Source organism: Streptomyces sp. NPDC059895 (assembly GCF_042731035.1).
In the GTDB taxonomy this organism is placed as follows: domain Bacteria; phylum Actinomycetota; class Actinomycetes; order Streptomycetales; family Streptomycetaceae; genus Streptomyces.
On the sequence record NZ_JBHWKO010000001.1, the window covers coordinates 282,308 to 339,978 of the forward strand.

General features: G+C 73.7%; 37 protein-coding genes and 3 tRNA genes (2 of these 40 running past the window's edge). 18 read left to right on the forward strand and 22 right to left on the reverse strand.

Features of this window, described 5'->3' with window-relative positions:
• The 9 genes from ACFV9M_RS01235 to eccD form a co-directional block, all read right to left on the reverse strand.
• On the reverse strand, nucleotides 1-8,282 hold the 5' portion of the coding sequence (locus ACFV9M_RS01235; protein WP_385073480.1) for a hypothetical protein. It extends 3,874 nt beyond the left edge of the window; only the first 8,282 of its 12,156 coding nucleotides appear in the window; its start codon is at nucleotides 8,280-8,282; its stop codon lies beyond the left edge, outside the window.
• 3 nt (nucleotides 8,283-8,285) lie between these two features.
• Nucleotides 8,286-8,633 (reverse strand): hypothetical protein, encoded by a 348-nt coding sequence (locus ACFV9M_RS01240; RefSeq protein ID WP_385073477.1) that lies wholly within the window; start codon nucleotides 8,631-8,633, stop codon nucleotides 8,286-8,288.
• A 79-nt stretch (nucleotides 8,634-8,712) separates the two neighbouring features.
• The gene (locus ACFV9M_RS01245; RefSeq protein WP_385073535.1) at nucleotides 8,713-9,066 is read right to left on the reverse strand and encodes a YbaB/EbfC family nucleoid-associated protein; all 354 of its coding nucleotides are present in this window, start codon (nucleotides 9,064-9,066) and stop codon (nucleotides 8,713-8,715) included.
• A complete protein-coding gene (locus ACFV9M_RS01250; protein ID WP_385073475.1) occupies nucleotides 8,966-11,566 on the reverse strand; it encodes a hypothetical protein in 2,601 nt (866 codons plus the stop codon). Before ACFV9M_RS01250 ends, ACFV9M_RS01245 begins: the two co-directional genes overlap by 101 nt.
• 100 nt (nucleotides 11,567-11,666) lie before the next feature.
• The gene (locus ACFV9M_RS01255) at nucleotides 11,667-12,092 is read right to left on the reverse strand and encodes a hypothetical protein (RefSeq protein WP_385073472.1); all 426 of its coding nucleotides are present in this window, start codon (nucleotides 12,090-12,092) and stop codon (nucleotides 11,667-11,669) included.
• Nucleotides 12,093-12,225: 133 nt separating this feature from the next.
• Nucleotides 12,226-12,528, reverse strand: coding sequence for a WXG100 family type VII secretion target (locus ACFV9M_RS01260; protein WP_385073469.1), 303 nt, complete (start codon nucleotides 12,526-12,528; stop codon nucleotides 12,226-12,228).
• A gap of 35 nt (nucleotides 12,529-12,563) precedes the next feature.
• Nucleotides 12,564-12,893 carry a WXG100 family type VII secretion target gene (locus ACFV9M_RS01265; RefSeq protein ID WP_385073466.1) on the reverse strand — a complete coding sequence of 110 codons (330 nt, stop codon included), beginning with the start codon at nucleotides 12,891-12,893 and terminating at the stop codon, nucleotides 12,564-12,566.
• A gap of 351 nt (nucleotides 12,894-13,244) precedes the next feature.
• The gene (gene eccB / locus ACFV9M_RS01270) at nucleotides 13,245-14,741 is read right to left on the reverse strand and encodes a type VII secretion protein EccB (protein WP_385073463.1); all 1,497 of its coding nucleotides are present in this window, start codon (nucleotides 14,739-14,741) and stop codon (nucleotides 13,245-13,247) included.
• Between the two features lie 5 nt (nucleotides 14,742-14,746).
• A complete protein-coding gene (gene eccD / locus ACFV9M_RS01275) occupies nucleotides 14,747-16,153 on the reverse strand; it encodes a type VII secretion integral membrane protein EccD (RefSeq protein ID WP_385073460.1) in 1,407 nt (468 codons plus the stop codon).
• Between the two features lie 638 nt (nucleotides 16,154-16,791).
• Here eccD and eccCa point away from each other — a divergent pair.
• The gene (eccCa, locus tag ACFV9M_RS01280; protein ID WP_385102301.1) at nucleotides 16,792-20,787 is read left to right on the forward strand and encodes a type VII secretion protein EccCa; all 3,996 of its coding nucleotides are present in this window, start codon (nucleotides 16,792-16,794) and stop codon (nucleotides 20,785-20,787) included.
• 104 nt (nucleotides 20,788-20,891) lie between these two features.
• Here the strand turns inward: eccCa and ACFV9M_RS01285 are convergent, their stop codons facing one another.
• On the reverse strand, nucleotides 20,892-22,211 hold the full coding sequence (locus ACFV9M_RS01285; RefSeq protein WP_385069815.1) for a S8 family serine peptidase: 1,320 nt from the start codon (nucleotides 22,209-22,211) through the stop codon (nucleotides 20,892-20,894).
• A gap of 192 nt (nucleotides 22,212-22,403) precedes the next feature.
• On the opposite strand from ACFV9M_RS01285, the gene ACFV9M_RS01290 reads away from it, so the two are divergent.
• Together ACFV9M_RS01290 and ACFV9M_RS01295 are read left to right on the forward strand one after the other, a co-directional pair.
• Nucleotides 22,404-23,975, forward strand: coding sequence for a protein kinase (locus tag ACFV9M_RS01290; RefSeq protein WP_385069813.1), 1,572 nt, complete (start codon nucleotides 22,404-22,406; stop codon nucleotides 23,973-23,975).
• A gap of 486 nt (nucleotides 23,976-24,461) precedes the next feature.
• Nucleotides 24,462-25,013, forward strand: coding sequence for an RNA polymerase sigma factor (locus ACFV9M_RS01295; RefSeq protein ID WP_385069811.1), 552 nt, complete (start codon nucleotides 24,462-24,464; stop codon nucleotides 25,011-25,013).
• Nucleotides 25,014-25,042: 29 nt separating this feature from the next.
• On the opposite strand, the gene ACFV9M_RS01300 is transcribed toward ACFV9M_RS01295, so the two are convergent.
• Nucleotides 25,043-25,984, reverse strand: a complete 942-nt coding sequence (locus ACFV9M_RS01300) for an amidohydrolase family protein (protein ID WP_385069810.1) — start codon at nucleotides 25,982-25,984, stop codon at nucleotides 25,043-25,045.
• Between the two features lie 226 nt (nucleotides 25,985-26,210).
• Here ACFV9M_RS01300 and ACFV9M_RS01305 point away from each other — a divergent pair, with 226 nt between their 5' ends.
• From ACFV9M_RS01305 to ACFV9M_RS01315, 3 genes are all read left to right on the forward strand, one after another.
• Nucleotides 26,211-26,930, forward strand: coding sequence for a hypothetical protein (locus tag ACFV9M_RS01305; RefSeq protein ID WP_385069808.1), 720 nt, complete (start codon nucleotides 26,211-26,213; stop codon nucleotides 26,928-26,930).
• A gap of 55 nt (nucleotides 26,931-26,985) precedes the next feature.
• Nucleotides 26,986-28,602 carry a LodA/GoxA family CTQ-dependent oxidase gene (locus tag ACFV9M_RS01310; RefSeq protein ID WP_385069807.1) on the forward strand — a complete coding sequence of 539 codons (1,617 nt, stop codon included), beginning with the start codon at nucleotides 26,986-26,988 and terminating at the stop codon, nucleotides 28,600-28,602.
• 76 nt (nucleotides 28,603-28,678) lie between these two features.
• Entirely contained in the window at nucleotides 28,679-29,737 is a 1,059-nt protein-coding gene (locus tag ACFV9M_RS01315; RefSeq protein WP_385102310.1) for an NAD(P)/FAD-dependent oxidoreductase, read from the forward strand.
• Nucleotides 29,738-29,783: 46 nt separating this feature from the next.
• Here ACFV9M_RS01315 and ACFV9M_RS01320 read toward each other — a convergent pair.
• The 3 genes from ACFV9M_RS01320 to ACFV9M_RS01330 all read right to left on the reverse strand — a co-directional run bounded on the left by ACFV9M_RS01320 (nucleotide 29,784) and on the right by ACFV9M_RS01330 (nucleotide 30,191).
• Nucleotides 29,784-29,860 (reverse strand) — tRNA-Ile (locus tag ACFV9M_RS01320).
• Between the two features lie 180 nt (nucleotides 29,861-30,040).
• Nucleotides 30,041-30,113 (reverse strand) — tRNA-Asn (locus ACFV9M_RS01325).
• A 5-nt stretch (nucleotides 30,114-30,118) separates the two neighbouring features.
• Nucleotides 30,119-30,191: transfer RNA gene (locus ACFV9M_RS01330), tRNA-Asn, on the reverse strand.
• A gap of 159 nt (nucleotides 30,192-30,350) precedes the next feature.
• On the opposite strand from ACFV9M_RS01330, the gene ACFV9M_RS01335 reads away from it, so the two are divergent.
• The 4 genes from ACFV9M_RS01335 to ACFV9M_RS01350 all read left to right on the forward strand — a co-directional run bounded on the left by ACFV9M_RS01335 (nucleotide 30,351) and on the right by ACFV9M_RS01350 (nucleotide 35,984).
• On the forward strand, nucleotides 30,351-30,656 hold the full coding sequence (locus ACFV9M_RS01335; protein ID WP_385069805.1) for a YtxH domain-containing protein: 306 nt from the start codon (nucleotides 30,351-30,353) through the stop codon (nucleotides 30,654-30,656).
• Nucleotides 30,657-30,707: 51 nt separating this feature from the next.
• Entirely contained in the window at nucleotides 30,708-32,159 is a 1,452-nt protein-coding gene (locus tag ACFV9M_RS01340) for an FGGY-family carbohydrate kinase (protein WP_385069804.1), read from the forward strand.
• A 163-nt stretch (nucleotides 32,160-32,322) separates the two neighbouring features.
• On the forward strand, nucleotides 32,323-34,056 hold the full coding sequence (locus ACFV9M_RS01345) for an ABC transporter ATP-binding protein (RefSeq protein ID WP_385069803.1): 1,734 nt from the start codon (nucleotides 32,323-32,325) through the stop codon (nucleotides 34,054-34,056).
• Nucleotides 34,056-35,984 carry an ABC transporter ATP-binding protein gene (locus tag ACFV9M_RS01350; RefSeq protein WP_385069801.1) on the forward strand — a complete coding sequence of 643 codons (1,929 nt, stop codon included), beginning with the start codon at nucleotides 34,056-34,058 and terminating at the stop codon, nucleotides 35,982-35,984. Before ACFV9M_RS01345 ends, ACFV9M_RS01350 begins: the two co-directional genes overlap by 1 nt.
• Nucleotides 35,985-36,056: 72 nt before the next feature.
• Here the strand turns inward: ACFV9M_RS01350 and ACFV9M_RS01355 are convergent, their stop codons facing one another.
• From ACFV9M_RS01355 to ACFV9M_RS01375, 5 genes are all read right to left on the reverse strand, one after another.
• The gene (locus ACFV9M_RS01355; protein WP_385069800.1) at nucleotides 36,057-37,382 is read right to left on the reverse strand and encodes a sigma-70 family RNA polymerase sigma factor; all 1,326 of its coding nucleotides are present in this window, start codon (nucleotides 37,380-37,382) and stop codon (nucleotides 36,057-36,059) included.
• A 113-nt stretch (nucleotides 37,383-37,495) separates the two neighbouring features.
• The gene (gene dnaG, locus ACFV9M_RS01360; RefSeq protein ID WP_385069799.1) at nucleotides 37,496-39,400 is read right to left on the reverse strand and encodes a DNA primase; all 1,905 of its coding nucleotides are present in this window, start codon (nucleotides 39,398-39,400) and stop codon (nucleotides 37,496-37,498) included.
• A 52-nt stretch (nucleotides 39,401-39,452) separates the two neighbouring features.
• The gene (locus ACFV9M_RS01365; RefSeq protein ID WP_385069797.1) at nucleotides 39,453-40,718 is read right to left on the reverse strand and encodes an NAD(P)/FAD-dependent oxidoreductase; all 1,266 of its coding nucleotides are present in this window, start codon (nucleotides 40,716-40,718) and stop codon (nucleotides 39,453-39,455) included.
• Nucleotides 40,719-40,852: 134 nt separating this feature from the next.
• Nucleotides 40,853-42,190: a deoxyguanosinetriphosphate triphosphohydrolase gene (locus tag ACFV9M_RS01370; RefSeq protein WP_385069796.1), complete on the reverse strand. Its 1,338-nt coding sequence runs from the start codon at nucleotides 42,188-42,190 to the stop codon at nucleotides 40,853-40,855.
• 99 nt (nucleotides 42,191-42,289) lie between these two features.
• On the reverse strand, nucleotides 42,290-43,198 hold the full coding sequence (locus ACFV9M_RS01375; protein WP_385069794.1) for a sirohydrochlorin chelatase: 909 nt from the start codon (nucleotides 43,196-43,198) through the stop codon (nucleotides 42,290-42,292).
• Between the two features lie 248 nt (nucleotides 43,199-43,446).
• Between ACFV9M_RS01375 and ACFV9M_RS01380 the strand changes: the two genes are divergently transcribed.
• From ACFV9M_RS01380 to ACFV9M_RS01390, 3 genes are all read left to right on the forward strand, one after another.
• Nucleotides 43,447-44,124, forward strand: a complete 678-nt coding sequence (locus ACFV9M_RS01380; protein WP_385069793.1) for a vancomycin high temperature exclusion protein — start codon at nucleotides 43,447-43,449, stop codon at nucleotides 44,122-44,124.
• Nucleotides 44,125-44,294: 170 nt separating this feature from the next.
• A complete protein-coding gene (locus ACFV9M_RS01385) occupies nucleotides 44,295-44,603 on the forward strand; it encodes a hypothetical protein (RefSeq protein WP_385069791.1) in 309 nt (102 codons plus the stop codon).
• 409 nt (nucleotides 44,604-45,012) lie between these two features.
• The gene (locus ACFV9M_RS01390; RefSeq protein WP_385069790.1) at nucleotides 45,013-47,184 is read left to right on the forward strand and encodes a molybdopterin oxidoreductase family protein; all 2,172 of its coding nucleotides are present in this window, start codon (nucleotides 45,013-45,015) and stop codon (nucleotides 47,182-47,184) included.
• Between the two features lie 116 nt (nucleotides 47,185-47,300).
• Here ACFV9M_RS01390 and ACFV9M_RS01395 read toward each other — a convergent pair whose 3' ends face one another.
• Together ACFV9M_RS01395 and ACFV9M_RS01400 are read right to left on the reverse strand one after the other, a co-directional pair.
• Nucleotides 47,301-49,103, reverse strand: coding sequence for a tannase/feruloyl esterase family alpha/beta hydrolase (locus ACFV9M_RS01395; protein ID WP_385069789.1), 1,803 nt, complete (start codon nucleotides 49,101-49,103; stop codon nucleotides 47,301-47,303).
• Between the two features lie 214 nt (nucleotides 49,104-49,317).
• On the reverse strand, nucleotides 49,318-50,976 hold the full coding sequence (locus tag ACFV9M_RS01400) for a M4 family metallopeptidase (protein ID WP_385069787.1): 1,659 nt from the start codon (nucleotides 50,974-50,976) through the stop codon (nucleotides 49,318-49,320).
• A gap of 131 nt (nucleotides 50,977-51,107) precedes the next feature.
• On the opposite strand from ACFV9M_RS01400, the gene ACFV9M_RS01405 reads away from it, so the two are divergent.
• The 3 genes from ACFV9M_RS01405 (at nucleotide 51,108) to ACFV9M_RS01415 (ending at nucleotide 53,081) form a co-directional block, all read left to right on the forward strand.
• Complete coding sequence (locus ACFV9M_RS01405; RefSeq protein WP_385069785.1) at nucleotides 51,108-51,542, forward strand: gamma-glutamylcyclotransferase family protein; 435 nt, start codon at nucleotides 51,108-51,110, stop codon at nucleotides 51,540-51,542.
• Between the two features lie 243 nt (nucleotides 51,543-51,785).
• A complete protein-coding gene (locus tag ACFV9M_RS01410) occupies nucleotides 51,786-52,316 on the forward strand; it encodes a hypothetical protein (protein ID WP_385069783.1) in 531 nt (176 codons plus the stop codon).
• Nucleotides 52,317-52,433: 117 nt separating this feature from the next.
• Complete coding sequence (locus tag ACFV9M_RS01415) at nucleotides 52,434-53,081, forward strand: class F sortase (protein ID WP_385069781.1); 648 nt, start codon at nucleotides 52,434-52,436, stop codon at nucleotides 53,079-53,081.
• 373 nt (nucleotides 53,082-53,454) lie between these two features.
• Here the strand turns inward: ACFV9M_RS01415 and ACFV9M_RS01420 are convergent, their stop codons facing one another.
• Nucleotides 53,455-54,237, reverse strand: coding sequence for a sulfite exporter TauE/SafE family protein (locus ACFV9M_RS01420; protein ID WP_385069780.1), 783 nt, complete (start codon nucleotides 54,235-54,237; stop codon nucleotides 53,455-53,457).
• A gap of 223 nt (nucleotides 54,238-54,460) precedes the next feature.
• On the opposite strand from ACFV9M_RS01420, the gene ACFV9M_RS01425 reads away from it, so the two are divergent.
• Nucleotides 54,461-55,684: an NAD(P)/FAD-dependent oxidoreductase gene (locus ACFV9M_RS01425; RefSeq protein WP_385069778.1), complete on the forward strand. Its 1,224-nt coding sequence runs from the start codon at nucleotides 54,461-54,463 to the stop codon at nucleotides 55,682-55,684.
• On the forward strand, nucleotides 55,684-57,671 hold the 5' portion of the coding sequence (gene nirB, locus ACFV9M_RS01430; RefSeq protein WP_385069777.1) for a nitrite reductase large subunit NirB. Its footprint extends 637 nt past the window's final position; only the first 1,988 of its 2,625 coding nucleotides appear in the window; the start codon lies at nucleotides 55,684-55,686; its stop codon lies beyond the right edge, outside the window. Before ACFV9M_RS01425 ends, nirB begins: the two co-directional genes overlap by 1 nt.

Genomic DNA, 57,671 nt, shown 5'->3' on the forward strand with positions numbered 1-57,671 from the left:
GCGACCGCCTTCCCGAGGCGGCTGTCCTGGACGCCCCGGTGCACGTCGGCGACGCTGAGCCAGCTGGTGGGGACGGCGAACAGGAACTCCCGGCCGGTCTTCGGCTTGACGTTGAGCGACGACGCGTGGTCGCCGCCGACCGGTGCCCCGTCGCCGTCGGCGGCGTACGGTCCGGTGGCGGTCGTGGCCAGCTGGTTCAGGCCGGTCTGCTCGGACCGCACGAGCACTCCGGCGCCGAAGGCCGAGTCCTGGACGTTCTCCTGCGCGACCGAGGTGCTCGCGCCCTCGCCGGTCTCCCGGAGCACCTCGATCTTCTTGCCGTCGGCGACGGTCAGCAGCACGGCGCGGCCGAAGTCGGGCCGGGAGAACAGCGACAGCTGTCCGGTGTCGGTGCCGACGAGGTGGCGGTGGGTCAGCCCCGGCACCTGGTAGCCGGCCGGGGTCAGCGTCCGGTCGTAGAAGGTCGACAGGGCCGTGTTGTTGGTCCCGTCCTCCAGCGCCTGGGCCGCACCGGTGCCGAGCCGGGTGAGGCCGGTGTCCTTGGCCCGCAGGAGCAGTCGGGAGCGACGGCGGCCGGCGTCGGCGCCGGCGCCGGAGGCCCCGTCACCGGACTCACCGGACTCACCGGACTCACCGGACGCCTCGTCGTCGAGGGCGGAGAGGTTCAGGCCGTACGACTCGGCGAGGGCGCGGTTGTTGGCCTCCTGGACGTGCTCGAGTCCGATGATCCGGCGGACGTGGAACCCGTTCTCGGGGACGGTGAACGGCTTCCGGGTGCCGTCGCCGTACCGCGCGCCGGGCTCCCGCAGTCCAGGGCTGACACCGGCGCGCGGAGGTGTGGTGAGCGTGAGGTCGGGCGGGTCGAGCCGGGGGTCGGTGAGGGGCAGGCGCGGGTCCGGGTCGGGCACCATCAGGCTGAGCGGGACGTGCTCGCGCAGCGTGCCGACGGAGTCGGTCTCGGTGACGGTCGTCGCGCCGGTGAACCGGCGCCGGGCCCGCTCCAGCGATCCGATGGCCTCTGCGCGCGCGGGGTTCGAACTCTGCGGGCCGATGGCCTCTGCGCGCGCGGGGTTCGAACTCTGCGGGCCGGTGGCGTTCCCGCGCGCCGGGTCCGGGCTTCGCGGGCCGTCCGGTACGGAGTCCGCCGTCACCTCCAGCGTGATGCGGAGCCGGTACGGCGTGGAGATCTCGGCGTGCGGCTCGGTGGAGGCGGCCCGGTAGGTGATGCTGGAGGAGACGGTGTGGCCGGAGGCGACCGTGTGCCGGGAGGTGCCGGTCTCGGAGTACGTGGGACCCGCGGCCACCGCCGTCGCGTCGCCGGTCTGCACGCCCTCGCCGGTCAGGAAACCGACGTCGCGGCCCGTGGTGACGTCCGAGGCTTCCTGGACGGTCTCGACGGCCCGCCGGTTCTCCTCCATCTCCGTGCTGTGGTCGAGCATCTCGAAGGTGGACTCGCCGGGGATCAGCTCGACCCGTACCCGGGCCTGCCGGGTGCCGATCCGCAGGCTTCCCCAGCCCCAGCCGCCGGACCGGGCCGGCGACGAGACGCCGGTGCCGGTCATCTCCCGGTCGAGGGCGCGCAGGACGCGGGAGGTGACGAGCCGGCGGACCTGTTCCAGGGCGACGTCGTCGAAGCCGAGGTCCTTCACCTTCCGGTGGAAACGGGCCAGCACGGCGGTGGGGTCCAGCGCGTTCACCGGGTAGGTGCCGAAGGAGTTGCCGCGCAGCCAGGGCTGCGGCGACCAGGTCAGTGCGGTGTAGGCGGGGACGTCGCCCATCCCGTCGTTGATCAGCTTCAGCCGGTGGGCGCTCTTCTCCGGCACGTGCGCCATCCAGCCGCCGGGGACGGAGGTGACGGAACCGGCCGTTCCGGCGAGCGAGTCCGGTATGTGGGGCAGGTTCGCGGCGGCCGTCCCCAGCATGCCGGCGGCCATCGCCGTCCAGTGCTCGACGGTGCCGGACACCAGCACCTGGTGGGTGAACCCCTTCAGGTTGAGGTCGGCGACCACACTGCGGGTGACGGTCACGCTCTTCTGCCCGGACCACGACCAGGGGTTGACGGCGAGGCCGTAGGTGCCGATCAGTCCCGGACCGACGCCGTGGGGCTTGGCGTAGGTCAGCTGGCCGCCGAAGGAGAGGAGGCTGCTCCTGCTGACCTTGCCGGACGCCTGGGTGCCGCTGCCGAGCACCATCTCGGTGTCCATGGCGATCGGCCCGGTCAGCGGGTGGATGTTCCGCACCGCGGTGAAGTGGCGGAAGGTCGCCCACAGGGTGGCGTACGGCGACTTGCCCATCAGCCCGCTGATGCCGAAGCCGAGCGGTCCGGAGCTCTGGTCGAAGTTGGCCGTCGCGTACTGCGGCTGGAAGGCGCGCATGATCGCCTCCCGCGCGGGGGCGCCTTCCTCGTTGTACTGCCATGCTCCGCCCGAGGCGCGTCGTACGACGTCCTGGACCGCGTCGGTCAGCCCGGGCGGCACGACGACGTTCACGGTCACGAACGGGTGGTTTTGCAGGTCGCGGAAGGTCTGCGAACCCCGTCCGTCCGCCCGGCCCCGGCCGGCGCCCCGGGAGAGGTCACCGGTGGCCAGCGCGTGCGCCCGGGCACGGTCCATGGGCACGGTGTCCAGCGGGCCGCGGAGCGAGCGGTAGACGTTGGGCGTGTCCGGCCGGTGCGGGTCGACGGCGGGCGCGTGCTGGTCGGGGACGCTGATCAGCACCTGGCCCCGGACGGGTCCGCCGCGGATCCGCGCCCCGCCGGGGCCGGTGCCGATCAGCACGTCCCGGGGGCTGCTGAAGACGAACGGCTGCGTCCCCAGCAGTCCCAGGCTCGCGACTCCGCGCAGCAGCCCGCGGAACCGCCAGTACCCGCCGTGGCTCACGGTGAGGGAGAGGTCGTAGCGGTACAGGTGGGACGGTCGGATGCTCACCGACATCGGCTCGTTGGAGACGGTGGCGCCGTACCCGGACTCGGAGTCGCTCTGCCGCGCGTAGCGGCCGCCCAGCGAGAGGGCGCCCGTGTTGTCGGGGACGAACGGCGCGCTCCCGGAGGAGTCCGGGTCCCGGAAGCCGAACACGGCGTCGAAGCCGCCACCCACCGCGCGCTTGCGGCTCTCCTGACCGTCCATCCGCTGCCCGCCGGGGGCACTGTGCCGCAGTTTGACGTCGTCCTGCCGGCCTTCGTACCGCCGGTTGGTCAGTTCGGCGTGGACCCGGATGTGGCGGTGGCCCTGCCCGAGGGTGCCCGGCTCGGTCAGCCGGATCTGGACGCCGGTCGTGATCAGCGTCTCCAGGCTGCCCGCCAGGCTCTGCGGCGAGAGCACCGCGAGGATCTCCAGCGTGTTGGAGAGCGCCGTCCGGTACGCGTCGGCGTCGCTGAACCGCCCGCGCTCCGGGCGGTCCGGCGCGGCGGGCAGCGGGTCCGCCGGCTCCAGCAGGCCCCGGACCCGGGCCCGCACCCCCTGGCGCGACGGCGGGGCGAGCCGGTCGAGCGGCGCGACCAGCCCGGGGTGGGTGTCGGCGACCGCCGCGAGCACGGTGTCGGCGAAGTCGTCCGGCAGGGTGCGGCCGATGCCGTCGGCGTCGCGGGTGCGCAGCCCGTCGGGGTGCGAGAACTCCTCCACGCGGTGCATGCCCAGGGTCGGCGGACGGTCCGGGGTGAGGTGGGCCGGGGCGAACGGCTCCGGCAGGCCGCCCCGCAGCGGCAGCTTCGTCCCGTCGTCCCAGCCGGCCAGCCGGCGGGCCTCGGTGCGGGTCATCCGGTCCACGCTCCAGGTGTGGAACCGCCGCGGCGGCGCGCCGCTGCCGCCGCGCCGCACGTACACCGTCTTCTTGACCAGGTAGAGGCCGGTGGGGTCGCCCTTGACCTGACCGGACGTCTTCAGCGCCCCGAAGCCGCCCAGAGCGGCCGACCGCGTCACCGAGTAGAGGGAGCGGAATGCCGGTCCGAACTGGAGCCGCAGGTTGAGGTGCCCGTCGCCGAGGTCGAAGAGGTTGAAGGCGGGCCCCATGACGCCGTCGATGCCGAGGCTGACGCCCTTGGCGAAGCTCTGGTCGTTGCGGACGGTGGAGGTGTTGATGTCCCGCAGTTCGGCCTCGGAGGTCTCACCGATGAGCGTCGCCCGCACCGGCACCGTCCGCTCCACGACGAAGACGCCCAGCGGGGTCTTCGCCCGGTCGTCGGCGAACAGCGGCGGTGTCACGACCCGTCCGGCCGCCAGTTGGCGGGCGTGCCGCTGGAAGGAGTCGCTGGAGAAGAAGGCGTCGAGTTCCCGGTAGGCGGTGCTGCCCGGCCGCGCGCCGATCTCCTCCGCCGCCCAGTCGCGGATCCGCGCGACCGGACCGAAGCCCTCGGTGCGGACCAGCCGGTACGGGGAGTTGTGGTCGAGCGCGATCGACCGGGGTATCCGTCCGGGCGACGACGGCTTCGTCACGCTGTCGGGCAGGCGCAGCATCAGCCCGTCCCGTACGGCGAAGCCGCCGCGCGCGGGGACCGCGGGGCCGGTCGGGCCGGCGGGATTGGAGGCGGCGGGGCCGGGGGCGGAGACGACGTGTCCGTCGGCGTCCGTGACGGACACCTCGACGTACACGTCGTCCAGGTACACCTTCGAGCCGTCGAGGGTGCGGGTCTCCATCTGGCTGGTGACCTGGTCCGTCTGGGTGTAGCCGACCTTGGTGCTGACGCCGGCCCGCACGTTGAGGCGGCCGAAGCCGCCGAACGCCAGGGCACCGAGCGGGCCGAGGAACGGTCCGCCCAGCCCGATCTGGGTGACGGACTGCACGCTCTTGCTCTGTCCGGCCTGGGTGACGGCCCGGTCCATGGTGTCGATCTTCGACGGGTTGCCGTACTCGTCGGAGAACCGCTGCCAGTTGCCGTAGTGGCGGGCGGTGACGTGCAGGACCCGTTGCTGTCCCCGGGAGTTGGTGTAGGGGAACGGGCGCCCGCCCGTCAGGCTCTGCGGCCGGCGGACGAGTGCCGACCGGACGTCGGCCATCAGACCGGTGCCGCCGGGGTCGTCGCGCCCGGGGCCGCGCGGACTCAGCGACGGATCCCGCCCCAGGAAGGTGTCGATCTCCGCCAGCACCTCTCCGATGCCGCGCAGGGCGACGTCGCTCTGCCCGAAGGTGCCGGGCGTGGCCAGCAGTTCCGGCAGCAGGTCGTCCGGCATGCCCTCCAGCAACGACGCCACGTCGTCGACGTAGGCGGGCATGCGTGTGCCGTCGTCGAACCGGATGGGCGTACGGCCGTCCCGCGACGGCGCGGAGGCGTCACGCTCCAGCCGGGGCGGACGGGTGCCGTCGAGACGGGTGCTGATCCACTGCTTGTGCTGGGGTGGTGTGCTCTTCGGTGCGCTCTTCGGTGCGCTCTGTGTGACGGGGGCCGGTTGGGGGGTGGAGGTCGGTACCGGTGCCGGAGGTACGGGCCCGGGCTGTACGGCCTCGGCGTGGCCGGTGGGCCCGGCCGCGGGCTTGCGGGGCGCACGGGGTTCCGCGCCGGGCTGTCCGCTCGCCGTCGCCACGGGACGCGCGGCGGAGGACGCGGCGCCCGGGCGGCCGCCGTTCCCCGCGGTGGCGGTCGGATCGCCGATGTGGGCGTCGAGGAGGCTGAGGTGACGGCCGCGCAGACCGCTCTGCCGGAGCCCCTCCGGAGCGGTCCGGGTGTAGTCGCCGAGCAGGCTGCCGGGGACGTCGGGGCGGTGCGGCGCGCTGTCGTCCCGCGACTCGTCCCGCAGACCGAGCTGGTGCGCGATCTCGTGCGCGTAGTCCACTGGCTCGGCGTCGGCCCACCACGCGGTACGGGTCATCGGCTGGTCCCGATCCACGAAGGTGACGGTGAGGCCGTTGGGATGCGGGTCGTGCGCCACCCGCTCCACGGTGACGTGCAGCCGGTCACCGCCCGGCAGCCGGTGGCCCGGCGCGTTGAAGAACTCCTCGACCCCGGCGCGCACCCTGTCCCAGACGCCGTCCGGCACGCCCTCCGGGCCGACGGCGACCCGGACCGTCAGGTCGGTGACCTGTTCGCCGTCGTACTCGACGCGGCGCGCGTCGAACTTGGACCGCACGGCGTACCGCGTGGACTCCCCCGGCCGGTTCGGATCGGCCGGCGCGGACACCGGGTCGACCCAGGTGTGCGAGCGCGTGACGGGCGGCACCCCCGCCCGCGCCGCCTCCCAGGCCGGATCGCCGGTGAGAACGGAGGTGACGGGCTGTACGGCCGCCTGCACGGCGACGTCGCCGGTGGCCGGACGTTCAGAGTCCGGGCCCTCGGAGTCCGGGCCCTCGGAGGCTGGGTCCTTGGAGTCCGGGCCCTCGGAGTCCGGGCCCTCGGTGCCCCGGCTCCCCGTGTCCGCCGTGCCGGTGTCCGGGGCCTCGACGTCCGGGGCCTCGACCTCCGGGGACGACAGCGTCCTCGGCCGCTCGGCCGCGCCGGACCGCTCGCCGGGCGAGACGGGGGACGACGGTCCCTGAGGGTTGTTCGTCCCGGGCGGTACGGAACCGGTCGGTACGGAACCGGTCGGTACGGAACCGCTCTGCACGGACGTGGCCGGCACGGACGTGATCGGCACAGACGTGATCGGCACAGACGTGATCGGCACAGACGTGATCGGCACAGACGTGATCGGCACAGACGCAGCCGGCACGGACGTGATCGGCACGGAGGCGATCGGCATGGTCCCGGACGACACGGTCCCGGACCGCACGGCCTCCGAAGCCGCGTCCGCACCCCGGTCCGTGTCCGCACCCCGGTCCACGTCGACGTCCACGGCCACGGCCCCGCCCCCGCCCCCATCCACGTCCACGTCCACGTCCGCGTCCACGCTCAGGCCCGGTCCCCGCGCCCCGTCCGGTGTCGGGGCGGCCGGGTCCGTGGTGGCGGGGTCCGTGGTGGCGGGGGGTTGCTCCGGGGCGGCGGGTGTGGGAGTGGCGTCGCGGGCACCCGTGGTGTCGAGGTCGCCGAGCCGCCGGAGGTTCTCGACGGCGCTGATGCCGCCCTCGACGCCCGCGCCCGCCGAGGTGCCCGAGGTGAGGCCGGACACGAAGCTCCAGGCGTTCGTGGAGAGCTCCCCGGTGAGCACCAGATTGGTGACGAGGTCGGCGAACGTGTTCGTCAGACCCTCCTCGACACCTTCGCCAAGGAGGCTCAGGGCCTTGGTGACCACCGTGTTCCGCGTGGTGTTCACCGAGTTCAGCACCGTGTCGGGGAGCTGGGCGAGGGTGGTGCGCACGCCGGCCGGCAGACCCGCGCCCGCCCCGCCGCCGAGGACCTGGCCGAGCGCGTCCGGGGCGCCGTCGTCGCCCCAGTTCCGGGCGAAGGTCCGTCCGTAGGCCTCGCCCAGGTCGCGGGCCGCGCCCTCGCCGAGCTGCCGCCCGAAGTGGGTGGTGAACAGCTCGCCGAAGTCCTGGCCGAGCCGCGTCACCGCCGCGTCGCTCAGCTGCCGGCCGCCGGTGTCGCCGAGCGCGGACAGCAGGTCGTCGTTGTTGCGGGAGACGAGGTCGGTGACGCTCCGGCCCAGGGCGTCGGCCGAGACGCCGCCGGCACCGCCGCCGAGCTCCCTGACCTGGTTCCGCAGGGCGCTCCCGGTCCGGTTGGCGACGCTGCGGCCGAACACCTGGGCCAGCTTGGCCCCGGCCAGGCCCAGCCCGCCGGAGACCACGCCCTCGACGATGCCGCCGACGAAGGCGTCCCGGGTGAGGTCGCGGTCCCAGGAGTCGCGGGTGCCCCTGCTGATCTGGATGCGCTGGATCAGCAGGTCGAGGGAGACAGCGACGGCGGTGTTGATGATCACGTGGGCGAGCAGGTGCTGCCAGAGGAAGGTGAGCAGCCGCAGCAGAAAGCGCGAGGTGATCGCCCGGTAGACCGGGATCAGCAGCAGGGTGAGACCGAAGGTGCGGAATGCGTTGGCGATGCACCAGGCGATCTCCAGGAGCAGCTGGAGCAGCTGCCCGATCGCCATGTACTTGGTGTACTCGACGTTGGTCGCGGTGGTGCGCGCGTACGCGGCGATGCCGGCCGCCGCCTCCTGGCCGGCGGCGACGTAGTTGGTGCGGCCCGAGGTGAACTCGGCGATGGAACGGGAGAAGGCGTCGGCGGCCCCGGCGTCGAAGCGGGACCGGATGGTGCGGGTGACCTGGACGATCTGGTCGGGCAGGGCGGCGAGCCCCTGCGCGGTGGCGAGGTATCCCTCGCCGAGCGCCCGCAGCTTGTCCTCGTCGAGCTTCGGGAACTCCATGCCCGTCAGCGCGAGGAACAGCCCGCGCAGTTCGTCCGACGCCTCGAGTGCCATGGCTCAGCGGATCCCGTGGACCGCGCGGGTCAGGGCGTGCGCGTTCGCCGTGTTGGTCTCCTCGACGTCGATCAGCTTCGTGGCGGTGGCGTCGATGGCGTCGTACGCCTGCCGGAACGCCGTCTCCAGCGACTGAAGCAGGGTCAGCATGTCCTCCTTGGCGGGCTCGTAGACCGCCCGGAACGCCCGGCCCGTCTCGTCGTCGTACGCGTCGGGCTGCTCGTTCGCGGCCACGGCGGTGACGAGGCCGGAGCGGAGCAGGCCGACCGTCGACGCCAGGTCGCCGTTGAAGTGCCGGCCGCCGTCCCGGATGCCCTCCGGGTCCGCGACGATGTGGTTCCTGCTGGGCAAGGCCCGCTCCTCTCTCCGTTCCGTCAGTTCCGTACCTGTGTGCGGGGCCGCGCCGGCCCCGTCCGCTCCGCCGGGCCGGTCAGCTCTGCTGGCCCGGGAGCGCGCCGCGGCCGAAGGCGTCCAGCAGGTCGGCCAGGTCGGCCCGCCCGCTCATCACGTCGTCGACCTCCAGGTCCTCGGGCACGATCGGCCCGAGGACCTCCTCCAGGTGTGCGGCCGCCTCCCGCTGCGCCCTGCCGATGGTGTCCAGCAGCACGGCGGACAGTTCGGTCGGCGCCATGGTCCGGTAGCGGGTGGTGTGGAACTTCAGCTCCGTCACCGCGCCCCGGGCGTCAGCCGTTGCGCTGACCAGGTGATCCTTGGACGTTGCCGTCCCGCTGAGCGCCGTGAGCGCTTCCTGTGCCCGGCCGGCCCGTTCGAGGGCCTCGTCCAGTTGCGACTGGACCTCGTCCAGGAGTGCCTGGAACGGATTGCTGCTCACGCGTGCCTCCCACGGGTGCGTTCTGCTGCGGTGTCCTGCCGAGCACAGTCGGTGCCAGCTCCGGGTCCGTGCCCCATACGGCGGCGTCCTCGGCGAGCCAGGTGGTGCGCTCGCGCTCCTTGTTCTGCTCCCCGCCGGCACCCCCGGAGCCCATGCCCCCCATGCCCATCGGAGGGAAGAACGGGGACTGCGACGACGTGGCCGTCGTGCCCGAGCCGGTGCCCGTGGCGCCGGTGCCGGTGCCGTCGCCGGTGCCGTCACCACCGGTGTAGGCGTCCAGGAAGGCGTCGTCGGCGCCGTCGGAGGACAGGGACGGCTGCGTGAAGTCGAAGCTGCCGCCGGCGTCGCCGTAGCCGTAGCCGCCGCCCCCGTCGTCGTAGCCGGTGCTCGACGTCGAGGGGAAGCCCTGGTCGCTCAGGGACGGGGTGGTGATTCCGGGCGACGACGCGTCGACGGGGTCGGTGGCCACCGGCAGCGCGGACTGGCTGCCACCGGAGCCGGGCAGGGCGATGCCCGGCTCGCCGCCGCTGCCGCCGGTGGGCAGCGTGAGGCTCGGGAAGTCACCGGTGTCGCCCGCCGGGGGTGTGACCAGCTGGTCGGTGGGCAGGCCGACCGCTTCCTCGAAGTCGTTCAGGGCCGGGTCGAGCAGGTCGCCGGTGCCGGTCGCGGGCGCCGACACGTCGTCGCCCCGGCCGCTTCCGCTGCCCGTGCCGCTGCCGGTGCCGGTGCCGGCCGTGAGACCGGGGGTCGCGCCGGCCGGCGGGACGAGCGTCCCGGTCCCCGTCCCCGTCCCCGTCCCCGTTCCCGTCCCGGTGCCGGCGTCGGTACCGGTACCGAGGCCGGTTCCGGTGCCCGCGGCCGTTCCACCGGTCTGACCGGGGGCACCGGCGGTCAGGCCGGTGCCGGCGTCGGAGGTGCCGAGGCCGGGCGCGCCGTCGAGGCCGGTGCCGCCCGCGCCGACGGCGCCGCTGCTTCCCGTCCCGCCGGCTGCCCCGCCGGTCCCACCGGGCATGGCGATGTCGGAGGTGGCGGCCGCGGGGGCGCTCACCCCCGTTCCGGCGCCCGTGCCCGTGCCCGTTCCGGCGCCCGTTCCCGTTCCCGTGCCCGTTCCGCCGCCCGCGCCGGCCGCACCTGCCGTGCCTTCCGTCCCGGTCAGGCCGGAGGTGTCGAGGCCCGTCCCGCCGCCGGTCGCGCCGGCCTCTCCGATGCCGCCCGTCCCGGCGCCGGTCGCGCCGGTCTGGCCGGGCGGATCGATGTCCGCCGTGCCCGTCCCGCCGTCCGCGCCGAGGGCGCCGGAACTCCCGGCGCCGCCCGTGCCGGTGCTGCCGGGCGGGTCGACGTCCGGCGTTCCCGTGCCCTCGGCACCGCCCTGGCCGGAGCCCCCGCTCCCGCCGTTCTGCCCGTTGAGGAGGTCCTCCAGCGCGTCCTCCAGGCCCTGCTGACCGTCGTCCGACTCGCTGTCCGGCGCGCCGGTCAGAGCGGTCCTGATGACGTTGTTCAGCTCGCGCAGCTGGGTCGTGGACTGCTGGTAGCCGCCGGTCAACGCCGAGACGATGCCGACCACCGGGTAGTCGAGGTACGTCTCCGCCGTGTGCCGCCACGCGTCCTTGACCGCCTGCTCGACGATGTCCCAGGTGCCGGCCTGGTCGACGGGACCGAGCACCGTACCGTCGTGGGTGAGGACGGCCGGCTCGGCCCCCGCGGTGTTGAACACGACGACCAGTCCCCGCGCGTACTCCGCCATGGCGCCCTGGGGCGACGCGGACGGCTGCGCCTGCCACGTCTCGAACGCGGACCGCATGGCGTTGCGCGCGTTCCACAGGGCCTCCTGCGCGGCGTTGACGGCGGCGATGTAACCGCCGTCGACGCCGCTGCCGGACGCCGTCTCCAGGATCGTCTCGTAGGCGGTGGCGATCCGGCCGACGATGTCACCGAAGCTGGACGCCGCCAGTCCCTGCCAGCCGTCCTGGTGCAGCGCGCCCTGCCAGGTGTTGAGGTTCGGCTGCCACTTCCGGAAGTAGGCGATGGCGGCGGTCAGTTGCTCGCGCGCCCGGTCGAAGCTGTACGGGCTGGTGGTCTCGGTGCCGTTGCCGTCGAGCGCGGAGATGGTCAGGTAGCTGCCCATGTTGTAGCCCCACCAGGCGCTGCCCCCGCTCTCCAGGCTCTGGTCGCCGTCGAACATGCCGAGCCCGGCGGTGCCGGTGACCGGGTTGGTGACCGAGCCGTAGCCGCTCCAGGGGCCCGAGACGGTCCTGGTCTCGGTGCCCATGACGTAGCTCCAGGTGAACGCGGCCCGGAAGGGGGCGCCGCCGCGCTGGTTCCAGTAGGCGCGGGTCCACCGCGGGGCCAGGACCTCCTCCTTGCTGGGGATCTGGCCCGGGGTGGAGCCCTGCGCCTGGCCGGACCCGGCGAAGATGTTCACCAGCTCATGCCACTGTGTGGGATCGGGCACCGTAGCTCTCCAGCGTCGGTCGGGTCGTCAGGTCGGGTCGTCAGGACGGGGCGCCAGGTCGAGTCGTCAGGACGGGGCAGGTCGTCAGGTCGTCGGGTCATCAGGTGGTCGGGTCGGTGGTGTTGGTGCCGGTGCCGGTGCCGGTGCCGCCGCGCTCGGTGATCGCATCGCCCACGAGCCGGCCGAACTCCTTGCCGGAGATCGTGCCGTCCTCCTCGACCTGCTCCATCGCGTCGCCCGTGTCCGCGAGGGCGACGATCATCGAGTCGGTGATCGTGAAGTTGAACCCGAACTCGTTCTCCAGCGCCTGGCAGACCTTGGTCATCTGCGCCATCAGCTGGGCGGCCGGGGGGAAGTCGGGCGACCCCGCCAGCAGCTTGTCCGTCTTGTAGTACGCCAGCTCGTCGTTGGCCTCGCGGGTCTCGTCGCGCATCCCCGGCAGGTAGCCGTCCGAGGTGCGGTACATCCGCAGGACGTCCGCGGAGTACTCGGTCGTACCACCCGAGTGTTCGGGAGACTTGGGCATCCTCTGCTCCGTAATGCGTCGAAGGGGCCGTGCTGCGTCAGGGGGTCCGCCGGAGAGCCGGTGCCGGGAGGGTGCGGGCCACCGGCCCGGCCCTCCCGGGCACACGGGGGGAGGGAGATCCGTCAGAAGCGCCCTAGGCGCCCGCCAGCCCTTCCCAGCGGTTCTGCTCGTTGACGTCGGTCGTGTAGTAGCCCTGGGTGTTGTTCACCAGGACGGTGTTGCCGGAGCTGAGGACGCCGCCCATCTCGTCGACCTTCGCAGTCCACTTGTCGTGCTCGATCTTGTACTGCTGGGCCATGGCGCCCTCGAGTTCGCTGATCACCGTCTGCACGGTCGCGTGGACCGTGTCGACCTGGTTGCGGACGGCCGTGGTCATCTGCTGCAGGTACTCGCTCGCGGTCCCCGAGGCGCCGTAGTTCATCATGAAGTCGGGCATGGTGCTCTCCTTGTCCTGGGCGGGTGCTACGGGTGCTAGGGGTTGACGCGGCTCAGGAAGGAGGCCGAGGCCAGCAGGGCGTCGTCCTCCGTGTTGGCCGTCGCGGTCTTGGTGCCGGAGAGCGCCTGCGACATGCTCTCCATCATCGCGGTGAGCTGATCGAGCTTGGCCAGCCACGCGTCGATCGCGCCGCCGTACGTGCTGCCGGCGTTCCCGGTCCAGCCGGTGGAGAGGGTGGTCCGGGCCTGGTCGACGCCCGTACGGATGTTCTTGCAGGCGGTGACCGCCCCGTCGATCGCCTGGGCGGCGACCGAGTGGGCGTGGTCGGTGACCTTCGTGTTCGGCTGGCCTGTCGGTGTGGACATCGCGCTAGTGCCTTTCCGTTGTCGTGGCCGGGCGGGAGCCGCTCTCGGGCTGCCCGCTGTCATGCGGTCGTGCGGTCGGCGGGTCAGGGGCGTGCGGTCGACGGGTCAAGGGCGTGCGGTCGACGGATCAGGGGCGTGCGGTCGACGGGTCAAGGGCGTGCGGTCGACGGGTCAAGGGCGTGCGGTCGACGGGTCAAGGGCGTGCGGTCGACGGATCAGGGGCGTGCGGTCGACGGGTCAAGGGCGTGCGGTCGACGGATCAGGGGCGTGCGGTCGACGGATCAGGGGCGTGCGGTCGACGGGTCAAGGGCGTGCGGTCGACGGGTCAGGGAGCGTGCGGTCGGCGGGGGGTCAGGGGGTGCTGTCGCCCCCGCACTCCGGGTCCGGTGCGGCGGGGGCCGGTCCCGTCAGGGCGGGTTCCGCGGCGCGGTCCGGGTCGAGGACCGGCCCGGTCGGCAGCAGCCGGAGCAGCGCGGGCGGCAGCCGCACCACGTCCGTGTCCGCGTAGGACAGCTGTCCGGCCACCGTCGCCGCGGAGAGCGGGTACTTGATGCCGTCGCCGGTGACCAGGTACCGGGCGCCGCTCGTGCCGGTTCCGGCGGCCGTGGGCATCGCCAGCACACCGCTGCCGGGGCGCACCCCGATCCGGTCGGGGGCGGGGCAGCCGGCGGCGACTCCCTGACGCGACACCACCGGCACCCCGGCCGCGTACGCGGCCGGCACCCGGACGAACGCCTGCCGGGGCGTGGCCCCGTCCGGGATGACCTTCAGGCACGGCACGGTTCCGGTGCGCGGCGCGAGGGCCTTCGGCGGCCGGGTGGGCAGCGCGGCCGCGTCCGTCGCCGTCCCGGCGTTCCCCGCCAGGTGCTGGGAGGCCTCGTCCGGCTGGAGGACGACGGCGGTCGCCTCCTGGCCGGCGTAGGCCTTCTCGCGGGTCCGCGGGTCGCCGCGCAGCAGTTGGAGTTCGGTGAGGGTCAGCGGCACCAGGCCCGCGCGGTCGAGCAGGTAGTACTGCTCGGCGGCACCGGGGGTCCGGACGACGAAGTACTGGCCGACACGGCTCTGCCGGCCGCCGAGCACGGGGCCCTTCGCGCCGCGGCCCGCGACCTCGGGCGGGGACAGGTCGGGCCCCGCCGGGACCGCGGCGAGGAAGGCCTCGTCGACCGCGAGCGGTTCGGTGGTGCCGTAGCCGAGCGACTGGAGCGCGCCGTGCGCCGTGTCCAGCCGCAGCCGGTTGCCGCGCCACAGGAGGTAGTCGGTGCTGCGCTCGCCGTCGCGCGCGGTGACCAGCAGGGCCTCGTCCGCGCCGAGGTCCTGGCCGCCGGACGGTGCGGTGCCGACGCCGAGCGTGGTGGTCGGTTCGCGGGTGCCGTCGCCCGCGGCGCGCGAGGTGGCGCACACCTGCCAGGCGGAGTCGGTGAGCTGGTCCGCGGCCGGCAGGGAGTCGGGGGCGCCGGGGATGCCGATGGGGGTGCCGCGGGGCACGTCGGCGAGGGTGGCGCGGGAGACCTGCCGGACGGTGCCGTCCTCGCCGGTGACGAGCTTGGCGGAGGCGTAGTTGACGACGGGGCGCAGGACGCCGTCACCGTACAGGTAGCGCGCTCCGGTCTCCTTCTCCACGATCAGGACGCCGGGTTGCCGCCAGGCGTCGGAGTCGCGGGGGAAGAGCAGCCCGACCACCGTGAAGCCGACGCAGAGCAGCACACCGATGAAGAAGCCGATGACGGCGCCCCGGCGGGTGCGGCTCATCGGGGTGTCCAGGGCGTCGGGATCGGCGGCGAGCATGCTGGAGGTGAGCCGGCCGACGGTGAACGAGTACGCCTGGACCTGGTCTCGTCTGGACTGCATGGCGGCTAGCTCCACATCTCGCGGAGCGCGGGCAGCACTCCGAGGTCGACCAGGACCGCGGGGAGCAGGGCGACGGCCGCCAGCGAGTGGAGCAGGTCGGCGGCCCTGCCCCAGTACGGGATGAACCTGCGGCCCGGCACGTGCCACGCGGCGACGACCAGGGCGGCGCAGGCCACGGTGGCGACGGCGAGCGCGACGCCCCGGGCGGCGGCCCCGCCGTGCCAGACGCCGGCGACCGGCAGCAGCAGTGCGCCGTAGCAGCCGGGCAGGACGACCGCGAGGTGCTGCCGGGCGCTCGTCATGCCGCGGCCGTGCAGCACCAGCAGCAGGCTGAGCACGCCGCCGAGGGTGTACGCCTCCCAGCCGGTGCCCGTCGAGAGCGCGGTGAGGCAGGCGGCGCACACGAGGCCGGCGGCCACGTACAGGGCGGTCATGTAGCGGTCGGCGACGGCGGTGCGGGTCAGGACGGCGCGGGCGGGCAGGGGGTCGATGCCCTCCTGGAGCTGGGTGGCGTTGGTCGGCAGCGGCGGCAGCCTGAGCCCGGACAGCCGGAAGGAGATGACGGGGATGAAGGTGCCGAGCAGCGCGGTGAGCGCCGCGATCGTCCCCGCGCTCTGCGACGGCCCGAGGCCCGCGGTCAGACCGATGACGCCGGCGGCGGCACCGAGCAGGCAGACCAGCACCACGGCGGCGAACAGGGCGGCCGCCGCGGCGGCCGCGGAGACGGCGAGCACCGCGCCGCCGGCCGCCGCGGTGGCCGCGGCGAGCAGCCGCGCGCCAAGGAGTGCGGGGCCCTGGGGGCCGTGCGGCACCAGCCAGCCCGCCAGTGCGAAGAACGGTACGGCGAGCGCGCCGAGCACCGTCCCGACGACCGCGTCCCCCATGGCGCGGGAGGCGGCGAACGCGCCGAGCAGCAGCAGGACGCCCATCCCCATGGCGACCGCCGACTGGATGCCGGGCGCGGGCAGGCCGGCGAGGACGGTGAAGGCGGCGGCGAGCGCGGCCGCGGCCAGGCCGAGGAGGAGCCGGCGGGTGAAATCGGGCCGCCAGTGGTCGGCCCGGTCGCCCATGCCGGTGGAGACACCGTCGATGAGGTCGTCGAAGTGGACGGGCGGGAGCTGCTCGCGCCGGGGCCTGAGATGGACGGTCTCCCCGTCGCGCAGGCCGAGTTCGGCCGGGGTGGCGTCCTCGTCGAGCGCGGGCGAGCCGAGCCGCTGGAGCACCCAGCCGCCGTGCTCCAGACCGCTCTCGTCGAGGCTGGTGCCGTCGGGTGCCGCGTGGCTCACGAGCGCCGGCATGAGGTCGGCGAGCGGAAGGTCGGAGGGAACGGCTATGTCGATGACGCGCTCGGGGGCGTGCACCACGAGCCGAGTGAGTTCGGCGACGATGACGCTGGCGTTGGCTGTGCTCACGCGACGCTTTCCGTTCCCGGTCTGGCCGACGGGCTGGACTCCGGCGGCTGGGCTTGTGACGGACGACTTCTGACGGACGACTTCTGACGGACGGGCTTCTGACGGACGGGCTTCTGACGGACGGGCTTCTGACGGACGGGCTTCTGACGGACGACTTCTGACGGACGACTTCTGACGGACGACTTCTGACGGACGGGCTTCCGGCAAGCAGGCAGCTTCCGGCCGGCGGACCTGTGACTGACGGACACGCTTGCGGTGGGCGGGCTTCCGGCCGGCGGGCCTCCGGCTGACGGACGGCCTTCGAGGGACCGCCCCCGACGGACGGGGCCCGTCGGCCGGTCGGACCCCCCGGCCCGTCACCGGTCCGCCGGAACCAGAAGCTAGCAACGGCTCCCCGCTCGCCCCCGCGCCTGCGGGGTTCCGTGCCTCATCGGTCCCTTGTCCGGGTCTGAAAGTGCGGCAACCCGCCCGCGCACGGCCCCCCGGCACCCGCCGGAGCCGGAGACTGCGATCACTCCCCTACATGCCGTGCGCACCGCACCGCCCGGCCGCCCCGCTCTCCGGCGGCGACGCCCGGCCGCCGGGATCACCGCACCGGAGAACACCGCACCGGAGAAAGCCGAACCGAGAGGACCCGCGTGAGTCTCCTACTGTTCCGCCGCCCGCCACGCCGGCCGGGTCCCGAGGCACCGGCCGGCCAGCTGGAGCTCCAGGAACCGCCCGTCCTCCCCGAGCGGCAGAGCGGTCTGTCCGCCGTGTTCACCTACCTGCCGATGGCCGTGATGTCCCTCGGCATGGTGCTGCTCTTCGTCCGCCCGGGCAGCACCGGCAGCGGCACCGGCGGCAGCACCACGTACACGTACCTGATGGGCGGCATCCTGCTGGTCTCCACCGTGGCGATGCTCGTCGGGCAGCTCGTGCGCGCCGCGAGCGAACGCAAGCAGCGCGTCAGCGGCGACCGCCGGGACTACCTGCGGTACCTGTCGCAGAACCGGCGCCGGGTCCGGGAGGTCGTGGTACGCCAGCGCGACGTGCACGCCTGGCGCAACCCCGACCCGGCCGCCCTGTGGTCGGTGGTGCGCACCACCCGGCTGTGGGAGCGCCGGGCCGGGCACGGCGACTTCGGGGAGGTGCGGCTCGCGGTCGGCGAACAGCGGCTCGGCCTGCGCCTGGCACCCCTGCAGACCAAGCCCGTCGAGGACCTGGAACCGCTCGCCGCGCACGCCCTGCGCCGCTTCATCCGCGCCTACACCTCCGTCGCCGACCAGCCCATCGCCGTCCACCTGCGCGGCTACGAACGGGTGCAGCTGCGCGGTGACACCGACGCGGCCCGCGCCATGGTCCGTGCCGTCCTCGGGCAGCTCGCCGTCTTCCACGCCCCCGAGGAGCTGCGCGTCGCGGTCTGCGCGGGCGACGCGGAACTCGCCCACTGGGAGTGGGCCAAGTGGCTGCCGCACGCCCAGCACGCCACCACGGCGGACGGGGCCGGGCAGCGGCGGCTGATCACGCGCACGACGGCGGAGCTTGAGGAACTCCTCGGTGAGGACTTCACCGCCCGGTCCCGCTTCGACCCCCAGGCCGCGCCCGCCCTGGAGGAGCCGTTCACCGTGGTCCTGCTCGACGAGGCCGAGGTGTCAGCCAACTCCCGCCTCGCCGGGGGCGGTTACCGCAACTGTGTGGTGATCGACGTCAGCGGCTGCCTGCCCTGGGAGAGCGGGCCGCACATCCTCGGCCTCGACGTCACCGCCGGCCTGCTGCGGATGGTCGGCCAGGACCGCAACGGCCGCGAGACCACCTCGCCGCTCGGCCGCCCCGACGCCCTCAGCCCGGTCCGCACCCGGTCCCTGGCCCGGCTGCTCGCCCCGTACCGGATGAGCGTGGCCTCCGAGATCACCGAGCCGCTCACCACCGACTTCGACCTCACCGCCCTGCTCGGCGTCCCCGACCTGCACACCTACGACGTCTCCCGGCTGTGGCAGCACCGCGGCCCCGGCGAGAGCGACCATCTGCGGGTGCCCATCGGCATCGCCGCCGACGGCTCGCCCGTGGAACTCGACATCAAGGAGTCCGCGCAGAACGGCATGGGGCCGCACGGCATGCTCATCGGCGCCACCGGCTCCGGCAAGAGCGAACTGCTGCGCACCCTCGTCTCCGCCCTCGCGCTGACCCATACCTCCGAAGTGCTCAACCTGGTGCTGGTGGACTTCAAGGGCGGCGCCACCTTCCTCGGCCTCGAACGCCTCCCGCACACCTCCGCCGTGATCACCAACCTCGCCGACGAGGCCGCCCTGGTCACCCGTATGCGCGACGCCGTGCACGGCGAACTGATCCGCCGGCAGGAGCTGCTGCGCGCCGCCGGCAACTACAGCTCCCTGCTGGAGTACGAGCGGGCCCGCCTGGCCGGGGCCCTCCTCGACCCCCTGCCCTCCCTCCTCGTGGTCGTCGACGAGTTCAGCGAACTGCTCGCCGCGCACCGTGACTTCATCGACCTGTTCGTCATGATCGGCCGGCTCGGGCGCAGTCTCGGCGTCCACCTGCTGCTGGCCTCGCAGCGGCTCGACGAGGGCCGGGTGCACCAGCTGGAGAGCCATCTCTCCTACCGCATCGGTCTGCGCACGTTCTCCGCGATGGAGAGCCGCGGCGTCCTCGGCGTGCCCGACGCCCACCAGCTGCCCTCCGCGCCGGGCAACGGCTACCTCAAGAGCGACCAGGCCACCCTCACCCGCTTCAAGGCCGCCTACGTCTCCGGCCCCTACCGGGCCAAGCGCCAGTCGGCGCAGACGGCCGTCGGCACCGGGGCCGTGGTGCGCTACGACGCCGGATACGTCCTGCCCGCCCACCCCGCCCCGGCGCCTCAGGCACCGGCCCCGGAACCGGACCGGTCCGAGGAGGAGACCGAGAGCCTGCTCCAGGTCGCCGTCGGCCGGCTGCACGACCTGCCGGGCGCCCGGCCCGCCCACCGCATCTGGCTGCCCCCGCTGTCCACCCCGCCCAGCCTCGACGAACTCCTCGCCGCGGAACCGCACCTGGTCACCACCCCGTACGACAACTACACCGCCGTACGGCCGGACGGCGGCGGCCTGCGCGTGCCCGTCGGCGTCGTCGACCGACCCTTCGAGCAGCGCCGCGACCCGCTGGTCGCCGACCTCGGCGGCGCCGGCGGCCACGTGGGTGTCGCGGGCGGACCGCAGAGCGGCAAGAGCACCCTGCTGCGCACCCTGATCACCGCGCTCGCCGTCACCCACACCCCGCGCGAGGTGCAGTTCTACTGCCTGGACTTCGGCGGCGGCAGCCTCACCGCGCTCACCGGACTGCCGCACGTCGGCTCCGTCACCGGCCGCGTCGACGTGGAACGCATCAACCGCACCGTCGGTGAGATCACCTCCCTGCTGGCGCGCCGGGAGACGGCGTTCGCCGCCCACGGCGTCGACTCCATGGCCGGCTACCGCCGCCGGCGCGCCGCCGGCGAGTTCACCGACGACCCCTACGGCGACGTCTTCCTGGTCATCGACGGCTGGTCCATCCTGCGCCAGGACTTCTACGACCTGAGCCAGACCGTCATCCAGCTCGCCGCGCGCGGCCTGAACTACGGCATCCACCTCATGGTCGCCTCGCCCCGCTGGGCCGACATCCAGCCCGCGCTGCGCGACCAGATCGCCAGCAAGTTCGAGCTGCGCCTGGGAGACGCGGTCGACTCGGTCGTCGGCATGCGCAAGGCCCAGGAGGTCCCCCGGATCGCGGGCCGCGGCCTGACCGAGGACCAGTACCACTTCCTCACCGCGCTGCCCCGCGTCGACGGCAGCGGCACCCCCGCCGACCTCACCGAGGGCACCCAGGCCCTGGTCGGCGCGGTCCGCGAGGCGTGGGACGGCCCGGCCGCGCCGCCCGTGCGGATGCTGCCCGCGACGGTCACCCCGCGCGACCTGCCGCCCGCCGAGGGGATCCGCGTCCCGCTCGGCGTCGAGGAGAACGAACTCGCCCCGTTCTGGCACGACTTCGACACCCACCCGCACCTGATCGTGGTCGGCGACACGGAGAGCGGCAAGACCAACCTGCTGCGGCACGTAGCCCGGTCGATAGTCCGTCACCACACCGCTGACGAGGCCCTCTTCGCCATGGTCGACCTGCGCCGCGAGCTCTACGACGCGGTGCCCGAGGACTACCGCCTCAGCTACGCGGTGTCCCTCGACGCGGTCCGCGAGATGATCGGCGCGGCGGCGGCCGCCATGCGGCCCCGCGTGCCGGGCCCCGAGATCACCCCCGAGCGGATGCGGACCCGCGACTGGTGGCACGGGCCGCAGGTCTTCCTCCTCATCGACGACTACGACCTGGTCAGCGGCAACGGCTATGGCGCCGGCCCGTTCGACCCGATCCTCGAACACCTCGCCCAGGGCGCCGAGACGGGCCTGCACCTGATCGTCGCCCGGTCGGCGGGCGGCGCCGGGCGCGCCATGGGCGACCCGCTGCTGCGCCGTCTGATCGAGGCCAACACACCGAGCGTGCTGCTGTCCTGCCCGCCGTCGGAGGGCATCCTGTTCGGCGATGTGAAGCCCCGCGAGTTCCCGCCGGGCCGCGGCCTGTGGATCTCCCGGAGGCGCACCACCCAGGTGCAGACCGTGCTGCTGGAGGAGTAGGGGCCGGGCCGGCGCGACAGGCCGGAAGCACGCGGGAGCCGGGGCACAGGGTGCCCCGGCTCCCGCGTCACGGTCCCCGGCCCCGAAGCCGCTCTCCCGCCTCTTCAGCCGCGATTGCCCGGTTGCCAGCCACGGGCCCGCCCGCGTGGCACCACCACCCCCAGGACGGCGGCGAGCACGGCGACCGACGCCGATCCCCCGACCACCCCCCAGGCGGCCAGCGGCGACACGGCTTCGGGCCGCTCCGGCACACGGTACGAACCGCCGTCGCCGTCCCCCGTGCCCTCGCCGTCCCCCGTGCCCTCGCCGTCCCCCGTGCCCTCGCCGTCCCCCGTGCCCTCGCCGTCCCCCGTGCCCTCGCCGTCCCCCGTCCCCTTCCCGTCTCCTCCACCGGCCCGTGCGACGGGCCCGGACGACGCCCCCGGTGCGACACCGGAGACCGCCTCCGCCGGGTCGACCAGTCCGTACCCGGCCAGCGGATCGGGCACCGGCCCGGCGGAGCGCACCGCCGTGGCCCGCAGCCGCGCGGCGACGGCCTCGGCGGACAGCGCCGGATCGTGCGCACGCACCAGCGCCGCCGCCCCGGCCACGAACGCCGCCGCCACCGTGTCCCCGCCGCCGGTGAAGTGCCCGCCGCCGGGGCCGACGCTCAGCACCCGGTCCCCGGGCGCCACCAGGTCCGGCGGCGACGGCAGTGCCGTGCGGCCGGAGGGGTAGGGGCCGCCGTCCACCCCGACGGACGCCACGCCGACGACGCCGGGCAGGGCCGCCGGATAGGCGGGCGCGCCGCCGCGCTGTCCGCCGGCGGCCGGGGCGACGACCACCACGTCCCGCTTCGCGGCCGTCTCCACGGCCCGCTCCAGCCGCTTGCTCGACGCGCCGTAGGCCACCGACACCAGCACCACGTCACAGCCGCCCCGGACCGCGGCCTCGATGCCCGCGGCGATCGCGTCCGCGTCCGTGGCACCCTCGGCCGTCGTCGCGCGCACCCCGAACACCCGGGCGTGCGGGGCGACTCCCGTGAACCCGGTCCCCTCCCGCCGCGCTCCGGCGACGAGGGCCGCGGTGAAGGTGCCGTGACCCACGCAGTCCCGTTTCCCGTCCCCCGAGGCGCGGCCCTTCAGCACGGCGGTCCCGGTGTCCACGCCGGTGTCCACGACGCCGACGGTGACGCCGTCGCCCAGGCTCAGTTCCTGCGCCCGGCGCAGCCCGAGCAGCTGCTGCGCCCACGGGACGGGCGTCACCGCCTTCTTCGACGCGGGCGTGCACCCGGCGTCCGCGTCCACCTGCTCCGGCATCATCGGCAGCGCGTCCGAGGCCGGCGGACCCAGCGGGACGGCGGCCCGGGCCCCCGCCGTTCCCCCCGCGACCAGTACCGCCGTGCACCCGACGGCGACTCCGATGCCCTGTCTCCACTTGCGCACGTCCTCACGCCCTCCGTGTCCTCACCGCCGAACGGCCCCGTGCCGCTCGCGTTCGTTCGATGCGGCCGGCGGTGCATAAGTTCGGCCCGGTGCGGGGAGGGCAGAGGTCACCGCGTCATATGCGGACGCCGGTATTCCTGGAAGCCGCCCGCCGGCCACCTCCCCGTCATCTCGTCCCCGCAGGGTGTCCCCATGCAGTTGCAGTTGCCGCACCACATCGGCCGCTACCGGCTGGAGAAGCCGTTGGGCTCCGGCGCCTTCGGAACCGTCTGGAGGGCCCACGACGACTCGCTGGACGCTCCCGTCGCCATCAAGGTCATGGCCGACAACTGGGCCCAGCGGCTGGATCTGCGGGAACGTTTCCTTGCGGAGGCCCGGATGCTGCGGCAGGCCGCGTCCCCGCGCGTGGTGCAGGTCCACGACATCGGTGAACTCCCGGACGAGCGGCCGTACTTCGTCATGGAGTACGCGGACGGCGGCACCCTGGAGGACCGGCTGGCGGACGGCCCGCTGCCGGTGGACGAGGGGCTGCGGCTGGCGGCGGAGGCCGCCCGCGCGGTGGCCGTGCTGCACGAGGCCGGGATCCTGCACCGTGACGTCAAACCGTCGAACATGCTGATCCGCTCCGAACTCGGCGCGCGGCGCAGCCGGCTGCTCGTCGCCGACCTCGGACTCGCCAAGAGCCTCGCCCACGCGTCGGGGCTCACCATGACCGCGGGGTCGGCCGGCTACATGGCTCCCGAACAGGCCGAGCCGGGCGGCGGCATCGACGAGCGGGCCGACGTCTACGGGCTGGGCGCCCTCGCCTACCACCTCCTCACCGGTGCCGTCCCCGCCGCCCCCGGGAAGGTCGTCCCGCCCGGCCGGCTCCGCACGGGGCTGCCGGGCCGCGCCGAGCGGGCGGTCCTGCGCGCCCTGGAGCCGGACCGGGCACGCCGCTGGCCGAGCGCGACCGCCTTCGCGGACGAACTCGACGCCCTCGCCGGGCAGTCGGCGGCCGCTCCGGCCGAGGGCGGTCCGGCCGAGGGCGGTCCGGCCGAGGGCGGGGTTCCCGGGACCGCGGAGCGCGGGCGCCGGTGGCCGGGCCGCCGAAGACGGCTCTTGCTCGGCGCGGGGGCGGCCGTGACGGCGGCCGGGCTGGCGGCCGGCTGGTTCGTCGTCGACGGCGCGGGGCACTCCTCGGGCACCCTGCCGCAGACGGGCGACCGGGAAGCCGCGGGGTACACCTCGGTCACCCCGTCCGTCCTGGCGGCCTCCCCGGGCTCCGCCGGTCCCACCTCCGCCGCACCGAGCGCCTCGCGGTCCGCCCGTTCGACGGCCCCCGCCGCCGACGGGACGCAGAGCGCCCGGACCGCGGGCGACACCCGGACCGTCGCGGCGGCGGCCGCCCCGTCGGCCTCGGCCTCCGCCACCCCGTCCGCCACACCGGAGTGGACGACGCTGTGCGTCCAGCCCGACCAGGAGCTCCGGTCCGGCGCCGCCTGGAGCACCAACCGGACCCGGATGGTGATGCGGGACGACGGCGCTCTGGTCATCTACGACGAGAACGACCGCGCCCGGTGGTCATCCGGCACCACGGGCAGCGGCAACAGGGCCTACCTCCAGGGCGACGGCAACCTCGTCGTGTTCGACGGGAACGGCACGCCGCTCTGGCACACCGGGACCCAGGGCCACGACGGGGCGATCCTCTGCCTGGGCGCCGACGGCAACGTCAACATCATCTACCAGGACCAGGCCATCTGGTCCGCCCACACGGGGCACTGATGCCGACCCGGCAGGCCCGTGCCGTCGCCGGGCCCGGGCCCGGGCCCGGGCCCGGCGGCTCGTCGGTGATGCTCATCGCGTCGGTTCTCCCTGTGCGGACGACGGCGGACACGGCGTCAGATACGGCGTCGGACACGGCGTCGGACACAGCGTCAGATGCGGCGGCGGACACGGCGGCGGACATGGCGTCAGATACGGCATCGGACACAGCGGCGGACACGGCGGCGACGGACGCCCGGCACGGCCCCGCAGCCCCGTCGGCGACTCCAGGAACACCCCGCGGCCCACGGGGCACGGCGGGCCGAGAGGGGCACCGAAAGGAACCGGGTTCTTCCCGTTCGTGCCCTCGGCGGGCCGTCCGGCGGGGGACGCGGACCGTCGTCCCGGCCGCCGCAACCGACCGGGCGCCCGCCGCGGGCGGCCACTGACACGCGACACCATGACATCCGTACCGGCACCACCAGTCACGTCACCAGGGAGACATCCGTGCTGCTCGCCGCCGACACCGAGACCCTCGCCGCGCGTGCGGCGGCAGGCGACCGGCAGGCCCTGGACGCCCTGCTCCAGGCGATCCGGCCGGAGGTGCTCCGGCGCTGCGGGCGGTTCCTGCCCTGCCGCGAGGACGCGGAGGAGGCCGCGCAGGACGTGCTGCTCCAGGTGGCCCGCAAGATCACCACGTTCCAGCAGCGCAGCCGGTTCAGCACCTGGCTGCACACCGTGGTCGCCAACTGCGCCCGCCAGAAGTACCGCGAGCTGAAGCGGCGGTCCGCCGAGCAGCCGCTGCCGGCGGAGGAGACCCACCGGGCGGATCCGCGCACCACAAGCGTGATCGCGGGCTCGCGCATCGACCTGCTGGAGGCGCTCGAACGCCTGGAACGGGACCATCCGGCACTGGTCGCGCCGCTGGTCTACCGGGACATCTGCCAGATGGAGTACGCCGAGATCGCCGACCGCACCGGCCTGCCCCTCGGCACGGTCAAGTCCCGCCTGCACAGCGCGCGTCAGTGCGTACGGCAGTGGCTGATGCCCGGCTTCTGACGGTCCCGGCGCGCCGCGGCTTCACGGTGTCAGGACCCGGCAAGGCGAGGGAAGAGGAGTTCGGCGTTGCCGCGGTCGACGGCGTGGAGCTGGTCGGGTTCCCAGTGCGGGTACTCGTCCAGTCCGCTGTCGAAACCGGTGGCCCACTCCTCGGGAAGCATGGGGAAGTCGCTGCCGTACAGGACGTGTCGGGGTGCGGCGAAGGCGAGCAGGGAGGGCAGGGCGGCCGGGCCGGCGGAGATGGCGGTGTCGAAGTAGAAGCGCCGAAGGTCGCTCAGCAGGCCTTCGGGGGTGAGGTGATCGGGGTGGAGCCGGGCGGCGACCGCGAAGCGGTGGGCGGCGTACGGCAGGAAGCCGCCGGCGTGGGGGAGGATCATCCTGATCCGGGGGTACCGCCCCGGCACACCGTTGAGCGCCAGGTGCAGGGCCGTGCGGGCCGTGTCGTACGGGAAGTCCACCAGGGGGCCGGGCAGGCCGGGGACCGGCGCGACCGGAGGCGCCGTGGGGTGGACGAGGACGACCGCGGCGCGGGCGTCCAGCTCGGCCCAGAGCGGCTCGAACGCCGGGTCGCCGAGGTAGCGGCCGTGCGCGTGGGAGAGGACCGTCAGTCCGTCGGCGTTCAGCTCGTCCAGCGCACGGGCGGCCTCGGCGAGCGCGGCGTCCACGTCGGGCAGGGGGAGGACGGCGAAGTGACCGAAGCGATCGGGCCGGTCCTTGACGACTTCGGCGGTGTAGTCGTTCACGCTCCGGGCGCCCGCGCGGGCTCCGGCGCGGTCGTCCGGGGCGGCGACGGGCGCGGGGAACGACAGCAGACCGGTGGCGATCGACCTGCGGTCCATCGCCGCGAGCGCGCCCTGGACGTCCCACGCGGGAGCTGGCCATCCCAGGGCCACGGCCCGCTCGGCCATCGCACGGCCGCGGTCCGGTGGGATCAGGTGCTGGTGCACGTCGATGCGCGCGGGGTCCGGCATGTCCGTCCGAGCCTCCTCGGAAGCGGCGTCCTACGGCCAGTGACGCACGCGCGGAGGACGCCGGCAACACGAGCAGGTGAAAGGGCGCGAGTACCCCGCGCATCGCCGCGACGGGCACGGCGTCACCTGAATGGCGGACTTCCACGCCATGTGAAAACCTGAAGGGACGGAGGACAAGTCACCGCGCGGGAACGACGGATGAGCTTTCGCAACGGAGATGATCCCGATGCCGAACGCCGAACCGAAGGCCACCCACGGAATGGTGGTGGTGGGCGAGGAGACGGTCTATCTGTCCCACATGCCCATGTTCATGGATCCCCACGCCGTTCAGTACCTTCTCGAAGTCACCCTGAAGAGCCCCACGGGTGACGCCCGGCAGATCTACGCCGATGACCGCCGCACGACGGGGACGGACGTCTACACACTGGCCCCCGAGCCGTTCCGCCTCTCCGATCTCGTCGCCCCGGCGGGACAGGAGCCCAAGCTCGTCTCGTTCACCGGAACGCTGTTCCGGGGTCATTTCGAGCGGGGCGGCACCGTCCTTCTCGACCCGGTGACCGTCGAGGTGCAACGCGTCGTCCATTTCCGGCACTTCGATCATGACGCGCCCCGGCCCGCGGGCCTGAACTACCTGGCCTTCGGGAAGGGAAGGGAGCTCTTCCTCGAGCACTGGATCACCAGGGCCCCGGACTTCGATCACCACATCGCGGTTCGGCACCTCCCAGGTGCCGCGGGCGATGTGCTCACCGACGACATGCTGCGAAAGGGCCCGCGGCTGGAGATCGCCGGAAGGGCGGACCGCCCGGAGGACAGACTGCACGAGAGCGACCAGGTGACCGTGCGGTTCCTGGACGGCGGACCGGCCGGCATCGATCTGCGGCTCGCGGTGGAGCGGGAGTTCTACGAAGAGGAAGGGGATCTGGCCACCGAGATGCACTCCCACTGACCGTATGCACTCCCAACTGACCGTCGTACGCCCGGCCCTCTCACCGGGAGCGGACATGAACATCGATGACATCTCCCACTGCGAGATCCACCCCACGGTCGGCATCGCCAGGCTGGGCGACAGCCCCGACGGTTCCTTCATCGGTCCGGAGGCCCCCGGTGTGCGGCCGCAACCCGAAGGCGGGTTCAGGGACACCGCCGGGCGGATGAAACGCCAGGCCGCCCGGTTCCGCCTGTACGCCTACGACCGGGCAGGTACCGTCCTGGGCGAACTCACCTCGGCCGACGCGCACATCACCTGGACCGTCGAGCCGGCCAACGCCAAGGGCGAGTGGTTCACGTTCACCGGCCGCTTCCAGGAATCCGCCGCACCCGCCGGCCGCCGCAACCGGCATGTCGATCCCGCCGATCCCTCCGCCCGGACACGGCTGGTGATCCGGCCCGGCCCCCGCAGCGTGACCGGTCCGCTCCAGGACGGCACGGACGCGCGCTTCGACACCGGAACCTTTCTGGACACCCCGGTGCCGCTGGGCGAACTGCGCACCGACGGCTCCGGCCGGCTGCTCGTCCTCGGCGGTTTCGGAAGATCCGCCTCGGTCGAGGCCGACAACCCGATCACCCACTTCGCCGACAACGATCACTGGTACGACGACATCTGTGACGGTCCGGTCAGCGCGACCGTACGCCTGGGCCCGCGGGATCGCCCGGTGCCGGTGACCTCCGCCTGGGTCGTGACGGCCCCTCCCGACTACGCGCCCCACACGCCGAGCCTGATCACTCTGTACGACGTCGCCTCGGAGGCCGCCCGCGCGGTGGGCGGACTGCCCGTTCCGCCGGAGGTCTCCTTCACCCGGGACATCTACCCGTTGCTCGCCCGGCCGGTCGGCTACGCATGGGTCAACGCCGTCGCGCGCAGGAGGCACGGCGCCGGGTGGAACTTCCTCACGCCCGACCGCCTCACCAAGCTGTCCTCGAACGCCGACGCCGACGCCAAGCACCGCCGGGCCGTCTTCGACCGCTTGCGTACGCCGAAGCCCGGACTCCTGGACATCGGCCAGGCCGACGCCTCGTTCATGCCCGTACTCGCCGGCGACGGCGGCGACCGGGACCCCGAGCGGCCGCAGACCTGGCTGACACTCCTGCCCGGCCAGTACGAACGGATGCGGCGCTGGGCCGTCGGTGACTTCCTGGCGGACTGGCCGGGCGCACCCGCCCCCGCGGTCCCGTTCGAGGCCATCGCGCCCGCGGACCAGCCGCACGCCCTGGTACGGGCCGCGTTGGAGGCGTGCAGCGGCGGGGGGTTCTTCCCGGGCATCGAGGTCACGTACATCGCCGACAACCCGGCCACCTGGGCCGCGCCGTTCCGGCTGCGCGAAGACCTGTTGGCCGGTGATGTCACCAAGTACATGGCCCTGCCCTGGCAGGCCGATTTCTACGCGTGCCACACCCACTGGTGGCCGGCTTCCCGCCCCGACGAAGTCCTTCCCGAGCCGGAGCACGACGCTCTCGTCCAGGTGGCGGCCGAAGCGTTCCGGGAGTGGGACCGCGGCGTCGGCGACGCCGACGACATGGTCGCGAAGTGGAGCACTCTCGGGTTCGTCGTCGCCCGTCCCGGTCCGGACGGCCGCGAGATCCTGGTCGAGACGGAGCGGACCGCCCCTGACCCCGGGTAGGCCGGGCCGGGGCCGGAGCGGTGCGTTGAGCGGCAGCGGGTCGAACAGCGGCGCGGGGGTGCGGCGCTGCGACGTTGTGGTAGCCGGTGGCGGCCCCGCCGGATGCGTGGCCGCGCTGAGCCTCGCCCGGGCCGGGGCGAGGGTCGTCATCGTCACCCCGGCGGTCTCGGCCGGCTGGAGGGTCGGGGAGAGTCTCGCTCCCCCTGCCCGCCCGCTGCTGGAGCGCCTGGGAGTGCTCGACCGCGTCGCCGCCGACGGACACGCGCCCTGGCACGGCAACCTGGCCGCCTGGGGCGGGGACGCGCTCGGCATCGCGCCCTTCCCGTCCGGGCCGTACGGCGAGGGCTGGCACCTGGACCGGGCCCGGTTCGACGCCTGCCTCCTCCAGGCGGCCCTGGCCGGTGGTGCCCGCCGGCACACCGGGCTCGTCCGCGGCGTCCAACGGCGGCCGGACCGTTGGCAGGTCATCACGGGGGACGGCAGTGTGCTGGAGGCCGGGTATCTCGTCGACGCCACCGGCCGGGCGGCGCGGCCGGCCCGCCGGGCCGGGGCGGCGCTGATCCGCTCCGACCATCTGATCGCGGTCGCCGGGCTGTTGGGCCCGCCGACGGCGGGGGCGGCGGAGCCGGAGCGGACGTCGCTGGTGGAGTCCACCCACTGGGGCTGGTGGTACACCGCTCCCCTGCCCGGTGGTGAGCGGATCGTGATGGCCATGACCGATGCCGACCTCGTCACCGGCCTTCGCCTGCTCGATCCGGACGTGTGGTGGGCCCGGGTGCGGCTCACCGGTCACCTCCGGGACCGCACCGCCCGTTGGAAGGAACCACCCCGGCGACTGCGGGTGCTGGCCGCCGGCTCCGCCTGCGCGAGCCCGGCGGCCGGACCGGGCTGGGCGGCTGTCGGTGACGCCGCCACCGCGACCGACCCCTTGGCCGCCCGGGGGATCGTCACCGCGCTGGCCACCGGCTCGGTCGCGGCACAGGCGATCCTGGCCGACCGGGCCGGTGAGACCGGCGCTCTGGACGCCTACGCCCGGCGCATCGCAGCCGTACACGCCGAGTACCTGAACACACGGGTCGCCCAGTACCGACGCGAACGACGCTGGGACACGCCGTTCTGGCGCCGTCGGCGCTGAGGCCGCGAAAAAACCTCACGGAACGTTTCCGCAGGTCACAGGTTGCTGGTGGGGCGGGTGGGACTCGAACCCACGGCCGGCGGATTATGAGTCCGCTGCTCTAACCGGCTGAGCTACCGCCCCATAGCGGCGTGTCGCGTACATGTGTGCGCGCCGTCTGCCGCAGCATAGCCGCTCATACGATCTCACGCTCCGTCTGGTCCGACGTCGCACGACCATGAGGACCCCACCACGACCTGCGTGGTTCCCTCCGGCGTGGAACCGACATGAAAAAGGACCCCTGTGGGGTCCTCGATCACGATGCTCCCCCGACTGGACTCGAACCAGTAACCTGCCGGTTAACAGCCGGCTGCTCTGCCAATTGAGCTACGGAGGACCGAGCTCCCCCGACTGGACTCGAACCAGTAACCTGCCGGTTAACAGCCGGCTGCTCTGCCAATTGAGCTACGGAGGAATGCCTCGTTGCATCGAACGCACCTGCCTGGGTATTCGCCAGGGGGCGGGCGCTCGCTGCGACACATACATTAGCGCAAGCAGGGGGGTGCTCCGCCAATCGGTTCGCCCCGACACCGATGCCGCGCCAAGTGACCTACACGAGGGAAGGGTGGCCGTCATGCGCTACCGGCTCACATTCGTCGTCGGACTCGCCCTGGGTTACGTGCTGGGCACGAAGGCCGGGCGGGAGCGCTACGAGCAGCTGAAGAAATCCGCCCGGCGGATCTCGCAGAACCCCGCCGTGCGCAACACCGCGGAGACGGCGGCGCAGCAGGGCCGTCAGTTCGCGGGCAGGGCCTACCACGTGGTGAGTGACAAGGTCGGGGACCGGATGCCCGACTCGGTCGCGGACCGGGTGCGGTCCCTGCGGGAACGCTCCGCCCAGAGCGACGGGGCGGACGACTGGGGCACCAGCAACACGTAGGGACGCCGGAGCCGACACGGCCACCCCCCGCGGTGCGGCAGAATTTTCGCCATGGGGATAGTCGCCGGGTTGGACAGTTCGCCCGATTTCACTCGTATCGTCGTCTGCGACACGGACACGGGCGCCGTGCTCAGGCAGGGATTTGCGCCGCATCCGGTCGACAACGCCGAGGGCGGCGGCCGGCCCAGCGATGTCGACCCCCAGGCCTGGCTGCTCTCCCTCGGGGAGGCGGCCGGCGGCGGACTGCTCGAAGGCGTGCAGGCCATCGGGGTGTCCTCGCAGCAGAACGCGGTCGTGCCGCTGGACGCGCAGGGCAACACCGTCCGGCCGGCGATGGTCGGCGGCGACAAGCGGGCGCAGGTCGCGGCGGCCGACCTGGTCGACGCGCTCGGGGGGCGCGAGCCCTGGGCGCAGGCGGTGGGATGCGTGCCGCAGGCCGCGCAGCCGGTGACCAAGCTGCGGTGGCTGGCGAAGAACGAGCCCGACGCGGCGGGGCGCACGGCCGTGCTGCTGCAGGCCCACGACTGGCTGGTGTGGCAGTTGCTCGGGCGGCCCGTGCGGCGGACCACCGACCGGGGCGGGGCCTCCGGGACGGGCTACTGGTCGGCCGCGACCGGCGGCTACCGGCCCGATCTGGTCGAGCTGGCGCTCGGCCACCAGGTCATGCTGCCCGAGGTGATCGGCCCCTCCGACGCGGCCGGTACCACCCCGGAGGGCCTGCTGATCTCCGCCGGGACCGGCGAGACCATGGCCGCCGCGCTCGGGCTCGGCATCGGACGGGGCGACGCGGTCGTCTCCCTCGGGGCCTCCGGGTCCGTCATGGCCGTGCACCCCGAGGCGCTCGTCGACCAGAGCGGGATGATCACCTCCCTGGCGGACGCGACGGGCATGCACCTGCCGGTCGTCACCACCCTGAACGCCGTACGGACCCTGCGCGGGGCCGCCGAGCTGCTCGGGGTGCCGGATCTGGAGACCCTGTCCGACCTGGCGATGAAGTCGACGCCCGGGTCGCACGGGCTGGTGCTCCTGCCCTACCTGGAGGGCGAGCGCACACCGAACCTGCCGCACACGGCCGGCACGCTGGCGGGGCTGCGGCGGGAGTCGATGAAGCCGGAGCACTTCGCGCGGGCCGCCTTCGAGGGCATGCTGTGCGGGCTCGCGGACGCGCTCGACGTGCTGCGCGGACGGGGCGTGGAGGTCCGGCGGATCTTCCTGCTCGGCGCGGCGGCCGAACTGCCGGCCGTGCAGGCGGCGGCGCCCGCGCTGTTCGGCGCGCAGGTCGTCGTACCGCAGCCCGCCGACTACGCGGCGATCGGGGCGGCGCGGCAGGCCGCCTGGGCGCTCGGCGTGTCGCAGGGCACCCTCGATCCGCGGACGCCGCCGGCCTGGCAGGGCCCGGCGGCACAGGTCCGGGACCCGGGCGAGGAACTGGCCGTCGGGCAGGCGGTGCGGCAGCAGTTCGTGTCGGTGCGGGAGCAGACGCACCCGAGCGCGTTCCGCTAGACGACAGGGCCTGGCGGCCCGGACCGTGGAAGACGCGTCGTCCGAAAGACACGCCATAGCACGCCGTCCCCGGGTTAATCAGTTGAGGTAACGCGGGTGGAGTGTTCGACGATGGGGGCCACGGGCAACCAACGCCCCTACCGCCGACTCCGAGAGACACAGCGTGCTCATACGACTTCTGCGGACCTATCTCAGGCCCTACAGGAAACCCATCGCCCTGCTGGTGCTGCTGCAGTTCCTGCAGACCTGCGCCACCCTCTACCTGCCCACCCTGAACGCCGACATCATCGACACCGGCGTCGTCAACGGTGACACCGGATACATCCTGTCCTACGGCGGCCTGATGATCGGCATCTCGCTGGCGCAGGTCGTGTGCAACATCGGCGCCGTGTACTACGGCGCGCGGACGGCGTCGGCGCTCGGCCGGGACGTCCGGGCCGCCGTCTTCGACCGGGTGCAGTCCTTCTCCGCCCGCGAGGTGAGCCAGTTCGGCGCGCCCTCGCTGATCACGCGGACCACCAACGACGTCCAGCAGATCCAGATGCTGGCGCTGATGACGTTCACCCTGATGGTGTCGGCGCCCATCATGTGCGTGGGCGGCATCGTCATGGCGCTCGGTCTGGACGTGCCGCTCTCCGGCGTCCTGGTCGCCGTGGTGCCCGTGCTGGGCATCTGCGTGACGCTGATCGTGCGGCGGCTGCGGCCGCTGTTCCGGTCCATGCAGACCCGGCTCGACACGGTGAACCGGGTGCTGCGCGAGCAGATCACCGGCAACCGCGTCATCCGCGCGTTCGTCCGCGACGAGTACGAGGAGCAGCGCTTCCGGACGGCCAACGCCGACCTCACCGACATCTCGCTGCGGGCCGGCAACCTGCTCGCGCTGATGTTCCCGGTGGTCATGACGACGGTGAACGTGTCGTCGATCGCCGTGGTCTGGTTCGGCGCCCACCGCATCGACAGCGGCCGTATGGAGATCGGTGATCTGACCGCCTTCCTCGCCTACCTCATGCAGATCGTGATGTCCGTGATGATGGCCACCTTCATGTTCATGATGGTGCCGCGCGCGGAGGTGTGCGCCGAGCGCGTCCAGGAGGTGCTGGACACCGAGTCGAGCGTGGTGCCGCCGGTGGCGCCGGTGCGCGAGCTGCGCCGGCACGGGCATCTGGAGATCCGGGGCACGGGCTTCCGCTACCCGGGTGCCGAGGAGCCCGTGCTGAAGGCCGTCGACCTGGTCGCGCGCCCCGGTGAGACGACCGCCGTGATCGGCTCCACCGGCAGCGGCAAGTCCACGCTGCTCGGGCTGGTCCCCCGGCTGTTCGACGCCACCGACGGCGAGGTCCTCGTCGACGGGGTGCCGGTGGCCGACATCGACCCCGAGGTACTGGCACGGACCGTCGGACTCGTACCGCAGAAGCCGTACCTGTTCGCGGGGACCGTCGCCACCAACCTCCGCTACGGCAATCCCGACGCCAGTGACGAGGAGCTGTGGCACGCGCTGGAGGTGGCGCAGGCCGAGGCGTTCGTGCGCGGGCTCGACGGCGGGCTCGACTTCCCCATCGCCCAGGGGGGCACGAACGTCTCCGGTGGTCAGCGGCAGCGGCTCGCCATCGCCCGCACCCTCGTGCAGCGCCCGGAGATCTACCTCTTCGACGACTCCTTCTCGGCGCTCGACTACGCCACCGACGCGGCCCTGCGCGCGGCGCTCGGGCGGGAGACCGCCGAGGCGACCGTCGTCATCGTCGCCCAGCGCGTGGCGACCATCCGCGACGCCGACCGGATCGTCGTCCTCGACGAGGGCCGGGTCGTCGGCACCGGCACGCACCACGAGCTGATGGCGGACAACGAGACCTACCGGGAGATCGTGCTCTCCCAGCTGACGGAAGCGGAGGCCGCCTGATGGCCGGGCCCATGGGGCGGATGATGGCCGGCACCGGCCCCGACAACCAGTCGCTGGACTTCAAGGTGTCGGGGCGGCGGCTGCTCGCCCAGTTCAAGCCGGAACGGCTCACCCTCTACGCGATGCTGCTCTGTGTGGTGGTGAGCGTCGGGCTGAACGTGGTGGGTCCGAAGATCCTCGGCGAGGCCACCGACCTGGTCTTCTCCGGCATCGTCGGGCGCGGGATGCCGGAGGGTGCGAGCAAGGAGCAGGTCCTCGACTCGATGCGGCAGCGCGGCGAGGGCCAGGTCGCCGACATGCTCAGGAGCACGGACTTCACCCCGGGCCAGGGCATCGACTTCGGGGCCGTCGGCAACGTCCTGCTGTTCGCGCTCGGGGTGTTCCTCGTCGCCGGTCTGCTCATGGCGGTGGCGACACGGCTGGTCAACCGGGCCGTCAACCGGACGATGTACCGGATGCGGGAGGACGTGCAGACGAAGCTGTCGCGGCTGCCGCTGTCGTACTTCGACAAGCGGCAGCGCGGCGAGGTGCTGTCCCGGGCGACCAACGACATCGACAACATCGGGCAGACCCTCCAGCAGTCGCTGGGCCAGCTCGTCAACTCGCTGCTGACGATCGTCGGCGTGCTGGCGATGATGTTCTGGGTGTCGTGGATCCTCGCGCTGGTCGCGCTGGTCACCGTGCCGCTGTCGGCGCTCGTCGCCGCGAAGGTCGGCAAGCGGTCGCAGCCGCACTTCGTGCAGCAGTGGCGCTCCACCGGCAAGCTGAACGCGCACATCGAGGAGATGTACACCGGCCACACGCTGGTGAAGGTGTTCGGCCGGCAGGAGGAGTCGGCGCGGCAGTTCGCCGAGCAGAACGACGCGCTGTACGAGGCCGGGTTCAAGGCGCAGTTCAACAGCGGGATCATGCAGCCGCTGATGTTCTTCGTGTCGAACATCAACTACGTGCTGGTGGCCGTCGTCGGCGGTCTGCGGGTCGCGTCCGGCTCGCTGTCCATCGGTGACGTGCAGGCGTTCATCCAGTACTCGCGCCAGTTCTCGATGCCGCTGACGCAGGTCGCGTCGATGGCGAACCTGGTGCAGTCGGGTGTCGCCTCCGCCGAGCGGATCTTCGAGCTGCTGGACGCGGAGGAGCAGCAGCCCGACCCGGTGGCGGGCGTGCGGCCCGAGGAACTGCGCGGGCGGGTGGCGCTGGAGCGCGCCTCCTTCCGCTACGACCCCGACAAGCCGCTGATCGAGGACCTGTCGCTGGTCGTGGAGCCCGGCCACACGGTGGCCATCGTCGGCCCCACGGGGGCGGGCAAGACCACCCTGGTCAACCTGCTGATGCGGTTCTACGACGTGTCCGGCGGGCGCATCACCCTCGACGGCGTCGACATCGCGCGGATGTCCCGGGACGAGCTGCGCGCCGGGATCGGCATGGTGCTCCAGGACACCTGGCTGTTCGGCGGCACCATCGCGGAGAACATCGCCTACGGGGCGTCCGGGGAGGTCGGCCGGGGCGCGATCGAGGAGGCGGCCCGGGCGGCGCACGCCGACCGGTTCATCCGCACCCTGCCCGACGGGTACGACACCGTGATCGACGACGAGGGCAGCGGGGTCAGCGCCGGTGAGAAGCAGCTGATCACCATCGCGCGGGCGTTCCTGTCCGACCCGGTGATCCTGGTCCTGGACGAGGCGACGAGTTCCGTCGACACGCGGACCGAGGTGCTGATCCAGAAGGCGATGGCGAAGCTGGCGCACGGGCGGACGTCGTTCGTGATCGCGCACCGGCTGTCGACGATCCGGGACGCCGACACGATCCTCGTCATGGAGAACGGGTCGATCGTGGAACAGGGGGCGCACACCGACCTGCTGGCGGCGGACGGGGCCTACGCCCGGCTGTACAAGGCGCAGTTCGCGGAGGCGGTGGCCGAGGTCGACTAGGCCCCCTCGGCCCAGGGACGGCCGGCCGGGCAGGGGGGCCGCCCTCAGGGGCGGCCCCGCTTCGGGCCCGGCTCAGTCCAGGTAGCCCCTCAGCTGGTCCGCGAAGGCGTGGTCCCTGAGCCTGTTGAGGGTCTTCGACTCGATCTGCCGTATCCGCTCCCTCGTCACACCGAAGATGCGGCCGATCTCCTCCAGGGTGCGCGGGCGGCCGTCGGCCAGGCCGTAGCGGAGCTGGACGACCTTGCGCTCGCGCTCCCCGAGGGTCGACAGGACGGCCTCCAGGTGCTCCCTGAGCAGCAGGAACGCCGCCGACTCGACGGGGCTCGCCGCGTCGCCGTCCTCGATGAGGTCGCCGAGGGCCACGTCGTCCTCCTCGCCGACCGGGGCGTGCAGGGAGACCGGCTCCTGGGCGAGGCGGAGGACCTCGCCGACGCGCTCCGGCGGCAGGTCCAGGTGGGCGGCGACCTCGGCGGCGGTCGGCTCGTAGCCGCGTTCCTGGAGCATCCGGCGCTGGACGCGGACCACCCGGTTGATCAGCTCGACCACGTGGACCGGGACGCGGATGGTGCGGGCCTGGTCGGCCAGCGCCCGGGACATGGCCTGCCGGATCCACCAGGTGGCGTACGTGGAGAACTTGTAGCCGCGGGCGTAGTCGAACTTCTCGACCGCCCGGATCAGGCCGAGGTTGCCCTCCTGGACCAGGTCGAGCATGGTCAGACCGCGGCCGACGTACCGTTTCGCCACCGACACGACCAGACGCAGGTTGGCCTCGATGAGGCGGCGCTTGGCCATGCGGCCCATGACGACCAGCCGGTCGAGGTCGAGGGCGAGCTCGCTGTCCAGGTCGGGGGTGGTGCCCAGCTTCTCCTCGGCGAACAGGCCGGCCTCGACGCGGCGGGCGAGTTCGACCTCCTCGGCGGCGGTGAGCAGCGGGATCCGGCCGATCTCCCGCAGGTACTGGCGGAACAGGTCCGAGGACGGTGCGGCCGTCCCGTCCGCCCGGGGGGCGGGCGCCCCGTCGGGCTCGGGGGCCTCGCGCAGCGCCTCGGCGGGCGGGCCCTCCGGCTCCGTGTCGGGCTCGGGCACCGCGCCGGCCTCCGCCGCGGCGTCCGGCGCCGTCTCCGGGTGGTGCACGGCACGGTGCTGCGGCGGGACCGCGACCAGGACGTCCGTCTCGGTGTCCGGTTCCGTGCCGTCGGTACGCGTGTCGGTGTGGGTGAGGGTCCGGGTCTGCACGGGGGCGACCTCCAGGATGTCCGCTGCCGAGAGGTGCGGCAGCGCTGCTTCGAGGGCGGAACGGGCGGCCTCGCCGCTGTCCGTCCCGTACGCGATGAGCGGAACCGCGGGGGTGTGGGACCCGCTGGGGACGGATCGGCCGCGCTCCGAGGACTCAGGCACCGGAACCCAGTGTGGGGTACGACACATCGCCGCCACGAGGGGCGTGCGGTGACTTTTTGCCTGCGGTCCGTGACGGTGCGGTGACCGTGCCGGTCACGGGGGTCCGGGCGGGTCTAGAGCGCGGCGGCGCCGTGGGCGCGTAGGGCCTGGTCGTACTGCTGGAGGACCCACAGTTCGTTCTGCACGGCGGCCAGGTGGGCCGGGTCGCCGCCCGCGGCGAGGCGGGCGAGCTGGGACTGGACGTCGCGGACCCGGCGTTCGACGGCGCGGCGGCGGACCTGGACCAGCACCGTGCCCGCGTACAGGTCGTCGACCGCGCGCCGCATGATCGGCTCCACGGCCAGCTCGGTGACCATGGCGCGGACGGTGTCGTCGGGGGCCGCGTCGCGGACCCGGACCAGGTACTCCTGTCCGTCCGGTACGCCGTACTCGGCGCCGCCCGCGTCGAGGATCGCCTGGCGTACGGCGGCGTAGGGGGCGGCGGTGAACTCGTCGATGCCGTACGCGTCGAAGGCCGGGGAGACCAGCTCGGGGCGCTGGAGGGCGAGTTTGAGCAGTTCGCGTTCGGTGGCGTAGACGGGGTTGCGCAGGGTGAGGGCGGGGCCGCTGGTGGCGGGCCGGGGGGCGGCCTCGTACGGCTGGGCGGGGCCGCCGCGGGCGGGCGCGGGGGCCTTGCCGCCGCGCTCGCGGGCCCAGCGGGCCAGCTGGGCGACGCGCTTGACGACGAACTGCGTGTCGAGGATGCCGAGCATGCCGGCGAGCTGCACGGCGACCTCGTGCTGGGCGCCGCTGTTCTTGATGCGGGCGACGACCGGGGCGGCCTCGTCGAGCGCGGCGGCGCGGCCGGCGGGGGTGTCGAGGTCGTAGCGGGAGACGATCTGGCGCAGCGCGAACTCGAACAGCGGGGTGCGGGGTTCGACCAGGTCGGCGACCGCGTCGTCGCCCTTGGCCAGGCGCAGGTCGCAGGGGTCCATGCCGTCGGGCGCGACGGCGATGTACGTCTCGGCGGCGAACTTCTGGTCGTCCTCGAAGGCGCGCAGGGCCGCCTTCTGGCCGGCCGCGTCGCCGTCGAAGGTGAAGATGACCCGCGCGCTGCCGTTGTCCATCAGCAGCCGGCGCAGGATCTTGATGTGGTCGCCGCCGAAGGCCGTGCCGCAGGTGGCGATGGCGGTGGTGACGCCGGCGAGGTGGCAGGCCATGACGTCGGTGTAGCCCTCGACGACGACCGCGCGGGACGCCTTGGCGATGTCCTTCTTCGCGAGGTCGATGCCGTAGAGGACCTGCGACTTCTTGTAGATCGCCGTGTCGGGGGTGTTGAGGTACTTGGGGCCGGTGTCGGCCTCGTACAGCTTGCGGGCGCCGAAGCCGACGACCTCGCCGCCGATGTCCCGGATGGGCCACATCAGCCGGCCGCGGAAGCGGTCGATGGGGCCGCGGCGGCCCTCCTGGGCGAGCCCGGACAGGAGCAGTTCCTTGTCGGTGAAGCCCTTGCCGCGCAGGTAGCGGGTGAGGTGGTCCCAGCCCTGGGGGCTGTAGCCGACGCCGAAGTGGACGGCGGCGGCCTGGTCGAAGCCGCGCTCGGCGAGGAAGACGCGGCCGGTGTCGGCCTCGGGGCTGACCGCGAGCTGTTCCGCGTACCACTCGGCGGCGACCTTGTGGGCCTCGACCAGGCGGATGCGCTCGCCGCGCTGGTGGGAGGGGTTGTAGCCGCCCTCCTCGTACCGCAGGGTGATGCCGGCCTGGGCGGCGAGGCGCTCGACGGCCTCGGAGAAGGTGAGGTGGTCGACCTTCATCACGAACGTGATGGTGTCGCCGCCCTCCTGGCAGCCGAAGCAGTGGAAGAGTCCCTTGCTGGGGCTGACCTGGAAGGACGGCGACTTCTCGTCGTGGAAGGGGCACAGTCCCTTGAGGTTGCCGCCGCCCGCGTTGCGCAGCTGGAGGTACTCGGACACCACGGCGTCGATCGGGACCGCGTCCCGAACCGCCTTCACGTCCTCGTCGTTGATCCGTCCTGCCACGCGTGAATTCTACGGGGGCGCAGCGACATCCTCGGGGTCGGCCGCGGCACGGTCAGGCGCCGAGGCTCTCCCACGGCACGTGCGGGTCGGCCAGGGCCTCGATGTCGACGGGAACGCCCGCGCGGATCAGCGCCTGGATCGGTTCCGTGACGTCCCACACGTTCACGTTCATCCCGGCCAGGACCCGGCCCTCCTTCAGCCAGAACGCGATGAACTGCCGCTTGCCCGCGTCCCCCCGGATCACGACCTCGTCGTACGACCCCGGCGGCGCCCAGCCGCTGTACTCCATGCCGAGGTCGTACTGGTCGGAGAAGAAGTAGGGCACCCGGTCGTAGGTGACGTCCCGGCCGAGCATGGCGCGGGCGGCGGCCGGGCCGCCGTTGAGGGCGTTGGCCCAGTGCTCGACGCGCAGGGTCGTGCCGAACAGGCCGTGCGGGAAGGACGCGACGTCGCCGGCGGCGTGGATGTCGGGGTCGGAGGTGCGCAGCCGCTCGTCCACGGCGATGCCCCCGCCGTGGGCGCGGTCGGCCAGCTCCAGCCCCGCCGCCTCGGCGAGCGCGGTCCGCGGGGCGGCGCCGATCGCGGCGAGGACGCCGTGGGCGGGGTGCTCCTCGCCGTCGTCGGTGCGGGCCGCGAGGACCATGCCGTCCTGGCCGACGATCTCCGTCAGCCGGACGCCGAAGTGGAACCGGACGCCGTGCTCGCGGTGCAGCTCGGCGAAGACGGCGCCGAGCTCGGGACCGAGCACGCCGTGCAGCGGGGTCGGCTCCGGTTCGACGACGGTGACCTCGGCGCCGTACTCGCGGGCCGCCGCCGCGATCTCCAGGCCGATCCAGCCGGCCCCGGCGATGACGAGGTGGCCGTTGTCGCGGCCCAGGGCGGCCAGGACGCCCTTGAGGCGGTCGGCGTGCGCGAGCCGGCGCAGGTGGTGGACCCCGGCCAGGCCGGTGCCGGGGACGTCCAGGCGGCGGGGCTCGGCACCGGTGGCCAGCAGCAGCTTGTCGTAGTGGACGAGGGTGCCGTCGTCGCCGTAGCGGACCGTCTTCGCCGTGCGGTCGATCGCGTCGACGCTCTGGCCGAGGTGCAGCTCGACGTCGTTGCGCGCGTACCAGGCGGGCTCGTGCACGAAGAGGCTCTCGCGGCTCTCCTTGCCGAGGAGGTAGCCCTTGGAGAGCGGTGGGCGCTCGTAGGGGTGGTCGCGTTCGTCACAGATCAGTATCACGCGGCCGGTGAAGCCCTCGGCCCGCAACGTCTCGGCCGCCTTGGCTCCGGCCAGGCCTCCTCCGACGATGACGAATGTCTGGTCCGCGTCGACCACGTGATGCCTCCTACGGGGGTCTGGGGGGTGTCGCCCCAGTGAACGCTGAGCATGCCGCCACCTGAGCGTCCCGCACGCACCGTGAAGGGGGAAGAGGACGTGGCCCGATCAGGCCATGGACGGTCACTTATGTGTCACATGCGCCCCGTCAGTCTCGCGTGCAGGGAGCGGGCCGAGGCGTCGGTGAGGGAGGCGATCTGGTCCACGAGGACCCGCTTGCGGGACCGGTCGTCGGGCGCCCGGTCGAACAGCGCGCGGAACTGGGGGTCGAGGCCGTCGGGGGCGCGGGCGGTGAGCGCCTCGGCCAGTTCCGTGATGACGACCCGCTGGTCGGCGCGGAGCCGGGCCTGCTCGGCCCGCTGCATGACGTACCGGTCCGCGAGGGCCTTGAGGACCGCGCACTCCAGGCGGGTCTCGCGCGGTACGACGAGCTCGGCGCGGTAGCGGGTGAGGCGGCCCGGGCCGTACCGCGCGCGGGTGGCGGTCTCGGCGGCGAGGCAGAAGCGGCCGATGAGCTGGCTGGTGGCGTCCTTCAGCCGGGCCTGGGCGACGGCCGTGCCGTCGTAGCGGTGCGGCCACCACCGCTGGTCCCGGAGGCGGTCGAGGGCGGCGGCGAGTTCGGCCGGGTCGGTGCCGGCCGGGGCGTACCGGCGGGCGGCGACGCGGAACACGTCCTGGCGTTCCGGCTCGGCGCGCAGGCAGTCGGGGTCGATGTGGCCGGCGTGCAGGCCGTCCTCCACGTCGTGCACCGAGTAGGCCACGTCGTCGGACCAGTCCATGACCTGGGCCTCGAAGCAGGCGCGGGTGCCGGGGGCCGTCTCGCGGACCCAGTCGAAGACGGGACGGTCGTCCTCGTAGACGCCGAACTTGGGGGACCGCGGATCGGTGGGGTGGGCGCCGCGCGGCCAGGGGTACTTGACGCCGGCGTCGAGGGTGGCGCGGGTGAGGTTGAGGCCGACGCTGACGACGTCGTCGGGGTCCGCGGACGAGGTGACGAACCGCTTCGGTTCGATGCGGGTGAGGAGCCGCAGGGACTGGGCGTTGCCCTCGAAGCCGCCGCAGTCGTGGGCGAGGCCGTTCAGCGCCCGCTCGCCGTTGTGGCCGAAGGGGGGATGGCCGAGGTCGTGGGAGAGACAGGCGGCCTCGACGAGGTCGGGGTCGCAGCCGAGGGCCGCGCCCAGCTCCCGGCCGACCTGGGCGCACTCCAGGGAGTGGGTCAGGCGGGTGCGGGGGGTGGCGTCCCCCGTCCGGCCGCCGGTGCCCGGGGTGACGACCTGCGTCTTCCCGGCGAGTCTGCGCAGCGCCGAGGAGTGCAGCACGCGTGCCCGGTCCCGCTGGAAGGCGGTGCGCCCCGGACGCTTGTCGTGCTCGGGGATCCAGCGGGCCACTGACGCGGGGTCGTAGGGGGTGGGGGGTGCGGCTTCGGCTTCGGTGGCGGGGGGTGCGGGTTCGGCCGTGCTCGTGCCTTCCATGTCTCGACAGTACGGGCGCGGGGTGACCGTGCCAGTGCGCGTCCGCGGCCGCGCCCCTCGGGCCGGCGGGCGGCCCTGCCGTTCGGGCCAGGTCCTGGCCTAGGCCGACGCCAGTTCCGGCCTGGTGCTCGCCGGGACCGCCCGTGCCTGGTCGTAGCGGTGCAGGACCAGGCGGGCCATCGCCTCGTGGGTGCCCAGGGGGGCGGAGGCGATCCAGGGGGCGGCCTCCGCGCTCTCCGTCGCGAAGCGGCCGGGGGCCGTGAAGTAGGAGGCGACGGCGATGCGGTGCCGGCCCCGGGCGGTCAGGGCGCGTACGGCGGTGGGGACCGTCGGGGTGGCCGTCGTGGCGTAGGCCGGGACGACCGGGACACCGAGGCGTTCGGCGAGCATCTGGGCGGTGCGGCGGGTGTCGACGGCCGAGTCGGGGTCGCGGGAGCCGGCCGCCGCGAGGACGACCGCGCTGGCGCGGCGTTCGGCCTCCGTCATGCGGGTGCTCCAGCCGGCCTCGACGAGACGGGCGTGCAGGGTGTCCACGAGCAGGGGGTGCGGGCCGAGCGGCGCGGCCACCCGGGTGTCGACGGACACGGCGTCGGCCATCTCGGGGATGTCCCGCCTGACGTGGTAGCCGCGGCTGAGCAGGAGCGGCACGAGGACGGCCGACGCGGTGCCCCGGGCCTCGAGGCCGGCGAGCGTGTCGGTGAGCAGGGGCTCGTTCAGCTCGATGTGGCCGAGGTGCACGGGCAGCCCGGGGCGCAGCGCGCGGACCCGGTCGAGCAGGGTGCGGACGGTGCTCAGGGCGCGCGGGTCGCGGCTGCCGTGGGCGACGACGACCAGCGCGGGCGCCCCGGGGCGCCGGCGGCCGTCGACGGAGACGAGGCTGAGCTGGCTGGTGAGGTGGTCACTGATCCGGTTCATGATGTGCGCCGTACTGTCGAGGTGGGCGCCACCGGTCAGCGGGCTGCCGGGGCGGGGGGCGGACTCGTCGTACAGGGTGGGCGACGCCGTCATGGCCCCCATCCTCACGGCGGGAGGTTGCACTCCCGTTGCGCGACCGTCACGAGTATTTTCCGGGGGTTCACCGCGGGGACGGGGTGGATGTGAGGTGCGTGTGCTCGGGGTCGGGGGCTGGCCGCGGGGGCCTGGATGTGACCCGGGTGACGCGCGGTGCGCAGAACCCGATCGGCGCCGGGTGCGTCTTCCCCGGTCGGAGGCGGCCGGGGCGAACGGACCGGCCCGGGCAGCAGGGGGACCACCGCATGGAGATACGTCGACCGCGGCTGCCGCGCACCCGTACGGGGTGGCGGCGGCTGGTGCAGGGCGTGATGGGGGCGTGCGTGCTGGGGCTGCTGCCGGCCACCTGGCTGTACGTCTCCACGGCGGACCGGCTGGGCACCACGGCCGACGCGCCGCGCACCGAGGTCGCCGTCGTCTTCGGTGCCGGTCTGTGGGACGGGGAGCCGTCGCCGTATCTCGCGCACCGGCTGGACGCGGCGGCCGAGCTGTACCGCGAGGGGCGCATCGAGGTCGTGCTCGTCACCGGCGACAACAGCCGCGAGGACTACGACGAGCCGGACGCCATGCGGACCTACCTGACGGAGCACGGGGTGCCGGACGGGCGCATCGTGAGCGACTACGCGGGCTTCGACACCTGGGACTCCTGTGTGCGCGCCCGGAAGATCTTCGGGGTGGACCGCGCGGTCCTCATCAGCCAGGACTTCCACATCCGCCGGGCGGTCGCCCTGTGCCGGGCCGCGGGGGTCGAGCCGTACGGGGTCGGCGTGGCCGCCGCGCACGACGTGACCTGGTACTACGGGGGAGCCCGGGAGATCCTCGCGGCCGGGAAGGCGGCGCTGGACGTGGTGTTCGAGCCCGATCCGCGCTTCCTCGGCCCCCGGGAGCCGGGGGTGGCGCGGGCGTTGGCCACGGCCGAATGAACGCGCGGGCGGATCAGGACATTCTCGACGGAGCGGGTTTGACGGGCGCATTTCACCCGGGGGAATGAAAAGCCCCTTCCGCACTTTCTGTGACCGTCCGATCACTTTTAGTGTCCTCGGTGTGCGGCGGCGGGTCCGGCCGTCGCCGCCCTTGGGGGAAAGGACACCTGATGACGGGACTTCGCTCGGCGTTCGTCACGGCCGTCGCGGCGGCGCTGTTCGCCGTGCCGGCGGCCATGGGGACCGCCTCGGCCACCACCGTGGACCAACTCTCCGTGCAGGCCAGGGAGCCGGGCTGCGCCAAGCTCGGCAGCTACGGCCAGTGGTGGGCGCACATCCGCAACGCCTGCGGCCACGTGATCTCCGCCAGCGTCGAGGTCGACGGGTGGGACCCGTCGTGTATCCAGATCGGCGCCGGCGCGACCGAGACGATCGGTCTGGACCCGGGGGACGAGCCGTACTACGCCTACGAGTGCTGACCGCCTGACCCGGCGCGCACCCGGCCGCCCGGGCGCGCCGTCCGACCGGCCGGGACGCGCCACCCGGCCGACCGGGCCGGGGAGGAGGTGGCGGCGGCCGCTTCCTCCCCGGCCCGCCCCGCCCTCGCTCCCCGGCCCGCCCGCCTCCGCTCCCCGGCCCGCCCCGCCTCCGCTCCCCGGCCCGGCTCCTCCGGCCCTGACGGGGTGTCCGACGGGGTGTCCGACGGGGCACCCGGCAGGCTGTTCGACGGGGCACCCGAGAGGGTGTCCGACGGGGCGGTCCCCTCCCGCCCCGTCCCCGGGGGCGCCCGCGCCTCACGCCGGGCCGGCGCCTCCGGGGAGGTCACCAGCACACCGCCGTAACAGGACGCCGCACGGCGCGTAACACGGCCGAAGCACGCTGAAACGCATGCAGACCACCTCGACGCCCACCCACTGCCCGTACTGCGCCCTGCAGTGCGGGATGAATCTGTCGCCCCTGCCACAGGGGGGCGTCGAGGTGGTCGAGCGCACCGACTTCCCGGTGAACCGGGGAGCGCTGTGCGGCAAGGGCCGTACGGCGCCGGAGGTGCTGTCCCCGAGCGTCCGCCTGACCTCCCCGTTGGTGCGCTCCGGCGGCACGCTGCGGCCCGCCACCTGGGACGAGGCGCTCGACCGGATCGCCGGCGAACTGTCCCGGGTGCGCGCCGCGCACGGGCCGGACGCGCTCGGGGTGTTCGGCGGGGGCGGGCTGACCAACGAGAAGGCGTACACGCTCGGCAAGTTCGCCCGGGTCGCGCTGGGCACCTCGCAGATCGACTACAACGGGCGCTTCTGCATGTCGTCCGCGGCGGCCGCCGGGACGAAGGCCTTCGGCCTGGACCGCGGGCTGCCCTTCCCGCTGGAGGACATCCCGCGGACGGGGTGCGTGATCCTCGTCGGGTCGAACCTGGCGGAGACCATGCCGCCGTCGCTGCGCTTCTTCAACGAGCTGCGGGAGAACGGCGGCACCCTGATCGTCGTCGACCCGCGCCGCACCAGGACCGCCGACCAGGCCGACCTGCACCTGATGCCCCGCCCCGGCACCGACCTGGCCCTCGCCCTCGGCCTGCTGCACCTGGTGGTCGCCGAGGGCCGCGTCGACGAGGAGTACGTACGGGAGCGGACGTCCGGCTGGGAGGACGCGCGGGCCGCGGCGATGGCCCACTGGCCGGAGTACGTGGAGCGGATCACGGGGGTGTCCGTCCCCCAGCTCCGCGAGACCGTACGGCTGTTCTGCGAGCCGGAGGCCGCGATGGTGCTGACGGCCCGCGGGCCCGAGCAGCAGTCCAAGGGCACCGACACCGTGGGCGCCTGGATCAACCTGTGCCTGGCCACCGGACGGGCCGGACGCCCGCTGTCCGGCTACGGCTGCCTGACCGGCCAGGGCAACGGTCAGGGCGGCCGCGAGCACGGCCAGAAGGCCGACCAGCTGCCCGGCTACCGCAAGCTGGACGACCCGGCGGCACGGCGTCACGTGGCCGAGGTGTGGGGCGTGGACCCGGCCTCGCTGCCCGGCCCCGGGCGCAGCGCCTACGAGCTGCTGGACGCGCTGGGCACGGACGTGCGGTCGCTGCTGCTGATGGGGTCCAACCCGGTGGTGTCCGCGCCGCGCGCCGCGCACGTCGAGGAGCGGCTGAGGTCGCTGGAGTTCCTGGCGGTCTGCGACGTCGTGCTGTCGGAGACCGCGGAACTCGCGGACGTGGTCCTGCCGGTGACCCAGTGGGCGGAGGAGAGCGGGACCACGACCAGCCTGGAGGGACGGGTGCTGCTGCGGCGGCAGGCCGTCACCCCGCCCGAGGGCGTGCGCAGCGACCTGGAGGTGCTGCACGAGCTGGCCGCCCGGCTGGGCGTGGAGAAGGGGTTCCCGACCGACCCCGAGGAGGTCTTCGAGGAACTGCGCCGGGCCACCGCGGGCGCGCCCGCCGACTACTCCGGGATCACCTACCGGCGGCTGGCCGAGGAGAACGGGGTGTTCTGGCCCTGCCCGGCGGGCGGCGGGACGGACGACCGCGAGGACGCCTCGCTCGACGCGGACACCGACGGTCCCGCGCGGGACGACGACGCCCGGGCGACCGTCCACCCCGGCACGCCCCGTCTCTTCCTCGACCGGTTCGCCACCCCGGACGGCCGGGCGCGCTTCGTCCCCGTCTCGCACCGGCCCGCCGCCGAGGAGCCCGACGACGAGTACCCCGTCCTGCTCACCACCGGCCGGGTCGTCGCCCAGTACCAGTCCGGGGCCCAGACCCGGCGCGTGGACGAGCTGAACGCCGCCGCGCCCGGCCCGTTCGTCGAACTGCACCCCCGGCTCGCCGACCGGCTGGGTGCGGCCGAGGGCGACCCGGTGGCGGTGGTCTCGCGGCGGGGCCGCGCGGTGGCACCGGCCCGCATCACCACCGGCATCCGCCCCGACACCGTCTTCATGCCCTTCCACTGGCCGGGCGAGGGCCGCGCCAACACCCTGACCAACCCGGCCCTGGACCCGACGTCACGCATGCCGGAGTTCAAGGTGTGCGCGGTACGGGTGGAGGCCGTGGGGCCCCAGCCCCAGCCCCAGCCGTAGCCGCAGCCGCAGCCGCAGCCGCAGCAGGAGCAGGGGGCCGGAAGGACCACGGACCAGGGCCGGTGCCCCACGGGGGGACACCGTCCCTGGTCCGTTCTTTTTCCTTGGCGGAGCCGCTACACGCCGCTCGCGCGTGCCGTCAGCCAGGTTCGGCTCGGGCGGCACTCCAGCTTGCCGTCGACCACCCGGCACCAGGTCTGGTAGCCGTGGGAGTAGAGGCGTTCGCCGAGCCAGCCGTAGTCGTCTGCGTCGGTGTCGGCTGCGGCGTCGCCGCGGGTCGACGGCGTGTACGCGACGAAGTTGGCGGCGTCGTCGACGCTTCCCGTGCCGTCGTAGCGGGCGACGCTGGGATAGGGGTAGACCGGGCGGGTGCGCGTCACCGTTCCGTCGGAGACGTTGGACGCGACGATCTTCCCGGGCCGGGTCGCGCTCTCCGCCCAGGCCATCACCGGCGTGAGGACGTCGAAGGTGTTGGGGCCGTCACCGCCGCCGCAGTGCGCCACTCCGGGGAACATGTACAGCTCGGCGAACCGGTCGACCGTGCTCGCGCCCATCGTCTCGCGCATCGCGTCGTAGTACGCCAGCGTGCCCTGCGGCGAGATGTGCTGGTCGTTCCAGCCGTGCCACAGCAGCAGCTTGCCGCCGCTCTCGCGGAAGGCGCTGAGGTCGGGGTCCGTCGCGGAGAGGTACGCGGAGGACTGGACGGTGTTCCAGAACGACTCGGCCGTGAACTCCAGGTCGGAGAGCTGGAAGCCGGGGTTCGGGGCGTTGGTGTAGGCGAGGTAGCGGGCGAAGGACGTCACGAAGTTCTCGCTGGCCACGGTCTGGCCCTGGGCGGTGGGGACGAACAGCGTCCACTCCAGCTCCGAGCCCCACTCGTGCGAGATCGCGATCTCCAGGCGGCGGCCCTGCGCGTCCGTGGCGCCGTCGTGCAGCCGCTGGACCACGCCGGCCTGCGCCGCGGTCAGACACGTCGACGTGTCCTGGCCCGACGCGCACACCAGGGTCCGCGGGTCGAAGTCGCAGCGGCGCGGGTCGTCGAGGAGTCCGTCCGTCAGGCCGTCCAGCGCGTCGCAGGCGTCGAGCACGGCCCGGTGGATCAGGGGCAGCTTGTCGGCGAGGAGGATGTAGTCGCCGTTCTCGTCCTTGTTGGTGAGCACGTTCCAGGCGTGGTGGAAGGTGTTCTGGACGACCATGTTGTTCGCGGGCGCTCCGGCGGCGATGCCGTCGAAGTCGTCCGGGTAGCGCTGCGCCTCCATCAGCGCCTCACGGCCGCCGTCCGAGCAGCCGGTGAAGTACGAGTAGGCGGGCCGTTGGCCGTAGAACCGCTTGATGACCGCCTTGGCGACCTGGGCGGTGACGTGGACGCCCCGGTAGGCGAAGTCGATCTGCGCCTGCGGGTCCAGGGCCCAGGAGCCGTCGTTCTGGCCCTGGTGGCCCATGTCGGTGGTGGCGCTGGCGACCGTGCCGTCCTGGACGACGGGACAGGTGGAGGCCTGGCCGTAGTTGATGGAGGCGGTGCCGCACAGGCCGCCGCAGCCGGTCTGGACGTAGCGCTGCGTCCAGCCCTCGACGGGCAGGCGCAGGACGATGGTGTTCGCCGGGGCGACGGTGCCCTGCACCTCGCAGTAGGGGGCGGCCGCACCGGTGGTCACGACCTTCGCGGAACGGATCGTGACCGCCGCGTCGGTGACCCCGTCCAGATCGAGACCGGTCACGTCGGCGCAGGCCCGTACGGGCTTGACCGCGGGCAGTTTCTCCAGTCCGTCCGCCGTGTACACGCGGCGGGTCTGCGGGGCCGCGGCGGACCCCGCGGCGCCGACCGGCACCAGCACTGCCGCGAGCAGCGTGGCCGCGCAGGCGCCGGCGACCGCTCTCGCTCTGCCGCGGACGGGTGACCGTCCGAAGGACCAGCGCATGGGTTCCCCTCTCGTTGGGTGCGTCGCTCGGGGCGAGCGATGGTGCGTCGAGCGGGTAGCGTTATTCACGTCGGCGATATCGTCAACAATTTGCGCAACAATTGGGTCGGGATTCACGAGCCCCGCACACCTCCCGGGCCTCGGTCCCCGCACCACGAAGGCCGGCACCCCGCCCGGGGCACCGGCCCTCGCCGTGTCGTCCGCACGGAGGCGGTCAGGTGACGTTGACCGCGCTCCAGGCCGCCGCCACCGCCTCGTGCTCGGTGCTGCCGGCGCCGTAGAGGTCGCGGGCCGCGGCGAGGGTGGCGGTGCGGGCGCCCGCGTAGTCCGTCGAGGACGTCATGTACACCGTCAGCGCCCGGTACCAGATGCTGCCGAGCTTGTCCCGGCCGATGCCCGTCACCGTGGAGCCGTCGAAGGTCGGCGAGTCGTAGGTGACGCCGTTGACGGTGCGGGTACCGCTGCCCTCCGCCAGCAGGAACGCGAAGTGGTTGGCGACGCCCGAGGAGTAGTGCACGTCGAGGTCGCCCACCGTGCTGCTCCAGTAGTCGGCGGAGCTGCCGTCCCCGGACGGCCGGTCCATGAAGCGCAGGGCCTCCCGGCCGAAGCCGGAGCGCACGATCTTCTCGCCGATCAGGTAGTCGCCGGGGTCGGAGGCGTTGCCGGCGTGGAACTCCACCAGCGTGCCGAGGATGTCGGAGGTCGCCTCGTTCAGGCCGCCGGACTCGCCGGAGTAGGCCAGGTTCGCCGTCGCGGAGGTCACGCCGTGGGTCATCTCGTGGCCGGCCACGTCCAGCGACACCAGCGGGCCGAGCTGCGTGCCGTCACCGTCGCCGTACGTCATGCAGAAGCAACTGTCGTCCCAGAAGGCGTTGTTGTAGCCGTTGCCGTAGTGGACGCGGTTGTAGGAGCCCTTGCCGTCGCCGGCGATGCCGTTGCGGCCGTGGACCTCCTGGTAGTAGTCCCAGGTCATGTCGGTGCCGTACTGGGCGTCGACGGCGGCCGTCGCACGGTCGGCGGCCGCGCCCGTGCCCCAGTGGTTGTCGGCGTCCGTGAAGACGGTCGAGGGCGCGCGGCCGACACAGATGCCGAGGACGCACAGGTCGGTGCGGCCCGCGGCGTCACCGGTGTACGTGTCGCCGCGGGTGGGGTCCTTGAGCTGGTACGCCGAGCCGGACGGGGTCGTCTCCAGCGGGACCGTGCCGCCGTACAGGGACCGCCCGTCGCCCGTCGCGGACTCCAGGGTGTCCCAGGCGTCGATCTCGGCGCCGGTCGCCGCGTCGGTCAGCACGGCGCGGGCGACCGGGTTGCCGAGGGGGTCCAGGGCGGCGACCTCCGTCCGCCAGGCGAGCCTGGGGGCGCCGTGCAGGGCGTCGACGACCAGGCGGGGCTTGGCGGTGAGCTTCTTCAGGGCCTCGTCGAGGTGGACGGCGCGCAGGGCGTCGGCGGCGGCGTCGGCGGCCTTCGGGGCGGTGAGCGCGGGGGTCACGGTGGAGAGGGAGACCGCGCCGCGCGTCGCCCGGTCCGCGCCGCGGTACGTGCCGTCCGGGGCGAGATGCACCACGAAGTCCCCTCCCAGCACGGGGAGTCGGCGGTAGCTTCGGTCGTAGCGGACGTGCTGGGTGCCGTCCGGGTCGACGATGACGTCCCGGACGGAGGTGCCCTGGGCGGCGGTCAGTCCCAGGCTCGCGGCGTGCGCGGCGAGGGCGGAGGCGGCGTTGCCGATCGCGGTGGCCCGGTCCGGGCGGTCCGCCGCCGCGGCGGTGGCGGCGGTCGTGGGGGTGAGGACGGCGGCCAGGAGGGTGGCCGTGGTGGCGGCGATGCCTGCGGTGGCGGAACGGGAACCTCGGGCGTGCGGCCGTATCCGGCGCATCGGTCTCCTCAGGAAGGCGCCAGGGGCGCGTGGGGGGTGGCGCTGACGTGGTCCTGAGATTCAAGAGGCCCCGGACATGTCATGTCCATAGCGCTCACGTGCGGGAGGAGTGAGGGGAGAGAATCGTTTCCGTGAGCGTTCCGGAGCTGCCCTTCTTCGTCTACGGCACCCTGCGCCCCGGCGAGGCCAACCACGGCCTTCTGCTGCGCGGCCGCACCCTCCCCGAGGAGCCCGCCCGCCTCCGGGACGCGGTGCTGTACGACGGCCCCGGCTACCCGTACGCCGTGGAGGAGTCCGGCGGGCTCGTCACCGGAGACCTCGTCACCGCGCTCCCCGAGGCCTACGAACGCCTCCTCGCCGACCTCGACCGCCTGGAGGAGTACCGGCCGGGGGACCCGCGCAACCTGTACGAGCGGGTGGTCCGGGAGGTGCTCCGGGACGGCGTCGGACGACCGGTGCGGGCCTGGGTGTACCTCGCCGCGCCCGGCGTGGCGGCCCGGCTGAGGGCGCACGGCGAGCCGATCCCGGGCGGGGAGTGGAGGGGGCGCGGCGGGACCGTGCGGTGAGGCCGGTCACCCGTTCACACCCTCGCCCCGCGGTTTTCCGCCGGACACCCGCCGCACGGCGGTGACCTGCCCGAACGCCCCGGCGGTCACGCGTCCCGCCCCCCGTTCACCTCCTTGCCGACGCCCTCTCGAGAAGCGCGTTCGCGCCGCCGGGACTTACCTCGTAAGGGCAGGGACGCGACCGACGCAGCGGCACATGGGGATGCCGCGGGCCGTGCCCTGGACGAGCTCGGAGGAGCACCGATGCGACGTACCGCCGTCCGTCTGCTGACCGGCAGCGTGTTCGCCGTGGCCGCCGCGGGCGCCGTCGCCGCGCCCGCCTGGGCCGCCGGCACCGGCACCGGCCGGCTGGAGGTGTCTCCCTCCAGCGTGGTGCCGGGCGACGAGGTCACCGTGGAGACGGCGGCGTGCGGGGCCCCGGCGACGGCGGCGGGCGACGCCGGCGCGGTGGGCGCCGGGCGCTTCACGCTGGCGCCCGGCGCCCGGGAGAGCGAGGCGGTCGGGCGGTTCCGGGTGCCGCCGAGCGCGCAGCCGGGCACCTACGAGATCGTCGCGGAGTGCGCCGCGGACGGCCGGAAGGTCACCGGGGACCTGGTGGTGACGCTGACGGCCGTGCCGCAGCAGGTGTATCCGCGAGGAAGTGTGAAGACGGGGGTCGGCGGCGCACTGGGCCCCGATCCCGTGCAGACCGCGGCCGGTGTGGCGGCTCTCGCCGTCGCCGCCGCGGGCGGTACCTGGCTCCTGCATCGCCGGGCGAGAGGCGACGGGATCTGACGGACATCCTCCGCTGTCCGTCGGCCGGTACCGCATGTCCCCTCCCCCTCCGGGTCCGACGCCCCTCGCGGCCCGGAGGGGGGCACGGGGCCTCCGTCCACGAGAGGAGTGCTTCGCATGCGCAGGGTCGGCAACTCCGCGATAGCGGCCGTCACCGCGGTCGCCCTCTGCTCGGGTGCGTGGCTGCTGCACAGCGGCGCCGACTCGCACGCCCCGCCGCGGCCGTCCGCGGCCCAGGCGCACCCGGGCCGCGCCGACCCGCACTCCACGTCCGCGCCCGTGCCCGCGCCCGCTCCCCCGCTGCCGCCCTCCCCGCCCGACCGCGTCCGCATCCCGTCCCTGCGCGTCGACGCCCCCCTCACGGGCCTGGGTCTGACCGCGTCCGGCAGCCTCGACGTGCCGCCCGCCGAGGACGACAACCTCGCCGGCTGGTACGAGTCCGGCACCACCCCCGGCGAGACCGGCACCGCGATCGTCGCCGGCCACGTCGACACCACCGACGGCCCCGCCGTCTTCTACGACCTGGGCGCACTGGAGCGGGGCGCCACGATCGAGGTGGACCGGCGCGACGGCACGGTCGCGGTGTTCACCGTGGACGCGGTCGAGATGTACGACGCGCGCGACTTCCCCGACAGGACGGTCTACGGCGCGGCGAAACGCCCTGAACTGCGCGTCATCACCTGCGGCGGCGGCTACTCCCGCACCACCGGCTACCAGGCGAACGTGGTCGTCTTCGCCCACCTGACGGACAGTCGCACGGGCTGACCGCAGGGCGTGCGCGGCCGGGGGGCCGGAGGGGGCGCCCGACGCCGGGGCGCCGGAGGGGGCACCCGTGGCCGGGGGGCCGGAGGGGGCAGGCACCCGTGGCCGGGGGCGTCGGAAAGGGCACCCGTGGCCGGGGGCGTCGAAAGGGGCACCCGTGGCCGGGGTACCGGAGGGGCCCACCGTCGGGGTACCGGAAGGGGCGTCCGCCGCTGGGGCATTGGAAGAGGCGCCCGTGGCCGGGGGCCGGAAGGGGGCCCGCCGCCGGGGGGCCGGAGGCGGCGCCCGCCGCTGAGGCGCCGGAAGGGGACCCGCCACCGGGTGCCGGAGGCCGCGCCCGCCACCGAGGCGCCGGAAGGGCCGCCCGCCCTGGGCGTCAGGCCACCCACTGCTCGTACGCCAGGTTCGCCACCAGCGCGAACACCACCGTCAGCAGCACGACGCGCACGAACCCGCTGCCCTTCTTCAGTGCCGTCCGGGCCCCCAGCATGCCGCCCGCCAGGTTGAACACGGCCATCAGTCCGGCCAGTTGCCACAGCACGGCCCCCTGCCAGGCGAACATCGCGAGGGCGCCCGCGTTGGTGCAGCAGTTGACGATCTTCGCGGTGGCGGAGGCGGTCACCAGGTCGTGGTGGAGCACGGCGGTCAGCGCCAGGACGAGGAAGGTGCCGGTGCCGGGGCCGACGAGACCGTCGTAGAAGCCGATGCCGAGGCCCGCGAGGCCGATGGCGGCGAGGATCCGGCGCGGTCCGGCCGGTCCGGTCGCGGGGGCCGTGCCGAACGCGGGGCGCAGGATGACGAAGGCGGCCACCCCCAGCAGCACCACCATGATCACCGGCTTGAGCACGTCGGTGCTCATCCCGGCCGCGAAGAACGCCCCCGCCGACGACCCGGCGAGCGCGGCGAGCCCGATCCGGACGGCCATCCCCACGTCGACCGGCGCCCGGCGGGCGTATGTGACCGCCGCCCCGGCGGTGCCCACGATGGCCACCGCCTTGTTGGTGCCGAGCGCGTGCGCGGCCGGGCCGCCGACCGGCAGGCCGAGCAGGAGCGCCGGGAGCAGCAGCAGCCCGCCGCCGCCGACCACGGCGTCGATCCAGCCGGCCGCGAGGGCGGCGAGACAGAGGACGGCCACCATGGTCATCGGTATGTCAGGCATGGACGCGACCCTACGGGGCCGGATACATGTCCCGTCCACCGATCTGAGCAGGTCCTGAGGTTGCGGACCCGCCCGACGGGCCCGCACCCCTTGTCCTCACCGCCCCCCGGCGCCGCCGGCTCAGAACCCTCACACCTGTCCGCCGCCCCCGCTGAGGGCAGCGTTCCTCGCGGGAAACAACCGTGATGCGGCCGGGTAACCTCCGCACCGCACGCTCGACGGCATGACCTCGAATTCGCGTGTGGTGGTGATCGGCGCCGGCCTCGCGGGCGTACGGCTCGCCCGGCGGCTCGGTGAGCTCGGCACGCCCGCCCTGCTGATCGGCGAGGAGGAGCACGTCCCGTACAACCGGGTCCTGCTCGCCGAGGTGCTGGCCGGCCGGTACGCCCCCGAGGTGATCGCGCTGCCCGCACCGGCCGAACTGGTGCGCGCCCGCGTCACCGGCATCGACCGCGAACGGCGCGCCGTCGCCTGCGCGGACGGCTCGGAGATCGCATACGACACGCTGGTGCTGGCGACCGGCTCCAACCCGGTACTGCCGCCGCTGCGCGGCCTGTTCACCCCGGACCACGTCCTGCCCGAGGGCGTGCACGCGTTCCGGACCATGGACGACTGCCTGGGCCTGTCCAAGGCGGTCCGGCCGGGCGTGCGGGCCGTCGTCATCGGCGGCGGACTCCTCGGGGTCTCCGCGGCCCGCGCGCTCGCCGTGCGCGGCGCGCAGGTCGTCCTCGCCCAGCAGTCCGAGCGGCTGATGGAGCGCCAGCTCGACCCGGGCGCCTCGAAGCTCGTCCTGCGGCACCTGAAGGACCTCGGCGTCGAGGTGCACACCGAGTGCCGGGTGCGCGACGTGCGCTGCGTCGGCGGCGCGGTCCGCTCGGTGGAGATGGCCGACGGATACGCCCTCGACGCCGACCTGGTGGTGCTGGCCTGCGGGGTCCACCCCCGCGCCGGCCTCGCCAAGACGGCCGGGCTCGCCGTCCACAAGGGCGTCCTCGTCGACGACGAACTGCGCACCTGCGACCCGCACATCCGGGCGATCGGCGACTGCGCCCAGCACGACGGGAACGTCTACGGCCTCGCCGCCCCCGCCCTGGAACAGGCCGACGTACTGGCCGAACTGCTCGCGGGCACCGCCGGGAACACCGGCGCCCGCTACACCGGCACCCGTTCCCTGACCCGCCTCACGCTCAACGGCACCACCGCCTTCGACCTCGCCGCGTTCGGCGAGACCGAGGCACGCCCCGGCGACGACGTCGTCCAGCTCGCCGACGCCACCCGCGGCACCTACCGCAAGGTCGTCGTCCGCGACGACCGCCTGGTCGGCGGGGTCCTCGTCGGCGAACTCGGCACCGTCGGCGCGCTCGCGCGCGCCTGGGAGGGAGCAGAGCCGCTCCCGCGCAACGGCGCTCCTCTGCTCCACCTGCTCACCAACGATGGAGGCTCCTGATGTCCACGACCACGACCGCACCTGTGGGGACCGGCCCCCGCCCCACGATCGTGCTCGTCGGCCACGGCATGGTCGGCCAGCGCTTCCTCGAAGCGCTCGCCGAGCGCGGCCTGACCGCCACGCACCGCGTGGTCGTGCTGTGCGAGGAGCCTCGCCCCGCGTACGACCGCGTCCAGCTCACCTCGTACTTCTCGGGGAAGACCCCCGAGGACCTCTCCATGACCGACATGGCGTTCATCGAGCAGCACGGCATCGAGCTGTACGTGGGCGACCCGGCGGAGACGGTCGACCGTGCGGCGAGGAAGGTCACGGCCCGGTCCGGCCAGGTCTTCGAGTACGACACCCTCGTCCTCGCCACCGGCTCCTACCCCTTCGTCCCGCCGGTCCCCAACAAGGACGCCCAGGGCTGTTTCGTCTACCGCACGATCGAGGACCTCCTCGCCATCGAGGAGTACGCCAAGACGGCGACGACCGGTGCGGTGGTCGGCGGCGGTCTGCTCGGCCTCGAGGCCGCGGGCGCGCTGAAGGGCCTCGGACTCACCAGCCACATCGTGGAGTTCGCGCCCCGCCTGATGCCCGTCCAGGTCGACGAGGGCGGCGGCGCCGCGCTGCTGCGCACCATCGAGGACATGGGCCTGTCCGTCCACACCGGTGTGGGCACGCAGGAGATCGTCGTCGACGAGTCGGGCGCGGTCACCGGCATGAAGCTGTCCGACGGCTCCGAACTCGCCACCGACCTGGTGGTGTTCAGCGCCGGTGTCCGCCCCCGCGACCAGCTGGCCCGCGACTGCGGTCTGACGGTCGGCGAGCGCGGCGGCATCAGCGTCGACGAGCAGTGCCGCACGGTCGCCGACCCGCACGTGTTCGCGATCGGCGAGTGCGCGCTCGCCGCCGACGGCCGGGTGTACGGCCTGGTCGCCCCCGGGTACGAGCAGGCCGAGACGGCCGCCGCGACGATCGCCGCCGACGAGGCCGCGTTCACGGGCGCCGATCTCTCCACCAAGCTGAAGCTGCTCGGCGTGGACGTGGCCTCCTTCGGCGACGCGCACGGCACCACCGAGGACTGCCTCGACGTCGTCTACTCCGACTCCCGCTCGGGTCTGTACAAGAAGCTGGTCATCGGCCGCGACGGCACGCTGCTCGGCGGCATCCTGGTCGGCGACGCGGAGGCGTACGGCACGCTGCGCGCGTTCACCGGCTCGGTCCCGCCGGTCTCGCCCGAGGCGCTGGTCCTGCCCGCCGGCGCCGGCGCCCCGGCCCAGCTCGGCCCGTCCGCCCTCCCCGACGACGCGATCATCTGCTCGTGCCACAACGTCTCCAAGGGCACGATCCGCGGCGCGGTCACCGACCACCAGTGCACGACCGTGCCCGAGGTGAAGAAGTGCACCAAGGCCGGCACCGGCTGCGGCTCCTGCGTCAAGGTCCTCGGCCAGCTCGTCACCGCCGAGCTGGAGGCGAGCGGCGTCGTGGTCGACAAGGGCCTGTGCGCCTGCTTCTCGCAGACCCGCGAGGAGCTCTACGAGATCGTCCTCGCCCTGCGCATCAACACCTACCAGGACCTCCTCGACCGCTACGGCCGCGAGGACGCCCGGGGCGGCGACGGCTGCGACATCTGCAAGCCCGCCGTCGCCTCGATCATCGCCTCCCTCGCCCCGACGATCGGCGCGAGCGGCTACGTCCTCGACGGCGAGCAGGCGGCCCTCCAGGAGACCAACGACCACTTCCTGGCCAACCTCCAGAAGAACGGCTCGTACTCGGTCGTCCCGCGCATCCCCGGCGGCGAGATCACCCCCGAGGGCCTGATCGTGATCGGCGAGATCGCCCGCGACTTCGGCCTCTACACGAAGATCACCGGCGGCCAGCGGATCGACATGTTCGGCGCCCGCGTCGAACAGCTCCCCCTCATCTGGACCCGCCTGGTGGACGCCGGCTTCGAGTCCGGGCACGCCTACGGCAAGTCGCTGCGGACGGTGAAGTCCTGTGTCGG

Bases quoted from the DNA above. Each gene is read 5' to 3' on its own strand.
- ACFV9M_RS01335 (WP_385069805.1), top strand. From the start codon at position 30,351: ATGCGCTACCGGCTCACATTCGTCGTCGGACTCGCCCTGGGTTACGTG.
- ACFV9M_RS01370 (WP_385069796.1), bottom strand. From the start codon at position 42,190: ATGGAAGGCACGAGCACGGCCGAACCCGCACCCCCCGCCACCGAAGCC.
- ACFV9M_RS01340 (WP_385069804.1), top strand. From the start codon at position 30,708: ATGGGGATAGTCGCCGGGTTGGACAGTTCGCCCGATTTCACTCGTATC.
- ACFV9M_RS01380 (WP_385069793.1), top strand. From the start codon at position 43,447: ATGGAGATACGTCGACCGCGGCTGCCGCGCACCCGTACGGGGTGGCGG.
- ACFV9M_RS01300 (WP_385069810.1), bottom strand. From the start codon at position 25,984: ATGCCGGACCCCGCGCGCATCGACGTGCACCAGCACCTGATCCCACCG.
- ACFV9M_RS01395 (WP_385069789.1), bottom strand. From the start codon at position 49,103: ATGCGCTGGTCCTTCGGACGGTCACCCGTCCGCGGCAGAGCGAGAGCG.
- ACFV9M_RS01255 (WP_385073472.1), bottom strand. From the start codon at position 12,092: ATGCCCAAGTCTCCCGAACACTCGGGTGGTACGACCGAGTACTCCGCG.
- ACFV9M_RS01305 (WP_385069808.1), top strand. From the start codon at position 26,211: ATGCCGAACGCCGAACCGAAGGCCACCCACGGAATGGTGGTGGTGGGC.
- ACFV9M_RS01260 (WP_385073469.1), bottom strand. From the start codon at position 12,528: ATGCCCGACTTCATGATGAACTACGGCGCCTCGGGGACCGCGAGCGAG.
- ACFV9M_RS01290 (WP_385069813.1), top strand. From the start codon at position 22,404: ATGCAGTTGCAGTTGCCGCACCACATCGGCCGCTACCGGCTGGAGAAG.
- ACFV9M_RS01310 (WP_385069807.1), top strand. From the start codon at position 26,986: ATGAACATCGATGACATCTCCCACTGCGAGATCCACCCCACGGTCGGC.
- ACFV9M_RS01425 (WP_385069778.1), top strand. From the start codon at position 54,461: ATGACCTCGAATTCGCGTGTGGTGGTGATCGGCGCCGGCCTCGCGGGC.
- ACFV9M_RS01400 (WP_385069787.1), bottom strand. From the start codon at position 50,976: ATGCGCCGGATACGGCCGCACGCCCGAGGTTCCCGTTCCGCCACCGCA.
- ACFV9M_RS01265 (WP_385073466.1), bottom strand. From the start codon at position 12,893: ATGTCCACACCGACAGGCCAGCCGAACACGAAGGTCACCGACCACGCC.
- ACFV9M_RS01390 (WP_385069790.1), top strand. From the start codon at position 45,013: ATGCAGACCACCTCGACGCCCACCCACTGCCCGTACTGCGCCCTGCAG.
- ACFV9M_RS01415 (WP_385069781.1), top strand. From the start codon at position 52,434: ATGCGCAGGGTCGGCAACTCCGCGATAGCGGCCGTCACCGCGGTCGCC.
- ACFV9M_RS01350 (WP_385069801.1), top strand. From the start codon at position 34,056: ATGGCCGGGCCCATGGGGCGGATGATGGCCGGCACCGGCCCCGACAAC.
- eccB (WP_385073463.1), bottom strand. From the start codon at position 14,741: ATGCAGTCCAGACGAGACCAGGTCCAGGCGTACTCGTTCACCGTCGGC.
- ACFV9M_RS01375 (WP_385069794.1), bottom strand. From the start codon at position 43,198: ATGACGGCGTCGCCCACCCTGTACGACGAGTCCGCCCCCCGCCCCGGC.
- ACFV9M_RS01385 (WP_385069791.1), top strand. From the start codon at position 44,295: ATGACGGGACTTCGCTCGGCGTTCGTCACGGCCGTCGCGGCGGCGCTG.
- ACFV9M_RS01420 (WP_385069780.1), bottom strand. From the start codon at position 54,237: ATGCCTGACATACCGATGACCATGGTGGCCGTCCTCTGTCTCGCCGCC.
- ACFV9M_RS01410 (WP_385069783.1), top strand. From the start codon at position 51,786: ATGCGACGTACCGCCGTCCGTCTGCTGACCGGCAGCGTGTTCGCCGTG.